The 56,444-nt window shown below is 64.4% G+C and carries 54 protein-coding genes (1 of these 54 only partly in view); 27 read left to right on the forward strand and 27 right to left on the reverse strand.

Translation table 11 applies throughout. The annotated features are described in order from the left end of the window. Nucleotides 1–33: 33 nt before the first annotated feature. Nucleotides 34–189 (forward strand): hypothetical protein, encoded by a 156-nt coding sequence (locus tag Q2941_RS11740; RefSeq protein ID WP_198031769.1) that lies wholly within the window; start codon nt 34–36, stop codon nt 187–189. A 109-nt stretch (nt 190–298) separates the two neighbouring features. Here the strand turns inward: Q2941_RS11740 and Q2941_RS11745 are convergent, their stop codons facing one another. From Q2941_RS11745 to Q2941_RS11760, 4 genes are all read right to left on the reverse strand, one after another. Next, on the reverse strand, nt 299–1,030 hold the full coding sequence (locus Q2941_RS11745) for an adenylate/guanylate cyclase domain-containing protein (protein ID WP_254112441.1): 732 nt from the start codon (nt 1,028–1,030) through the stop codon (nt 299–301). Nucleotides 1,031–1,114: 84 nt separating this feature from the next. Beyond that, nucleotides 1,115–1,375, reverse strand: coding sequence for a PilZ domain-containing protein (locus Q2941_RS11750; protein ID WP_458192570.1), 261 nt, complete (start codon nt 1,373–1,375; stop codon nt 1,115–1,117). Nucleotides 1,376–1,667: 292 nt separating this feature from the next. Next, on the reverse strand, nt 1,668–2,051 hold the full coding sequence (locus Q2941_RS11755) for a response regulator (protein WP_458192571.1): 384 nt from the start codon (nt 2,049–2,051) through the stop codon (nt 1,668–1,670). A gap of 101 nt (nt 2,052–2,152) precedes the next feature. Further along, entirely contained in the window at nt 2,153–2,929 is a 777-nt protein-coding gene (locus Q2941_RS11760) for a Spy/CpxP family protein refolding chaperone (RefSeq protein ID WP_458192572.1), read from the reverse strand. A gap of 465 nt (nt 2,930–3,394) precedes the next feature. Between Q2941_RS11760 and Q2941_RS11765 the strand changes: the two genes are divergently transcribed. The 6 genes from Q2941_RS11765 to Q2941_RS11790 all read left to right on the forward strand — a co-directional run bounded on the left by Q2941_RS11765 (nt 3,395) and on the right by Q2941_RS11790 (nt 9,491). Beyond that, nucleotides 3,395–4,735 carry an ABC transporter substrate-binding protein gene (locus Q2941_RS11765; RefSeq protein WP_458192573.1) on the forward strand — a complete coding sequence of 447 codons (1,341 nt, stop codon included), beginning with the start codon at nt 3,395–3,397 and terminating at the stop codon, nt 4,733–4,735. A gap of 163 nt (nt 4,736–4,898) precedes the next feature. Further along, nucleotides 4,899–5,837, forward strand: a complete 939-nt coding sequence (locus tag Q2941_RS11770; RefSeq protein ID WP_027523379.1) for a carbohydrate ABC transporter permease — start codon at nt 4,899–4,901, stop codon at nt 5,835–5,837. Further along, entirely contained in the window at nt 5,837–6,748 is a 912-nt protein-coding gene (locus tag Q2941_RS11775; RefSeq protein WP_458192574.1) for a carbohydrate ABC transporter permease, read from the forward strand. Before Q2941_RS11770 ends, Q2941_RS11775 begins: the two co-directional genes overlap by 1 nt. Nucleotides 6,749–6,768: 20 nt before the next feature. Beyond that, complete coding sequence (locus tag Q2941_RS11780) at nt 6,769–7,869, forward strand: ABC transporter ATP-binding protein (RefSeq protein WP_027523381.1); 1,101 nt, start codon at nt 6,769–6,771, stop codon at nt 7,867–7,869. A 36-nt stretch (nt 7,870–7,905) separates the two neighbouring features. Next, nucleotides 7,906–8,895 carry a hydroxyacid dehydrogenase gene (locus Q2941_RS11785; protein ID WP_458192575.1) on the forward strand — a complete coding sequence of 330 codons (990 nt, stop codon included), beginning with the start codon at nt 7,906–7,908 and terminating at the stop codon, nt 8,893–8,895. A 173-nt stretch (nt 8,896–9,068) separates the two neighbouring features. Further along, on the forward strand, nt 9,069–9,491 hold the full coding sequence (locus Q2941_RS11790) for a hypothetical protein (RefSeq protein ID WP_027523383.1): 423 nt from the start codon (nt 9,069–9,071) through the stop codon (nt 9,489–9,491). 3 nt (nt 9,492–9,494) lie between these two features. On the opposite strand, the gene Q2941_RS11795 is transcribed toward Q2941_RS11790, so the two are convergent. Continuing rightward, nucleotides 9,495–10,004, reverse strand: coding sequence for a DUF1993 domain-containing protein (locus Q2941_RS11795; protein ID WP_256576057.1), 510 nt, complete (start codon nt 10,002–10,004; stop codon nt 9,495–9,497). 91 nt (nt 10,005–10,095) lie between these two features. On the opposite strand from Q2941_RS11795, the gene Q2941_RS11800 reads away from it, so the two are divergent. Then, complete coding sequence (locus tag Q2941_RS11800; protein ID WP_027523385.1) at nt 10,096–10,881, forward strand: transporter substrate-binding domain-containing protein; 786 nt, start codon at nt 10,096–10,098, stop codon at nt 10,879–10,881. A gap of 349 nt (nt 10,882–11,230) precedes the next feature. Next, on the forward strand, nt 11,231–12,118 hold the full coding sequence (locus Q2941_RS11805) for a DUF2147 domain-containing protein (RefSeq protein WP_254112446.1): 888 nt from the start codon (nt 11,231–11,233) through the stop codon (nt 12,116–12,118). An 11-nt stretch (nt 12,119–12,129) separates the two neighbouring features. Here Q2941_RS11805 and Q2941_RS11810 read toward each other — a convergent pair whose 3' ends face one another. Then, nucleotides 12,130–12,942 (reverse strand): class I SAM-dependent methyltransferase, encoded by an 813-nt coding sequence (locus Q2941_RS11810; protein ID WP_458192576.1) that lies wholly within the window; start codon nt 12,940–12,942, stop codon nt 12,130–12,132. Nucleotides 12,943–13,299: 357 nt separating this feature from the next. Here Q2941_RS11810 and Q2941_RS11815 point away from each other — a divergent pair, with 357 nt between their 5' ends. The 4 genes from Q2941_RS11815 to Q2941_RS11830 all read left to right on the forward strand — a co-directional run bounded on the left by Q2941_RS11815 (nt 13,300) and on the right by Q2941_RS11830 (nt 15,552). Continuing rightward, nucleotides 13,300–14,460, forward strand: coding sequence for a TAXI family TRAP transporter solute-binding subunit (locus Q2941_RS11815; RefSeq protein WP_245288030.1), 1,161 nt, complete (start codon nt 13,300–13,302; stop codon nt 14,458–14,460). 23 nt (nt 14,461–14,483) lie between these two features. Then, nucleotides 14,484–15,080 carry a hypothetical protein gene (locus Q2941_RS11820; RefSeq protein ID WP_027523389.1) on the forward strand — a complete coding sequence of 199 codons (597 nt, stop codon included), beginning with the start codon at nt 14,484–14,486 and terminating at the stop codon, nt 15,078–15,080. 64 nt (nt 15,081–15,144) lie between these two features. Then, entirely contained in the window at nt 15,145–15,303 is a 159-nt protein-coding gene (locus Q2941_RS11825) for a hypothetical protein (protein WP_458192577.1), read from the forward strand. 63 nt (nt 15,304–15,366) lie between these two features. Next, a complete protein-coding gene (locus Q2941_RS11830) occupies nt 15,367–15,552 on the forward strand; it encodes a hypothetical protein (RefSeq protein WP_027523390.1) in 186 nt (61 codons plus the stop codon). An 88-nt stretch (nt 15,553–15,640) separates the two neighbouring features. On the opposite strand, the gene Q2941_RS11835 is transcribed toward Q2941_RS11830, so the two are convergent. Both Q2941_RS11835 and Q2941_RS11840 read right to left on the reverse strand, forming a co-directional pair. Then, the gene (locus tag Q2941_RS11835; RefSeq protein ID WP_027523391.1) at nt 15,641–16,045 is read right to left on the reverse strand and encodes a (R)-mandelonitrile lyase; all 405 of its coding nucleotides are present in this window, start codon (nt 16,043–16,045) and stop codon (nt 15,641–15,643) included. A 23-nt stretch (nt 16,046–16,068) separates the two neighbouring features. After that, complete coding sequence (locus tag Q2941_RS11840; protein ID WP_254112451.1) at nt 16,069–16,767, reverse strand: ribonuclease activity regulator RraA; 699 nt, start codon at nt 16,765–16,767, stop codon at nt 16,069–16,071. A 235-nt stretch (nt 16,768–17,002) separates the two neighbouring features. Between Q2941_RS11840 and pxpB the strand changes: the two genes are divergently transcribed. From pxpB to Q2941_RS11855, 3 genes are all read left to right on the forward strand, one after another. Then, on the forward strand, nt 17,003–17,746 hold the full coding sequence (gene pxpB / locus Q2941_RS11845) for a 5-oxoprolinase subunit PxpB (protein WP_254112452.1): 744 nt from the start codon (nt 17,003–17,005) through the stop codon (nt 17,744–17,746). Next, nucleotides 17,743–18,780: a 5-oxoprolinase subunit C family protein gene (locus tag Q2941_RS11850; RefSeq protein ID WP_027523394.1), complete on the forward strand. Its 1,038-nt coding sequence runs from the start codon at nt 17,743–17,745 to the stop codon at nt 18,778–18,780. The genes pxpB and Q2941_RS11850 overlap by 4 nt, the downstream gene beginning before the upstream one ends. Before the next feature lie 153 nt (nt 18,781–18,933). Continuing rightward, nucleotides 18,934–19,704 (forward strand): LamB/YcsF family protein, encoded by a 771-nt coding sequence (locus Q2941_RS11855; protein ID WP_027523395.1) that lies wholly within the window; start codon nt 18,934–18,936, stop codon nt 19,702–19,704. A gap of 104 nt (nt 19,705–19,808) precedes the next feature. On the opposite strand, the gene Q2941_RS11860 is transcribed toward Q2941_RS11855, so the two are convergent. The 6 genes from Q2941_RS11860 to Q2941_RS11885 form a co-directional block, all read right to left on the reverse strand. Beyond that, entirely contained in the window at nt 19,809–19,961 is a 153-nt protein-coding gene (locus tag Q2941_RS11860) for a hypothetical protein (protein ID WP_167561251.1), read from the reverse strand. A gap of 187 nt (nt 19,962–20,148) precedes the next feature. Continuing rightward, entirely contained in the window at nt 20,149–21,765 is a 1,617-nt protein-coding gene (locus Q2941_RS11865) for a sulfite reductase subunit alpha (RefSeq protein ID WP_458192578.1), read from the reverse strand. Next, entirely contained in the window at nt 21,762–23,564 is a 1,803-nt protein-coding gene (locus Q2941_RS11870) for a NirA family protein (protein ID WP_458192579.1), read from the reverse strand. The genes Q2941_RS11865 and Q2941_RS11870 overlap by 4 nt, the downstream gene beginning before the upstream one ends. 13 nt (nt 23,565–23,577) lie before the next feature. Continuing rightward, nucleotides 23,578–24,408, reverse strand: coding sequence for a formate/nitrite transporter family protein (locus Q2941_RS11875; protein ID WP_458192580.1), 831 nt, complete (start codon nt 24,406–24,408; stop codon nt 23,578–23,580). A gap of 347 nt (nt 24,409–24,755) precedes the next feature. After that, on the reverse strand, nt 24,756–25,925 hold the full coding sequence (locus tag Q2941_RS11880; RefSeq protein ID WP_458192581.1) for a CmpA/NrtA family ABC transporter substrate-binding protein: 1,170 nt from the start codon (nt 25,923–25,925) through the stop codon (nt 24,756–24,758). Beyond that, a complete protein-coding gene (locus Q2941_RS11885; protein ID WP_027523399.1) occupies nt 25,922–26,512 on the reverse strand; it encodes an ANTAR domain-containing response regulator in 591 nt (196 codons plus the stop codon). The genes Q2941_RS11880 and Q2941_RS11885 overlap by 4 nt, the downstream gene beginning before the upstream one ends. A gap of 112 nt (nt 26,513–26,624) precedes the next feature. On the opposite strand from Q2941_RS11885, the gene rimO reads away from it, so the two are divergent. Beyond that, nucleotides 26,625–27,950, forward strand: coding sequence for a 30S ribosomal protein S12 methylthiotransferase RimO (gene rimO / locus Q2941_RS11890; protein ID WP_458192582.1), 1,326 nt, complete (start codon nt 26,625–26,627; stop codon nt 27,948–27,950). A gap of 21 nt (nt 27,951–27,971) precedes the next feature. Here the strand turns inward: rimO and Q2941_RS11895 are convergent, their stop codons facing one another. After that, entirely contained in the window at nt 27,972–29,234 is a 1,263-nt protein-coding gene (locus Q2941_RS11895; RefSeq protein WP_254112457.1) for a methyl-accepting chemotaxis protein, read from the reverse strand. 84 nt (nt 29,235–29,318) lie between these two features. After that, nucleotides 29,319–30,269 carry a hypothetical protein gene (locus tag Q2941_RS11900; protein ID WP_458192583.1) on the reverse strand — a complete coding sequence of 317 codons (951 nt, stop codon included), beginning with the start codon at nt 30,267–30,269 and terminating at the stop codon, nt 29,319–29,321. A 126-nt stretch (nt 30,270–30,395) separates the two neighbouring features. On the opposite strand from Q2941_RS11900, the gene Q2941_RS11905 reads away from it, so the two are divergent. After that, nucleotides 30,396–31,457, forward strand: a complete 1,062-nt coding sequence (locus tag Q2941_RS11905; protein ID WP_458192584.1) for a tetratricopeptide repeat protein — start codon at nt 30,396–30,398, stop codon at nt 31,455–31,457. Between the two features lie 383 nt (nt 31,458–31,840). Beyond that, nucleotides 31,841–33,037, forward strand: coding sequence for an acetylornithine transaminase (locus Q2941_RS11910; RefSeq protein WP_254112459.1), 1,197 nt, complete (start codon nt 31,841–31,843; stop codon nt 33,035–33,037). 60 nt (nt 33,038–33,097) lie between these two features. On the opposite strand, the gene Q2941_RS11915 is transcribed toward Q2941_RS11910, so the two are convergent. From Q2941_RS11915 to pcsA, 3 genes are all read right to left on the reverse strand, one after another. Then, the gene (locus tag Q2941_RS11915) at nt 33,098–34,072 is read right to left on the reverse strand and encodes a quinone oxidoreductase family protein (RefSeq protein ID WP_027523406.1); all 975 of its coding nucleotides are present in this window, start codon (nt 34,070–34,072) and stop codon (nt 33,098–33,100) included. Between the two features lie 89 nt (nt 34,073–34,161). Further along, entirely contained in the window at nt 34,162–34,887 is a 726-nt protein-coding gene (locus Q2941_RS11920) for a TerC family protein (RefSeq protein WP_458192585.1), read from the reverse strand. Further along, on the reverse strand, nt 34,884–35,609 hold the full coding sequence (pcsA, locus tag Q2941_RS11925) for a phosphatidylcholine synthase (RefSeq protein ID WP_027523408.1): 726 nt from the start codon (nt 35,607–35,609) through the stop codon (nt 34,884–34,886). The genes Q2941_RS11920 and pcsA overlap by 4 nt, the downstream gene beginning before the upstream one ends. Nucleotides 35,610–35,741: 132 nt before the next feature. Between pcsA and Q2941_RS11930 the strand changes: the two genes are divergently transcribed. Further along, entirely contained in the window at nt 35,742–36,926 is a 1,185-nt protein-coding gene (locus Q2941_RS11930; protein WP_027523409.1) for a UbiH/UbiF family hydroxylase, read from the forward strand. 49 nt (nt 36,927–36,975) lie between these two features. On the opposite strand, the gene Q2941_RS11935 is transcribed toward Q2941_RS11930, so the two are convergent. Continuing rightward, the gene (locus Q2941_RS11935; protein WP_027523410.1) at nt 36,976–37,929 is read right to left on the reverse strand and encodes an AEC family transporter; all 954 of its coding nucleotides are present in this window, start codon (nt 37,927–37,929) and stop codon (nt 36,976–36,978) included. Between the two features lie 106 nt (nt 37,930–38,035). Here Q2941_RS11935 and hspQ point away from each other — a divergent pair, with 106 nt between their 5' ends. Next, nucleotides 38,036–38,368: a heat shock protein HspQ gene (gene hspQ, locus Q2941_RS11940; RefSeq protein WP_027523411.1), complete on the forward strand. Its 333-nt coding sequence runs from the start codon at nt 38,036–38,038 to the stop codon at nt 38,366–38,368. Between the two features lie 80 nt (nt 38,369–38,448). Here hspQ and Q2941_RS11945 read toward each other — a convergent pair whose 3' ends face one another. Further along, a complete protein-coding gene (locus Q2941_RS11945; RefSeq protein WP_027523412.1) occupies nt 38,449–39,267 on the reverse strand; it encodes an invasion associated locus B family protein in 819 nt (272 codons plus the stop codon). Between the two features lie 265 nt (nt 39,268–39,532). Between Q2941_RS11945 and Q2941_RS11950 the strand changes: the two genes are divergently transcribed. The 3 genes from Q2941_RS11950 (at nt 39,533) to Q2941_RS11960 (ending at nt 44,196) form a co-directional block, all read left to right on the forward strand. Next, on the forward strand, nt 39,533–41,368 hold the full coding sequence (locus Q2941_RS11950; RefSeq protein WP_035662575.1) for an extracellular solute-binding protein: 1,836 nt from the start codon (nt 39,533–39,535) through the stop codon (nt 41,366–41,368). A 16-nt stretch (nt 41,369–41,384) separates the two neighbouring features. Further along, nucleotides 41,385–42,887, forward strand: coding sequence for an AMP-binding protein (locus Q2941_RS11955; protein WP_458192586.1), 1,503 nt, complete (start codon nt 41,385–41,387; stop codon nt 42,885–42,887). Between the two features lie 85 nt (nt 42,888–42,972). After that, a complete protein-coding gene (locus Q2941_RS11960; protein WP_458192587.1) occupies nt 42,973–44,196 on the forward strand; it encodes a GGDEF domain-containing protein in 1,224 nt (407 codons plus the stop codon). Nucleotides 44,197–44,351: 155 nt separating this feature from the next. Here the strand turns inward: Q2941_RS11960 and mfd are convergent, their stop codons facing one another. After that, a complete protein-coding gene (mfd, locus tag Q2941_RS11965; protein WP_254112466.1) occupies nt 44,352–47,870 on the reverse strand; it encodes a transcription-repair coupling factor in 3,519 nt (1,172 codons plus the stop codon). Beyond that, a complete protein-coding gene (locus Q2941_RS11970; RefSeq protein ID WP_027523417.1) occupies nt 47,867–48,157 on the reverse strand; it encodes an FAD assembly factor SdhE in 291 nt (96 codons plus the stop codon). Before Q2941_RS11970 ends, mfd begins: the two co-directional genes overlap by 4 nt. Nucleotides 48,158–48,360: 203 nt before the next feature. Between Q2941_RS11970 and recG the strand changes: the two genes are divergently transcribed. Then, complete coding sequence (gene recG / locus Q2941_RS11975; RefSeq protein WP_458192588.1) at nt 48,361–50,469, forward strand: ATP-dependent DNA helicase RecG; 2,109 nt, start codon at nt 48,361–48,363, stop codon at nt 50,467–50,469. Nucleotides 50,470–50,757: 288 nt separating this feature from the next. Beyond that, a complete protein-coding gene (locus tag Q2941_RS11980) occupies nt 50,758–51,105 on the forward strand; it encodes a hypothetical protein (protein ID WP_027523420.1) in 348 nt (115 codons plus the stop codon). Nucleotides 51,106–51,576: 471 nt separating this feature from the next. Here Q2941_RS11980 and Q2941_RS11985 read toward each other — a convergent pair whose 3' ends face one another. The 3 genes from Q2941_RS11985 to glmS all read right to left on the reverse strand — a co-directional run bounded on the left by Q2941_RS11985 (nt 51,577) and on the right by glmS (nt 55,242). Continuing rightward, on the reverse strand, nt 51,577–52,422 hold the full coding sequence (locus tag Q2941_RS11985) for an NAD(P)-dependent oxidoreductase (RefSeq protein ID WP_458192589.1): 846 nt from the start codon (nt 52,420–52,422) through the stop codon (nt 51,577–51,579). A gap of 113 nt (nt 52,423–52,535) precedes the next feature. After that, complete coding sequence (locus Q2941_RS11990; protein WP_458192590.1) at nt 52,536–53,315, reverse strand: DUF502 domain-containing protein; 780 nt, start codon at nt 53,313–53,315, stop codon at nt 52,536–52,538. Nucleotides 53,316–53,415: 100 nt separating this feature from the next. Then, nucleotides 53,416–55,242 carry a glutamine--fructose-6-phosphate transaminase (isomerizing) gene (gene glmS / locus Q2941_RS11995; RefSeq protein ID WP_254112468.1) on the reverse strand — a complete coding sequence of 609 codons (1,827 nt, stop codon included), beginning with the start codon at nt 55,240–55,242 and terminating at the stop codon, nt 53,416–53,418. Nucleotides 55,243–55,461: 219 nt separating this feature from the next. Between glmS and Q2941_RS12000 the strand changes: the two genes are divergently transcribed. After that, nucleotides 55,462–55,680 carry a hypothetical protein gene (locus tag Q2941_RS12000; protein ID WP_027527968.1) on the forward strand — a complete coding sequence of 73 codons (219 nt, stop codon included), beginning with the start codon at nt 55,462–55,464 and terminating at the stop codon, nt 55,678–55,680. A 6-nt stretch (nt 55,681–55,686) separates the two neighbouring features. Here the strand turns inward: Q2941_RS12000 and glmU are convergent, their stop codons facing one another. Continuing rightward, a protein-coding gene (gene glmU / locus Q2941_RS12005; RefSeq protein ID WP_458192591.1) for a bifunctional UDP-N-acetylglucosamine diphosphorylase/glucosamine-1-phosphate N-acetyltransferase GlmU crosses the window boundary here: on the reverse strand, nt 55,687–56,444 show its 3' portion. Its footprint extends 598 nt past the window's final position; 758 of the gene's 1,356 nt are visible here — the last part of the coding sequence; its start codon lies beyond the right edge, outside the window — the gene reads right to left on this strand; its stop codon occupies nt 55,687–55,689.

Below are 56,444 nucleotides of genomic sequence, written 5' to 3' on the forward strand. Positions count from 1 at the left end.
ATGCAATTCAGGGTCAAAACAGGGGGAAATGACATGAGCATGCTTTCACTCGCCTCGGCTCCGGCCGGCATCGAAATCCGTTCGATCGACAATTCCTTCAAGACCATCCTGCTGTTCTGCTGCGCCGGTCTCCTCGCCTCGTTCAGCCTGATGGCACGCGGCATCGACCTCAGCGCTGGCTTGATGTGAACGAGGACGCTTGATTAGAGACGTTCTTTAGACCAGTTTCATCGAAATTCATCTTTGGAATGGCCGCCCCTAGAGGCGGCCATTTTTTTGTTTGTGCGGAGGCGAGCCGTCAGCCTGCGAACAGCATGACCGGCTGTTGAAAGCCTTTCAGTGAGTGCTCGGAGCCATCTCCCGCGACCAGGTGGCCGGCACGCTCCCGCACTGTCGACGTCACCAGGATCTTACCCGAGCGTGCCGCGGCCTGCGCCCTTGCGGCGCGGTTCACCACGGTTCCGACCGCAGTCAAGTCGCGATGGGTACGACCGAATTCGCCGAAATTGGTTTCCCCGCTGTCAATGCCGATCCCGATGCCGACGTCCAATCCGCTGCTCCCGATCGAGCGCACCAGCTCGTCGCGCCTGCGGCCGAATCGCTCCTGGATCTCCCGCGCGGCAAGCAGCGCCTGCACGGCGTGGTCCGTCTGCTTGACCGGGAAATTGAAGATCGCGAACACGGCATCGCCGATCGTCTTGTTCAGGAGGCCGTCGTAGTGCCAGATGGCTGCGGCGCAGTCATCGTAGAAGGCGTCGAGCAGCGCGGTCAGCTCGGCCGGCTCCAGAGTCTGCGTCAGCGCCGTATAGCCGCGCAAATCTGCAAACATCACCGTGGCATCGATGGAGACGGAGCGCGCCTTCATCACCCGCGAGAAGGCCATCTCGCAGATGGTGCAGGTGTTCGGGTTCATCCGGCTCGGTCTGATGCCGAACAGGCGAAACGGCGCCGATAACGGCCCGCGCAGCGGAATCGGCATATGCAGGTTCTGCCAGCATCCCAGGCAGATCGTCGCAGGCTCCGGTGTCATCGCGAACTCGGGTCCGTCTCGTCCATTCCGCGCCAGCCGAGGCTAGCATCTTTGCATGCGCCGGGCGTCAATTTCTCTCCACCGTCAGGGTTGTTCATCCCCTCCGTCGACAAAGGCGAGCCCGATCCGGTTTTTCTGGATCCAGATCACCCGGCAATCGTGGACCGAGGAGTCCTTGGCGATGACGAGGCGAAAACGCTGGGGAACGAAGGCGGGGTTGTCGACGTCGATAGCCGCGCCGGCAGGCGAGATGTTACGCACGACGCAGCTCATCACCGAGCCGCCCGCCGAGACATAGGCCAGCTCTTCGATGTCGATACGCGGATACTTTCGTTTGTCGTCCATGCGCCGTCTGCCTCGATCCAAGCCTAGCCGGATTGCCTAAACAAATTGCACGATCCTCGGGTTACGCCTGCGTGATTTCATTGTGCAGTGCGATGGGCTGGCGGCTTGCGTGAAGGCAATCACGCGCCCTCGTCGCGGGTTCCCGACAAGGCCGCACCTCGGCCACAGGTCGGGCGTGAATCGGTCTGCTTTTCTTCAAGTTCCCGTGACGAATTGAGCAGGCCGCGCCGCTGCGGCAGGATAGCCGGGCGCAGTGCCTTTCACCTACCCCAGGGCAAGGTTGCCCGGCTATTCACCCAAGCGGACGTGAGGCGGATGGCGAGCCGGGAAAAAGAGAGTCGATCATCGCCTTGAGCTGGTCGATCGAAATCGGCTTGCGCAGGATCGGCCTGCGCCGGAGCAGCGACGGCAGCAACTCCGGTCCGTAACCCGTGGCGAACAGAAACGGCTTGCCGCGGCGCTCGATCAGGTCCGCGACGGGATCGACGTAAAGCCCCATGAGATTGATGTCGAGAATGGCCAGATCGTATTGCGCCGTCATCGCAAAGGCGCTCGCGTCCTGAACATTGTCGGCCTCAGCGACAACACGGTGGCCAAGCTCCTCCACCATGTCGGCCATCATCATCCGGATCAACGCTTCGTCTTCGACCAGGAAAACGGAGAGTGCGCCCGTCATATCAACCCCGCAGCGATTGTTTGCAGCTAATCATAACTGCATCGCCGCGGGGATTCACGAGTTCGTGGCAATCGAGCGCCACAAATCTATTCAAACGCCGATCAATCCAGGCCGCGCTCGTGGCTGAGGCGGACCATCTCCTGGATGAAGACTTCCTTCTGCTTGTCATCCAGGCTCGAGTACAGCGGCTCGGCGGCATCGGCGACGTTGCGCTGGTCGGCAGCGCGGTCGATCAGGAACTGCGCCTCGTTACGCATCTGCTCGATGATGTCGTCCGGCGGATCGCGCTTGGCGCGGGCAATCCGCAGATTGAGCCGCTCCGCGCCATTATGCCCGAGGTAATGCATGGCGCTGGAGAAACCGTACCAGTGCTTCTCCTGGTCGGGTGTGAGGTTCAGCTCGGTCTTGATGCGCTCAATATAGGAATCGCTGTTGGCGACGATCTGCTCTCCGGTGAGTTGCGGCGCGCCGTTCTGGGTAAGAACGGTGACGTCCTTTGTCCCGTCCTTTGGTGCGTCCTTGCTGGCCTTGGCGGTCTTGCTGGCCTTGCTGCTCTTGGCGTCCTTGGTGCCCTTTGCATCGGCGCCCTTGTCGGCCCCCTGCTGCTTGGCGTCCTTGCTCGCATCCTTAGCCGGCGCCTGGTTGTTGCCGACCCCGAGCACGCCGGTGAAGACACCGACCACGCCGCCAATCGCGCCGCCCAGCACGCCACCGACCGGGCCTGCGGCCTTGTTGCCGGCGGCCGCGCCCTCCTGAACACCTTTGACCAGGCCCTGCGCATGGGCGACGCAACCGGCGCCCAACAGCAATGCAACGACTGACCCGAACGCGAACCATCGTCGCAGGCGAAGCCGCGCAGGCGGCGTCGGGTTGATCATTCTTGTCTCCATGTCGATCTGATTGGCTGCTCGGAGGGTGGAATCGCGCAAAAGGTCTGCCGGCTGGAACTCTAGCGTTTTCACGTCGCGCCGGTCCAGATCGAGGAGCGATCCTCCACATCCGAAAACTCTGTCCTGCGAACTGGTTAGTTCAGGTTTATTCGGAACTGCGGCGTAATTGCGCTCGAACGATCCTCGCCTATCCCGACCACAGTGTGCGTCGCAAAAGGAGCCGTCCAGGTTCAAAGCCGCGACACGCGCGTAACGCGGAGCTGCCGCTCCTTTGGACTCAACGTTAGTTCAAGAAACGCGTGCGTGGGATTCCTCGACAGGCGCGATCAATTCTGATCTGATCGCGCTACCAATTCTCCGCGGCTCGCGTGACTAGCCACGCGAGGCGACGGCAAGAAAAACAAAAAAACAACAAAACAACAAAACAACAAAAGACCAAAGCGAGGAAACGAGATGTCACGCAAGAAGCTCACGCGGCGACAGTTTGTGGCCGCAACTGCCATGTCCTCCGCAGCCCTGATCACCGCGCCTTATGTGCGCGGCGCCTACGCCGCTGGCAAGCTCTCGATCGGCTTCTGGGACCACTGGGTGCCGGGCGCCAACGACAGCTCCAGGGCTCTCGTCAATGAGTGGGCAGCGAAGGAAAAGGTCGAAGTCTCGATCGACTACATCACCAGCAACAACAAGAAGATCGAGCTGACCGTTGCCGCCGAAGCGCAGGCCAAATCCGGTCACGACATTCTTCAGATGTACACCTGGTGGCCGCACGCTTATGCCGAGCAGCTGGAACCCGTGAATGACGTCGTCGAGGCGGCGATCAAGCAGAACGGCGAGGTCAACGGCACCGTAAAATATCTTGGCCAGGCCGCCGGCAACTGGCTCGCGGTTCCTGCAACTCCGGGAAGCCAGATCAAGGGGCCATGCTCGCGCATCGATCTGATGAAGAAGCACGCGGGCATCGACGTTCAGGAGCTGTATCCGGTTGGCAGCCCGCCGAAGGCCGACAGCTGGAATATGGACACCTTCCTCAAGGCGGCGGAAGCCTGCCAGAAGGCGGGCTTCGCGTTCGGCATCGGTCTTGGCGAGACCACCGACAGCGTCGATACGGCGGGCGCCATCTTCCAGTCGTTCGGCGCCGAGCTCGTCAACTCCAAGGGCGACCTCACGGTGAAGACCGATCAGGTCCGCCAGGCGCTCGAATACTACAAGAAGCTGATCGCCTTCCTGCCGCCGGACGCACCGTCCTGGGACGACGCCTCGAACAACAAGTGGCTGATCTCGGGGCGCGGCGCCCTCATCATGAATCCGCCGAGCGCCTGGGCGGTTGCCAAGCGCGACGCGCCGCAAGTCGCCGAGCAATGCTGGACGCATGGCTTCCCCGCCGGTCCAAAGGGCCGCTTTGCGCCGTTCCTGCCCTATTTCTGGGGCCTCTGGAGCTTCTCCAAGAACAAGGAAGCGGCCAAGAGCCTCCTCGCCTATCTGTCGCAGCCGTCATCGATCGAGAAATTCGTTGCGGCGAGCGGCGGCTACGACCTGCCGGCCTACGCCAAAATGACGACCCTGAAGACCTGGGCCGAGGAAGGGCCGCCGAAGGGCACGCTCTATCATTATCCCAATCCCTACAATCATCAGACGCTGTCGATTGCGGCCTCTCCTGCGCCGCCGAAGATCGCCCAGCAGATCTATGCGCAGGCGACGCTGACCAAGATGGCGCTGCGGTTTGCGCAAGGGGAGAAGCTGGAAAACACGCTCGCCTGGGCCGAGGGCGAGTGCGAAGGCTTCATGCGAAGTTGAGCCGGGTTGTGCCACGGCGGTTCGCGCCTCGCGCGTGAGCCGCCAAGGCAACCCGTCGTTCGATGGACGTGATCAGATGAAACCGACACCAGCGTGCCGGCTTCACCGTTGGACATTCTGCAAGGAAGCTTGACCCAAGGAAGCTTGACTCAGGGAAACTGACATGGCCGATGTCATCGTTGAGCACGGTCGCGTTGCCGGCAGCGCGAGTGCACGCAAGCGGGCGAGCCTGCACAATGCGTTGAGGCGGAAATCGACCGTGGCGTTCTTCCTGACGCTGCCGCTCATCCTCCTGATCGCGCTGCTGGTGCTCTACCCTGCCCTGTTCTCGATCCATCTCGCGACGCTGAACAAGTCGATGCAGAAGTTCGTCGGCTTCGGCAACTTCACCTTCCTGTTCAAGCGCGAAACCTTCTGGATGGTGGTGAAGCAGTCCTGCATCTTCGCGATCACCGCCGTCGTCTTCAAGGCGCTGATCGGCTTCATCGTCGCGCATTTCGTCCACAACATACCGGCCAAGGGCCAGCGCAAATGGCGCGGCATGCTGCTGGTGCCCTGGGTCATTCCGCCGGCGATGAGCACGCTCGCCTGGCTGTGGCTGTTCGATCCCTCCTACAGCGCGTTTAATTACACGCTCTCCCTGTTCGGCATCGGTCCCGTTAACTGGCTCGGCGATGCCGCGTGGGCGCGCTTCTCCGTCATCCTCGTCAACGTGTGGTACGGCGCGCCGTTCTTCATGATCATGTACCTGGCGGCGCTGAAATCGGTACCGGAGCAGCTCTACGAGGCCGCTGCGATCGACGGCGCCAACTGGTGGCAGCGGATCTGGTACGTGACGCTGCCGATGATGCGCAACATCATCGCAATCACGACGCTGTTCTCGCTGATCGTCACCTTCGCCAATTTCGACATCGTCCGCATCCTGACCTCGGGTGGGCCGCTCGATCGGACCCAGATCTTTGCCACCTACGCGTTCCGCGTTGGCATCGAGAGCAGCGACATCCCGCTCGGCGCCAGCGTCTCGCTGTTCATGGTCCCCATCCTCGCCGTCGCGGCCATCTTCATCCTGCGCGACGTCTCTAAACGCGGGAACGAATCCTGATGAGCACGCTCGCGATCGACAAGGCCGGTCCCCGGCGCAAGGTCAAGTATGGCAGCATGAGCCGGGACCGCGCCTGGGCGCTGCGCTGGTCCTACTTCTTCCTGGCGCTGTTTGCGATCTTCTTCCTGACGCCGCCGCTCTACATGGTGATCACCTCGCTCAAGAGCAGCGCGGAGATCTCGGCGGCGACCAATCCCTGGTGGGTGTTTCATCCGACGCTGTCGAACTACCTGGAGCTCCTGACGTCGAACCAGTTTCTCCGGTTCTTCTGGAATTCATCCATCGTCTCACTGGTGGTCGTGATCCTGACCATGCTGATCAGCGTGCCCGCGGCGTTCGCGCTGGCGCGGATGAGGTTTTGGGGCTCGGCGACGCTCGCCACCGGCGTGTTCCTGACCTACCTGATCCCGGACAGCCTGCTGTTCATTCCGCTGTTCAAGATGTTCGCGCTGATCCAGGATCTGACCGGCATCACGTTGCTCAATCGATGGTATGTGCTGCTGTTCGTCTATCCGACGCTGACGGTGCCGTTCTGCACCTGGATCATGATCGGCTATTTCGCTTCGATCCCGAAGGAGCTCGATGAAGCCGCGATCATCGACGGGGCGTCCTGGCTCCAGACCCTGACGCGGATCTTCATTCCGGTGGCGCTGCCCGGCCTGATCGCCGCGACGATCTTCGCCTTCACCGTCTCCTGGGCCCAGTTCCTCTATCCCCTGGTATTCACGACCTCCATTGACCAGCTCGTGCTGCCGGTCGGCATCACCACGACGCTGATCAAGGGCGATGTCTTCAACTGGGGGCAAATCATGACCGGCGCGCTGCTCGGCGCTGCGCCGCCGCTGATCATCTACGCCTTCCTGATGGACTACTACATTGCCGGCCTGACGGCCGGTGCGACAAAGGGTTGAAATCGAGAGGTTGACGATTTATGGCTGATGTTTCCTTGCGCAAGGTGGTCAAGCGTTACGACGACGTCGAGGCGGTGCGCGGCATCGATCTCGACATCGCCGACCACGAGTTCATCGTGCTGGTGGGCCCGTCCGGCTGCGGCAAGTCGACCACACTGCGCATGATCGCAGGGCTCGAGGACATCAGCGACGGCGACATCATGATCGGCGGCGACGTCGTCAACGACGTGCCGCCGAAGGATCGCGACATCGCGATGGTGTTCCAGAACTACGCGCTCTATCCGCACATGACGGTGGCGGAGAACATGTCGTTCGGGTTGCGCCTGAAGCACTACCCGAAGGCCGAGATCAAGTCGCGCGTGACGGAGGCCGCCCGCCTCCTGGACATCACGGACCTGATCGACCGCAAGCCGAAGCAGCTCTCCGGCGGCCAGCGCCAGCGCGTTGCGATGGGGCGCGCCATCGTCCGCAATCCAAAGGTGTTCCTGTTCGACGAGCCGCTCTCCAACCTCGATGCCAAGCTGCGTGTGCAGATGCGCATCGAGATCAAGAAGGTGCATCAGAAGGTGCGTACCACTACGGTCTACGTCACCCACGACCAGGTCGAGGCGATGACGCTCGCCGACCGCGTCGTGGTCATGAACAAGGGCCGCATCGAGCAGATCGGCACGCCGAACGAACTCTACCACAAGCCGGCGACGCGCTTCGTCGCGGGCTTCATCGGCTCGCCCGCGATGAACTTCGTGCCGTGCCGGCTGGAGGATGTCGGCGGCAAGCTCAACATCCGCCTGACCGACCGCATCTCCTTTCCGCTGCCGCCGGAGCGTGCCGCGCACTACAACGCGTTGCCGCGCAACGACCAGCTGCAGCTCGGCATCCGGCCCGAGCACATCGCGGAGTCGCATGCGCATCTCGATCCCGGCGTCGAGACCTTCGACACCATGCTCGACGTCACCGAGCCGATGGGCATGGAGACGCTGGTCTACTTCAACCTCAACGGCACGCCGGTCTGCGGCCGCGTCAATCCCAATGCCGGCGCCAAGGACGGGGCACCCATGCGTTTGGCGATGGACCTCAACAACATGCACCTGCTAAACGAGGCGACCGGCCTCGTGCTGTGACGGCCGGTCAAGAAAACCTCGAGCAGGCAGGGGACGATGGCGACCAACAAGAAGAAGATTTTTGTCACGCAAACTTTGTCGCGGGGCGCACGCGCCCTTCTCAACCAGCGGGACGACATTGAACTCGTCGAGTTCTCCAACCTGATTTCGGCTTCGGACTTCCAGGCGATGCTGACTGCGCATGCGCCGGTCCATGGCGTTGCGCTGGGCCCGACCCGGTTCGGCGAGCCCGAACTCGAGGCATCCAAAGACATAATGGTTGTGACGCGGATTGGCGTTGGCTACGACTCGGTCGACGTGCCTGCCCTCTCCCGCCGCAAGGTGCCGCTGATGATCGCAGGCAGCGCCAACTCGCCCTCGGTCGCGGAAGCCGCGCTGTTCATGATGCTGACGCTGGCCAAGCGCGCCCAGGAGCTGCACGCCTGCGTCAGGGACAACAAATGGGCCGACCGGCTCGGCATCCTGCCCTTCGACCTCTACGGCAAGACCGTCGTGATCGTAGGCTTTGGCCGCATCGGCAGCCGCACCGCCAAGCGCTGCCTCGCTATGGAGATGAACGTCCTGGTCTATGACCCCTACAAGCCGGCGGCCGACATCAAGGCTGCCGGTTGCGAGCCGGTCACCGATCTCGACGCGGCGCTGCCCCGCGCCGACTTCGTCAGCATCCACTGCCCGAAGACGCCCGAAACCGTCGGCATGTTCAACGCGGCACGGATCGGCCTGATGAAGCGGACGGCCTATCTCATCAACACCGCGCGCGGCGGTCTCGTCGAAGAGAAGGCACTCTATGGTGCGCTCACCTCGGGTCGGCTCGCCGGCGCCGGCCTCGACGTGTTCGAGCAGGAGCCGCCGCCGGCCGGACACTCGCTGTTCGAGCTTCCGAACGTGATCATGGCGCCGCATGTGGCAGGCGTCACCGTCGAGGCGGTCGATCGCATGAGCGAGCAGACCGCGCGCAACATTTTGAGCGTGCTCGACGGCGATCCGATCCGCCAGAACGTGATCAATCAGGACGTTCTCGCCTGACCACCGCGGTTTTCGGAGAGGCGGACATTCGTCCGCCTCTCCAAGGTCAACCAGGTGTCCCATTTCGGCACAATCGGGCCCAAACCTAGCCTTAATCAACGGCAACCTAGGGTGACAGGTCGCGACCGGTCGTGGGACAGAATTGCCGGCGCGTCCTCTTGGAGGATGGACCCTTGTCAGACATCGACCCGACCGACCACGCGCTGGCGACGATCGCCAGCATTCTCGAACACCCCGAGGCCCCGCCCGAGACTGAGAAGTTCGCGAGCGTCGACGAGGATCTGGTCGTCGACGAGCAGCCGCTCGTGCCGCAGCACCCGGCCGACGCCGACGGCTACAGCAAGCTCGGCCCCGGGCCGATGGCGGCGCTGCGGTTCAAATGGACCGTGCAGCGCGGCGATGAGGGTCTCTACTACGTCCACGAGACCATTGGCGAGTATTCCACGCCCGTGGTCAGCGGACCGATGTCGGGCGAAGCCGCGGTGCAGTTCGTCGACGAGCGCGAGAGCGAAGCGCATCGCCGTTTCGAGGTCCTGCGCGACGAGATCGCCAACCGCAGCTCGGTCTCCGACATCGTACGGAAAGGTGAGGTGTAAGCCTCACCTTCTTCCCAGAAAATCCCTCTTCACGAGATCGACGCCGGCGTGCCGCAGGATGTCGTAGGCCGTCGAGACGTGGAAGAAGAATTGCGGGATCGTGAAGGTCAGCAGCAGCGAGCGTCCGGTGAAGGGCAGCTCGACGCCGCTTTTCAGGCGGAAGGCGACGTCCTTCTCGCCTGCGGCCTCGATCTCGGTGCGCGGCAGGCTCTCGACGAAATCGACCGCGGCCGCGATGCGCCGCTGTAGCTCCGCAAGATCAGGCTTCGCGTCGGCAAACGTGATCGGCTCGCGCCCGGCAAGCAGCGCGGATCCGACCACGGCATGGCGGACCGCCTCGCCCACCTGCTGCGCCAGATCATACATGTTCGGATAGAGCCGCATGCCGAGCAGGATCGCCGGATCGATCTTGCGCACTTCGGCGTAAGACGCGGCCTTGTCGAGCAGCCCGGACAGGTTGCGCAGGAACGGCACGAACATGCCGACGGAAACCTCATGGAGGGAAAGCGTCACTTCAAAATTTCCTTCTCGCAGTTTGCGGACATCTGGTCTAAATCCGCAGGTTCTGGAGCAACATGACAGCTGATGCGAGGGTGGGAAAGAGATGATCGTGCGACGACTGGCGGCCCTGGCCGCGGCGGTGGTGGTGAGCTTTGCGGCCCATGCGCAGGAGACGACGTCCCCTTCCCGCCTCGATGAGATCATCAAGCGCGGCACCTTGCGCATCGGCATGACCGGCGACTACCGGCCATTCACCTCTCTCGACAAGACAACGCAGAAATTCAGCGGCTTCGACGTCGATATGGCCGAGGCGCTAGGCAAGGCGCTCGGCGTCAAGGTCGAGTACGTCCAGACCGCCTGGCCAAAGCTGATGAAGGATTTTGAGACCGATCAGTTCGACATCGCGATGGGCGGCGTCTCAATCACCCTCGACCGCCAGAAGAAGGGCCTGTTCTCCACGCCGATCATGCGCGAGGGCAAGACCCCGATCTCGCGCTGCGCTGACGTCGCCAAGTACCAGACGCTCGCCGACATCGACAAGAAAGGCACGCGCGTCATCGTCAATCCCGGCGGCACCAATGAGCGCTTTGCGCGGGCGCACATCAAGGACGCCGACATCACCGTCTTCCCGGACAACACCGCGATCTTCGACGAGATCGCCAAGGGCAATGCGGACCTGATGATGACCGACGCCTCCGAGACGCGCTATCAGCAGAAGCAGCATCAGGGCGTGCTCTGCGCGGTGCATCCGGACAAGCCGTTCGATTTCTCGGAGAAAGCCTACTGGCTCCAGCGCGACGTTGCGCTGAAGGCCTTCGTCGACCAGTGGCTGCACGTCTCCATGGAGGACGGCAGCTACCAGAAAATTTATGGCGCCTGGTTCGATTAGCGCGCGCTTCTTAAGCCCGGACCTAAAGCGCGATGAGATTGGGATGAGTCGTCATCGCGCTTTAGATTATTGTTTGAGCATGATCTCCGCGCAAACGCGCTTCGCGTTCGTCGCGAGGGAATACCGCTTCGCACTTTGCGCTCGCGCCCTTCGGGTCCGGATCATGCTCCTGTCGCAATAGTCCGCATTTTGGCTGCCCGTCGGTCAAACCTTGGACCGAGTTGGCGCGCATTGAACCAAGATCGAAGGGAGCACGACTCATAGCTTGAAAGTGATCTGGATCACGTTTCGTCTCGGGGCCGGGGCGTAGGCGTGGATACGGGGACGACCACCTGCTCGGGAGATTGCAATGAAAAAGCTATTGGCGATGGCCGCATTTCTTTTGGCGAGCACGGCCGCGCAAGCGCAATACACCTTCGAGTATGGCGGCCGCACCATCCGCATCGACCCTGACCGCGGCACGGTGCAGATCCCCGGGGTCTACGACAACACCGGCCAGGGCAAGTCGAAGAAGGCCAAGAACGACACGAAGAACGCGACCAAGACCGACACCCAGCCGCCGCAGCAGGCCAAGGTCGATCCGCAGCCGCCAGCCAATCCCGCGCCCGCGCCGGCTCCCGTGACGCCACCTCCGGCAGTCGAGCAGACGCCCGCCGCAGCCGCGCCGCCTCCGGCGCCACCTGCCCCGCCCGCACCGCCGCCGACCACGACCGCCAACAACGCGCCGGCCGCAACCGCCGTCGCGCCTCCGCCGGCTCCGCCGCCCGCCCCGGCTCAGCAGGACGCTACTCCCGCGGTGACACCGCCGCCGGCTCCGCCAGCCGCCGTCGCGGTTGCTCCGTCTGCACCCCCAGCTCCGCCCCCGCCGCCGACGCCCGCTCCGCCTCCCGTTCAGGCGGCGGCTCCGGCGGCAGCGCCCGCGCCCACGCGTGACCTCAATTCGCCGCTCGGCGTCTGGCTCACCGAGGAGAAGGAAGGCAAGGTCCGTATCGAGCAGTGCGGCAACAATCTCTGCGGCTACTCGGTCGATGCCAAGTCGGACCAGAACGGCGAGCAGATCCTGATCAACATGAAGCCGGCCCAGGGCCAGAAATGGACCGGCCGGATCGTCGATCCCAACACCGGCTCGACCTACGATTCCACCATCGCCATGCGCGGCACCGACCGCCTGCGTGTGCAGGGCTGCGCCTTCGGCGGCATGTTCTGCGGCGGCCAGACCTGGACGCGCGTGAACTAGTTCACGCCCGTCTAGGGCTTCGCCTCGATCACATGCGCCTGGATTTTTGCGGAAATCTCGCCCTCGCCATGCCGTGCGGCAATTTTCCTTGCCGCGTGGGCAGTAGCAGCCTCCAGCGCGTCGGGGCGTCTCGCCTCGATCTCGTTGCGGAGCGGCGTGCCCTGACAGTAGCTCATCGCGACATGCTGCGCCGAGATGGCCCGGCTTTCATCGGACCGTGTTTGAACTGCCACCTCTGAAAATCCTGCATCCTGCAAATCGCGGCGGATCAGGGCGGTATCGTGATAACCGTGCGGCGTGCGTGCGAGGAAGCGCGGTGGATCGTCCGGGAACAACTCGGCCAGCGCGTCGGTGACATCTTTAGCAAAGATATTGTCCTCGATCCTGTCCCAGACATTGAAGATGAAAACCCCGCGCGGCCTCAGCACGCGGCGCGCCTCCTGGTAGGCCTTGACGCGATCCGGGAAGAACATCGCGCCGAACTGGCAACATACGACGTCGAACGAGCCGTCGAGGAATGGGAGGACCTGCGCGTCGGCCTGGCGCCAGCTCACGCGCGCATCGGCGCCCTGCCGAAGCCTTGCATGGTCGAGCATCGGTTGATTGAGATCGGTCACCACGTAGGTCGCATCCCGCGGCAGGACGGCTGCGACGGCGCGTGTGACCACTCCGCTTCCCGCCGCCGTTTCCAGCACGGCCATTGGTCCGCGCGCGGCGACGCGGCGCGCCATGTCGTCGGCATAGCTCTGGAATATCAGCGGGACCATATTGCGGTCGTAATTTTCCGGCACCGAGCCGGCAAACACCTTGTCGGATTCAGGCATCCTTTCGTCCTCCGCGACGTGCCTTTCGGGTCGCAAGCAGCAGGCCACGAAGGCGGCACCTTGTCACGTTGCGCCGCACGGGCGCGGCATCATGTCCACGGGCATGTGGACGGCGGAAAGACACTAGGCATGGCGACGCTTGCCCACGCAGGCAATCGAGTCGCGGCTCATCAATGGTGGCAGGCATCCCAGGGAACGTCGCTCCGTTCGATGCGTTGGAAAGCTCAGTCAAACCCCATTCCAGCCTGTCGTGCGACGGATGGGCCGAGTGAGATTTGCCGGCTGGACAAGAGCGCGCCAAAGCGGGCGTGCGAACAGGTTTGAACAATGAGGGTCTGCGGAGCTGTGCGGGCCGGTTTGTTCACCGCATTCATTGCAGCGGCCTGGCTCGGCGGACAGGTCCAGACGTCCCTCGCGCAAGCCCGGCCATCCGTTTCCCCCAGCGACGCGGCGAAGACGTCTCCGCGGAAAGAAAGTGCACCTCGGAAGGAAGCTGCAAGATCTGACCCGCACACGACAGGATTTGTAACCGGTGCGGCACAGAGCACCGAGTTCGCCATAGCTCAGGACATTGCGACGACGCTGGCCAGCGGGCAGGAGACCGGCCCTCACGGCGAAGTCGCATTGCGGGTGCTGCCAATTGTGGGAAATGGTGGCAGTCGCAACCTCATCGACATACTCAGCCTGGCGGGTGCCGACATGGCGATCGCTCCCGTCCTGCTGGCCAATCGTCTCCGAGCGTCAGGAACAGTCGGAGATACCGGCAACAAGCTTGTCTACATCACCCCGTTGTTTGTCGAAGAGTTCCATCTCCTCGCGCGATCCGAGATCAATAGCGTTTCGGATCTTGTGGGAAAGCGGGTCAATCTCGGCGAAGAAGGCAGTGCTGGCGCTGTCCTTGGCCGCGAGTTGCTCAATCATCTGGAGGTGAAGGTCAGCGAATCTAACCTTGCTCTGGACGCAGCACTGGAGGGAATGCGGAAGGGGCAGATCTCCGCCACCTTGCTGGTGTCGGGCAAGCCAGTCAGCTTCCTGGCCCGCTACGCCCAAGGCGACGGCCTTCACTTCCTGTCCATCCCCTACTCGAAGGCGATGCTGGAGCATGATTATCTGCCATCGACGCTCAGCCACGAAGATTACCCAGAGATCATCGACGTCCCTGACAGCGTCGACACCATCGCGATCAAATGCGCGCTTTTCGCTTACAACTGGCCACCGCGCAGCGAGCGGTTTCCGCTCCTGGAACTGTTCGTGCAGACTCTGTTCTCGCGATTTCCTGAATTTCTGGGCGACGGTCATCACCCCAAGTGGCGAGAGGTGAACCTAGCCGCGCTGCTTCCTGGTTGGAGGCAATTTCAACCTGCGGAGCGCTGGCTCCAGCAGCAATCCGGCGGAGAAGCCGCGCTTCGCAAGGCGTTCGGTCGTTTCCTCGAGCAACAGCCGATCAGCAATCCGCCGAACCGCGAACAATTATTCCAGGACTTTATGCGGTGGCGAGAACGCCAGCAGGGCCGATGACCCAAGCACACTGGGAGGTCTTGATGCGCAATTCAGTGGTGACCGCAACCTTGGTCGCGTTGCTTGCGTTGACCGCTGACGTGAAGGGGGCGGCCGCGCAACTCTTTCCATTCGAGCAGCCGGCCCCTCAGACGCTCGCTCCAACCACGGTGCCATCAACCGACAACGCCAGGAAAGCCAACACCGGGAAAGCCAAGGAGGTAACTCGCGCAGACCGCAAACCACATACTCGCCCGGAAACACACAGAAGGCTCTACGTCGTTCCCTTACAGCCAAATCAGCGGAGGATCGCCGAAAAGAAGGGATACAAGCGCGTCAGCGACCTCGTGAACTTCCCGAAGTTCTTTCCCGGCCTGGGCATCCTCTTTGTCAAACCCGAGACTCTGCCGCTTGGGCCTTTCCTATGCTTTGATCGCAGGGATCGCCTGGTGGCGAGCCTGTATATGGTGCCCATCCAGGATATCGACGATCACAAGTCGTTGGAGGCGCCGGGCTTCGCCGGAGCAGTTGACCACGTCAACATCTACTTCAATCCAGGTCATCCTGGAGTGGGCGTGCCGCACTACCACGTCGTGATCTGGCACGTGAGCAAGAAGGAGGAAGCGCGCGTCGCGAAATGACGCATGTCACCGTGAGAGCGATATCCTTCCCAGCAGCTTGCGTTTGCTCATGGAACGTTTGCTCATGGAAAAAGTGCTCGCCTATGCGATTTCGGGTTTCATCGTGTGCTTCGGCGTCTGGATCCTTGTTGCCGCCCTAAGCTCCAGTGCATCCGCGCTGTGGTCGTGCGCTGCCCTCTTGCCCATCGCAATCGGGCTCTGGAGCGCTTTCGGGCACATCTAGAAATCGTTCGCCGGAACCGGGACACCCCTGCCGCCTTGATCTCGGGTGGCGAGATTTTTTCTGATGGACCTTACCGCGACCGAACGCGATTTCCTGAGACGGCTGGCCTCCGAAGCCTGGATAAGCCCGCCGCTGTTCGACCACGAAATCGTCGCCCGACTTGTCGAATTCGGACTCGTTGAGACCGAGCCACTGGTTTCAGGCGAGGTCGAATACCGGATCACCGACGCGGGCCGCGATGTCCTGTGAATTCGTCGTGCTGCCTGAAGTGCTGCGACGCGGGCGCGACGCATCGCCACGAGGCGATGCGTCCTGTCCGGGACATGAGAGCGAGTTGCTAGCCGACCGGCGCCGAATATTCCGCGTCCGTGACCGGCTCCATCCAGGTCGAGTAGACGCCGTCGAGCGCTTCCTGCATGGCGATGTGGGTCATGCCGTTGGTGGGCGACGCACCGTGCCAATGCAATTCCCCCGGCGGAATCCAGACTGTATCGCCCGGACGGATCTCGCGGATCGGGCCACCCTTGGCCTGGACGCGGCCGACGCCGGAGATGACGTAGAGCGTCTGCCCGAGCGGGTGGTGATGCCAGTTGGTGCGCGCGCCCGGCTCGAATGACACGCGAGAGCAGTTCAGCCGCGCCGGCGCGGGTGCCATGATGACGGGGTCCTGCAACACCGTGCCGGTGAAGTTCTCCTTGGGCGCGCGGCGGGTCGGCCGCGTGCCTGCGACGTGGATCTCCATGGGGTACCTCGCTTCGTTTCTCGTTACTTCTTGCTCGCGGCGTAGCGCGCCTTGGTCTCGGCGTTCATGGGATAGAGACCCGGAAGCACGGCGCCGTTGTTCACCTCGTTGACGATCCAGGCTTCCATCCGCTCCTGCTCGACGCCCTCATTGAGCACGTGCTCGAGCATCGCTTGCGGGATCAGAACGCAGCCGTCCTGGTCGGCGACGACGATGTCGTTGGGAAATACCGCAACGCCGCCGCAGCCGACCGGCTCGCCCCAGCCGACGAAGGTCAGGCCCGCGACCGACGGCGGCGCGGCATAGCCGTCGCACCACACCGGGAGATTGGTGCCGAGCACCCCCTCGACGTCACGCACGACGCCGTCGGTGACGAGTGCGGTGACGCCGCGCTTGACCATGCGCGCGCAAAGGATGTCGCCGAAAATGCCGGCATCGGTGATACCCATGGCGTCGACCACGGCGATACAGCCCTCAGGCATCGCCTCGATCGCGGTGCGGGTCGAGATCGGCGAAGACCAGGATTCCGGTGTCGCCAGATCCTCGCGCGCTGGCACGAAGCGCAGCGTGAACGCTGGGCCGACCAGCCGCGGCAATCCCGGGCGCAGCGGACGCGCGCCGCGCATCCAGACATTGCGCAGGCCCTTCTTCAGGAGGACCGTGGTGATGGTGGCGGTGGTGATGCCGGCGAGGGTCTTGCGGGCTTCGGGGGATAGCGACATGGACGACAACGAGCTCCGGATGGGCGGGAAAGAAGCTGCGCATCTTGCGAGGCGCGGGCCTGCCGTCAAGGGCCAAGGCGAAGCAGCGCAGGGCTGTTATGCGATGCGATAACAAGGCTTTATCAGACACCCTTGCATTAATTTATTGGACTTGCGGGCGCATTTACGCGAAGCAAAGGGAAGCGGGAACCAAGGGAGTCTCCTGCGACCTCCAAGAGGCCGATTTCGACAGCTCATGGCCGCGACCCTTGCTCCGACTCTTGCCCCGCCCCGCCTTTTGCCCAGTGGCGACAGTGCCGTCACGGTCGAGTTCAGCCGAACCATCGACGATGCCGCCAACCAGCGCGTGCTGGCGCTCGATCGGGCGCTCACCGAATCCGGCATCGAGGGCGTCATCGAGGCGGTGCCGACCTATCGCTCGCTGCTGGTGCACTACGATCCGGGCCGGATCGGCTTCGATGCGCTGGGCGACAAGCTGCTCGCGCTGGCAAGCCAGCCGCAACCGCCCACGGCAAAGGCGCGCCGATGGCGCATTCCCGTCGCCTATGGCGGCGAGCACGGCATCGATCTCGAGGATGTCGCCAAGACGCTGAACACCACGCCCGACGACATCGTCGCCCGCCATGTCGCCGGCGACTATCGCGTCGCCATGATCGGCTTCACCCCAGGCTGGTCCTATCTCAGCGGCCTGGAGAAATCGCTGCACATGTCGCGGCGACAGAATCCGCGGCTCTTGACCCCCGCCGGAACGATCGCGATCGGCGGCGTGCAGACCGGCGTGCAGTGCCTCGCAGGTCCCAGCGGCTGGCACCTCTTGGGGCGCACCCCCGTGCGGACCTATCAGCTCCACCGGAATCCCACCTTCCTCACCGAACCCGGTGATCGCGTGACGTTTTTTGCCGTCGACCACGAAACCTTTGCGGAGCAGGACCGCGCCGCCGAAGCAGGTAAGATCATTGCGGAGCTGACGGAGTCATGAGCCGGCTCATTGTCGCCAGCATCGGGCCGGCCAGCTCCGTCCAGGACGGCGGACGGCCGGGCTCGCAGCGCTATGGCCTCACGCCGAGCGGCGCGATGGACCGGCTGGCGCTGGCAACCGCCAACTGCCTCGTCGGCAACGAGCTGTTTGCGGCCGTTGTCGAGATCGGCCCGTTCGGCGCCTCCTTCACCGCGCGCGACGGCGCGGTGCGGGTCGCGATCGCGGGCGCGCCGCGCAATGCCGATATCGCCGGCAAGCCGGTGGCGAACGAGACCTCGGTGACGCTCAGGGATGGCGAGACGCTGACGCTCGGCTTCGCCCGCGGCGGTGCGTTCAGCTATCTCGCCATCGAAGGGGCTATCCGGGGCGAGCCGGTGTTCGGCAGCCTTGCGGTGAACGCCCGTGCCGGGCTCGGCAGCCCCTACCCGCGCCCGCTCCAGGCCGGCGACGAGTTCAGCGTCGCGGCCGCAACCGGCGGGCCTGAGCAGAGGATCGAATTGCCGAAGCCGCCGAGCGGTCCGATCCGCGTCGTGCTGGGGCCGCAGGACGACGAGTTCGATGACGCCAACAAGACGCTGTTCCTGTCGAGCGACTGGAAGATCTCGGCCACCTCGGACCGTATGGGCTATCGCCTCGAAGGCCCCGTGATCAAACATCTCCACGGCCACAACATCGTTTCCGACGGCACGGTCAACGGCAGCATCCAGGTGCCCGGCAATGGCGCGCCGATCGTCCTGATGATGGACCGCGGCACCAGCGGCGGCTATCCGAAGATCGCAACCGTCATCTCCGCCGATCTCGGCCGCCTCGCCCAGACCTCGGCCGGTACGGCGTTCCGCTTCACGGCGATCAGCATGGCGGAAGCGCAGGATGAGGCGCGGAAATTCGCGCAGCTCCTGCGCGGCCTGCCCGACCGCTTGCGCGCGGCCGACACCGTGGAGCTCAACATCGAGGCGCTGCATGATGCTAACGTCGCGGGCCACGCGGTGAACGCCGTCGATGCCGCGACTTGGCAAACTCCGGCAGAGCCGTAGACACTCTATCCCCTCATCCTGAGGAGCCCGGGGGACGCGGGCGTCTCGAAGGATGAAGGCCGTGATCGGGCTCATGGTTCGAGACGCGCGTTCCGCGCTCTTCACCATGAGGGTCATCAGGAATAGTCGGAAGAACCAGAGGCGGAGAGCACCATGACGACGATCGATCTCAACTGCGACCTCGGTGAAGGATTTGGCGCCTGGGAGATGGGCAACGATGCCGCGATGCTCGAGCTTGCGACCTCGGTCAACGTTGCCTGCGGCTTCCATGCCGGCGACCCCGACATCATGCGGCGCACGGTTGAATTGGCGAAGGCGCGCGGCGTCTCGATCGGCGCGCATCCCGGGTATCGCGACCTGCACGGTTTTGGCCGGCATCCGATCGTCGGCCTGAAATCCTCCGAGATCGAAAACCTCGTCGCCTACCAGATCGGCGCGCTCCAGGCGATCGCGACCGCGGCCGGCCACAAGGTCACGCATGTGAAGGCGCATGGCGCGCTCTCCAACGTCGCCTGCGAGGACGACATGACCGCAAGAGCGATCGCGGCCGGCATCAAGGCCGTCGACCCCTCGCTGATCTTTGTGGTGCTCGCCAATTCAAAACTGGTGAAGGCCGGCGAGGACGCCAACCTGCCGATGGTGCATGAGGTGTTCGCCGACCGCGCCTATGAGGACGACGGCAATCTGGTCTCACGCAAGAAGCCCGGCGCGGTGCTGCACGATGCCAAAGGGATCGCGGATCGCGTCGTGCGCATGGTGCAGGACGGCGCCGTGGTCTCGGTCACCGGCAAGGTCATCAAGATGCGGATGGATACGGTGTGCATCCACGGCGACACGCAAGGCGCGGTGGATATCGCGCGCAATCTGCGTCAGGCGTTGAAGGATGCGGGGATTGCGGTGGCGCCGTTCAAGCGCGCCGCGTGAGGAATGGTTGTAGGGTGGGTTAGCGAAGCGTAACCCACCTCTTTTGCTTTCCGCGAAGAGAGAAGTGGTGGGTTACGCCTTCGGCTAACCCACCTTACGAATTCTCAGAACGGGTGCACCGACAGCGTGCCGAAGACGATGGCCGCGATGACCGCAAACGCACTGTAGAGCGCAACATGGTGCATGCTCGCCCCGGTCCGCCGCGAGAGCGAGCGCGCGTAGAAGTGCAGCCTCGCTTCCGCCGATAGTTCGCGCATGGTCGATCTCCAACGCCCCATTTGGGGAGATATGAAGGATCAATTGCGGCGACGGACAAGATGGTGGCGGAAATAGCGACGGCGGTTCTCTTCAGAACCGCCATTGCAGAGGGAAATTCTCTTCATCCCCGGGTTCCGAGAATCTTATTCGCTCAACCTTTAAGCCAATGGAACCGGTTCCCGTGCGCTAATACACGTCCGCCTGGAACCTGCCCTTCTTTTTGAGATCGGCCACGAAGCTCACGGCCTCGTCCGTGGAACGTGCGCCGAATTGCGCAACGATGTCGACCAGCGCACGCTCGACGTCCTTGGCCATGCGCTTGGCATCACCACAGATGTAGAGATGCGCACCTTCGGCCAGCCACGTCCACACCTCGCGGCCGAGTTCACGCATGCGATCCTGCACGTAAAACTTCTTCTCGCCGTCGCGCGACCAGGCGAGCGAGAGGCGGGTCAGCAGGCCCGAGGTCTTCAGCGCGTTGAGCTCGTCGCGGTAGAAGAAATCGCAGTCGCTGCGCTGATGGCCGAAGAACAGCCAGTTCTTGCCGGGCGCGCCGGTCGCCTTGCGGTCGAGCAGGAAGGCGCGGAACGGCGCAACGCCGGTGCCGGGACCGACCATGATGATCGGCGTCTTCGGATCCTGCGGCAGCGCAAAGCCGTGCGCTTTCTGCACATAGACCTTCAGCTTCTCGCCCTCGGTGATACGCTCGCCGAGGAAGGTCGAGGCGACGCCGAGGCGCTTGCGCTTGCCGATGACGTAGCGCACGGAATCAACCGTCAGCGACAACTTTCCGGGCGTCGCATTGTGCGAGGACGAGATCGAGTAGAGCCGCGGCTGCAGGGGCTCGAGCGCCTCGACGAAGGCTTCGGGATGCGGACGGCAGCCGGAGAACTTTTGCAGCGCCGCCATGACGTCAAGCGTTGCTGCATCGCCATCGGGATCCTCGCCCTGCGCCAGCGCCCGCGCCTTCTCGCGCTGCGCACCGCCGGTGATGAAGGAAAGCAGCTCGAACAGCTTGTCCGGCGCCGGCGACAGCGAGACGTCCTCAACCAGCGCCTCGCGCAGCGTCTTGCCGTTGACCTGGGTGGTATGGGAGGCGCCGAGCAGCGCGATGATCTGGTCGACGAGGCCGAGATCGTTGCGCGCGAACACGCCGAAGGAATCACCGACGACGTAGTCGAGCTTGCTCTCGGAGAGATCGAACTCGATGTGATAGGTCTCCTTCTCGGAGCCCTGCTTGTTGAGAAGGCGCCGCGACAGGAACACGGCTTCAGCCGGATTTTCACGGACGCGGCCGGGCTCGCCCTTCACCTCTGATACGGCCGGTGCGGCGGCTGCCGGTGCGGCCGCGCCCTCGGCGGGCTTCGCTGCCGGCGCCTTGTCGAGCTCCTCGAAGAGCTGCTTCAGCATCCGCGCCGTCTCCTTGCCGCCGGGAGCGCAGAGGTTGAGGCGGGCTTCGCTTTTCTTGGCGATGGCGTCGGAATAGTCGGCGCAGTTGTAGCCGCACTGGCCACAGTCCTGCTGCGCCATCGCCGCCATCATGCGGCGACGGAGCGGACGCCCTTCCGCAAGCTTCATGCGATCGCCGATCGGCATCGCCGGATCGTGCCAGGGCGCCTCGCCGTCATCGCCATCGCCCTGCGGCGCGAGCACCGCACCGTTTTCGGCGGGCGACAGCGGCGTCGAGCCGTCGAGGCCGAACATGCCCACGAGAAATCCATTCAGCCACAGCCGCTGCCCTTCGCTGAAGGGCGCGTTCGGCGGGATGATCTCCAGTTTCGGTGGGACAGGCATCTGGGTCATGCTGTTGCTTCCGCTCCGGCAAGTTTGCGCAGGGCTTCGCCGTCATGGCGACGTGAGAAGGTGAGGAACGTTTCTTCCGGCGAGGCGCGGTTGGCGAGATAGGCCTTCAAGAGACCCTCGACGAGCCTGGGCGCGTCCTCGGCCTTCACGTCGTGATAGACCTCATGCCCGATATCGGCATCGGGGCCGAAGCCGCCACCGGTGAAGAGGTGATAGCCTTCGACCGTGTCCTCCACCGTCGCGCCCGGCACCTTGGCCGCGATCAGGCCGATGTCGGAGATGTAGTGTTGCGCGCAGGAGTGATGGCAGCCGGTCAGGTGGATGTTGAGCGGCGTGTCCAGCGTCACACGCTCATCGCACCAGTCACCGATCGCGGCCGCGTGGCGCTTGGTGTCGCAGGCCGCGAACTTGCAGCCGGCATTGCCGGTGCAGGCGATCAGGCCGGCGCGGACTTGCGAGACCTGCGTGGCGAGGCCGAGCTTCTCGACGGCCGCGGTCACCAGTGCCACATTCTCGTCGCGCACGCCCGAGATCAAGAAGTTCTGCCAGACGGTCAGGCGGATGTCGCCGTCACCGAGATCCTGCGCGATCTTCGCGATACCGCGCATCTGCTCGCAGGTGAGCTTGCCGACCGGCAGCGCGACGCCGACCCAGTTGAGTCCGGCCTGCTTCTGCTTGTGCACGCCGATATGGGCCATGCGGTCGAAGCTCGGGCGCGGTGCAATCGCATCCGCCGGCACGCGCGCGAAGGGCTTCTTCAGCCGTTCCTCGACGAGCTTGAGAAACTGATCGTGCCCCATGTTGTCGAGCACGTATTTCAGCCGCGCCTTGGTGCGGTTGGTGCGGTCGCCATGTTCGATGAAGACGCGGACAATTGCGTCAGCAACGGCGGTGGCCTCCTCGGGACGAACGACGATGTCAGAATATTTTGCGAAATCCCTGTGGCCGGTGATGCCGCCGATGCCGAGCCGGAACCAGACGCCCGCGTCGACGCCAAAGCCGCCCTTTACCTCGACCGCGGAGAACGCGATGTCGTTGGTCTCCTCCAGCACCGCGACGCGCCCCGCACCGTCGAACGCGACGTTGAACTTGCGCGGCAGACCGTAGAGCGAGCGGTCGTTGAGGATGTGATAGTGCCATTCGCGCGCGAAAGGACGCGTGTCGAGCAACTCTTGCGGATCGATGCCGGCGGTCGGCGTGCCCGTGACGTTGCGGATGTTGTCCGCGCCCGAGCCACGCGAGCAGAGGCCGATGTCCTGGATGCCTTCGATGAGCGCGACGGCGTTCTTCGGCTCGATCTCGCGGATCTGGAAATTAGCGCGCGTGGTCACATGGGTGTAGCCGCCGCCGTAAGCTTCAGCCAGATCGGCAAGGCCCGACATCTGCCAGTGCTTCAGGATGCCGTTCGGAATGCGCAGCCGCGCCATGTAGGATGTCTGCGCCGGCGCGACCCAGAAGATGCCGTAATAGCGCCAGCGGAAATTGTCCGCCGGCGTCGGATTTGCGTTGTTGCGCGCCTGATCCTTCAGCCGCTCGTAGCCGTCGAAAGGGTGCAGCTCGCGCTTGAACTTCTCCTGGTCGGCGAGCTTCTTGCCTGCCGCAGTGAGCTTGTCCTGCGCCTTAATGGCGGCGGCATCGGGCCCCGTCGGCTCCGAGGGCGCTGCGCCCGCGGTGGCAGGCGCGCCACCAGCGACAAAGGCGCGGCCCACACGTCCGACCTGGAGGCCGGACATGAAGCCTTCGAGATAGCGCTTCTGCTCGTCGGAGAAGTCGGCCGTGGGTGCTGTGTCGAGTTTCATGGAGTGACTGGACCTACTCTGCTGGCTGAACCGCGACCTGCGCCACTTCGGCTGCCGGCTTCGCGGGCTTGTACGTTGCGTAGAGCGCCAGTCCCGTGAACAGGAAGCCGCCCAGAATGTTGCCCAGCGTGACCGGGATCTGATTCCACACCCACCACTGGTAGACGCTGACCTTCGCGCCCATCAGCATGCCGGTCGGCATGACGAACATGTTGACCACCGCGTGCTCAAAGCCCTGCGCGAAGAAGGTCGTGATCGGCAGCCACGCGGCGACGATCTTGCCGACCGTCGAGGTCGAGGTCATCGCCATCACGACGCCCATGCAGACCAGCCAGTTACAGAGGATCGCCTTGACGAAGACGCTGATCATGCCGGCGGTGCCGAGCGCTTCGTTGGCGACGGTCTTGGCTTCGGCGATCGCAATGATGCGCGCGGCGACGCCGGTCGGCGCGGCCGTGCCCATGTTGGTCAGCGCGATCGCGAGCAGCCCGCCGAACAGGATGCTGCCGAGGAGATTGCCGAGGAATACCCACGACCAGTTGGAGATCACCGCGCCCGAGCTCGACTTGCCTTCGAGCGGCGCGAGCGGCAGCAGCGCGAAGCTGCCGGTGACGAGTTCGAGCCCGAGCAGCACGATCATCACGAAGCCGACAGGGAAGATGATAGCGCCGACCAGCGGCTGGCCGGTGGTGACGGCGGCGCCGAACGCGAGGCTGGTGGCGGCGCCGAGAAGCGCGCCGGAAATCGCACCGCGGATCAGGAGGTCGCGCGGGCCGAGCGCCAGCTTCTTCAGGCTGGCATCGACCATCGAGGCCACAACGTCGGAGGGTTTTGCGTAATCCATATCGAAGCTCCAGCGCCGCGCGGGGCGGCCACAACGGGTTGAAACGACGTTGATCGCTGGGAGCACGATTTCAGGCACACGCGGCCTGGCCGGAACCCGGGGCGATCCGATCAGCCTCGTTGCTGCGGAAATCCATCATGGACTTGAGGCCGCCAGCTTCCACGCCGGTCGGCTTGCTCTCCCCTATTCAAGGAGTGTGCCAACGCAGCATAAATCCAGGATTTATGTGAAATCAGTAGCTTAGTGTTATGTGCAGCGCATGAAATGGATCAGTATTCATGCCGCATCGGGCAGCAATGGCCCAAAGTTTAGTCTTCGAATCGAGCCGCCCATTATGTAGGCAGCGCCTAACGGGTGCGGTGCGCAACCTCGAAGGAGGCAAGATAACCGGCCAGATCCTGGGGATCGAAAGCCGCTCCGTCGAAGGCGCCAAACGGCTCGCCGGCAACGTCCTTGCCGCCCCCGCTTTGCCCCACCGCGGCGTCATAGAGGTCGGGCCGGAACACACCCATGGCGGTCCGCAGCGCCGCCTCGCTGAGTGCGGTCTGCCCCCAGCGCACCATTTGCGCATAGAGCCAGGCAGCCTGGACAGGCTCCGGCCGCCCTGCCCCTTCGCGGCCGACCAGGAGATAGCGGCCGCTCTCACGCAGCGTGCCGTCGGGCGAGATCTTCAGGCGGCCACCCAGGGTGCGCTGAATCACTTCGGCATCGACGCCGATCCGCTCCGGCTGCGCCAGGATGCGCGCGGTCTCGTCGCGGTTGTCGGGATGCTCGATGAAAGCTGCGGCCTTCTCCGCGGCACGCACCAGCGCGGCCACGACGTCCGGATTCTTCTCCACCCAGGCCTGGCGCATGGCCAACACCTTCTCCGCGGCACGGACCAGGATGTCGGAGACGAAATGCAGGATATGGCCGACGCCGAGATCGACGGCGACCGAATTCCAGGGCGCGCCGACGCAGAACGCATCAACATGGCCGTTGGCGAGGCTGTCGACCATGTAGGGTGGCGGCAGCACCACGAGGCGCACGTCCTCGTCGGGATCGACGCCGGCCGCCGCCATCCAGAACCGGAGCTGGTAGTTGTGCGTCGAGAACGGGAAGGTCATGCCGAAGGTCAGCGGCTCAGCTCCCGCCTTGCGCCGTTTCGCCACCACGCGCGAGAGTGCTTTGGCGGTCGCCATCGGATCGAAGCGGTCGCCATCGATCTCCTCCATCAGTGCAGCGTGGAGCGGCGGCGAGACCGTGATGGCGTTGCCGTTGATGCCGAGGTTGAATGGTGCCGCGATCGGGACCTTGACGTGGCCGAGCCCGAGTGAAGACGCGATCGCGACGGGCGCGAGCAGATGCGCAGCATCGAACAGGCCGATATTGAGCTTGTCGCGGACGTTGGACCAGGAGACCTCGCGTACCAGCTCGACCTCGAGCCCTTCGGCCGCGGTAAACCCCTTGTCGACGGCAACGATCAGCGCGGCGGCATCGACCAGCGGGATGAACCCGATGCGGAGTGGTCCGGTCATTTCAGCATCTCCGACGCGGTGATGATCGACTGGGCAATCTCGCCGATCTTCTTCTTCTCGCGCATCGCGGTGGAGCGCATCAGCACGTAGGCCTCGTCTTCGGTCAGGCCCTTCACCCGCATCAAGATGCCCTTGGCGCGCTCGATGATCTTGCGGTCCTCGAGCTGCGATTTGGTGCGCTCCAGCTCCTCCTGGAGTTTCGCGAAGGCGTTGAAGCGGGACACGCAGAGGTCGAGGATCGGCTTGATGCGCTCTTTCTTCAGCCCGTCGACGATGTAGGCGGATACCCCCGCCTCCACGGAGGCCTGGATCGAGGCCGAATCACTCTGGTCGACGAACATCGCGATCGGCCGGCGCACGGCGCGGCTCACCTGGAACATCTGTTCCAGGACGTCGCGGCTGGGGTTTTCCAGATCGATCAGGATGATATCGGGGTCGACGGCATAGATGCGCGCCAGGAGGCTCTGCATTTCGCTGATATGCACGACCTGGGTGAAGCCCGCCTCCCGCAACCCCTCCTCGAGGATCGCGGCCCGGATCGGGCTTTCGTCGACAATCACAATTTTAGGCGACTGTTCGGCGCTCATCGCTCAACTCACCCCCGGCGACGCATCCATAGCACGCCGGCGCCCCATGCAAAGGGTTGTAATTGTGGGCAATTAGGACTAGCTGCAAGCGGTCAATCAGGCAGATTTAGGTATGGATCAGACGGCTGCGCCGAAGGTCAGCTTCGTTTCGCTCGGGTGTCCCAAGGCATTGGTGGATTCCGAGCGCATCATCACGCGGCTGCGCGCCGAGGGCTACGAGCTTGCCCGCAAGCATGACGGGGCGGATATCGTCATCGTTAACACCTGTGGCTTCCTCGACAGCGCCAAACAGGAATCGCTCTCGGCGATCGGCGAGGCCATGGCCGAGAACGGCAAGGTGATCGTGACCGGCTGCATGGGCGCCGAGCCCGAGCAGATCGAGCAGGCCTATCCCGGCGTGCTCTCGATTACGGGACCGCAGCAATACGAATCCGTGCTCGACGCCGTACACCGGGCGCTGCCGCCGGCGCACAATCCGCATCTCGACCTGGTGCCGCCGCAGGGCATCAAGCTGACGCCGCGCCACTACGCCTATTTGAAGATCTCCGAGGGCTGCAACAACCGCTGCACCTTCTGCATCATCCCGAAGCTGCGCGGCGATTTGGTGTCGCGCCCCGCCAACGATGTGCTGCGCGAGGCCGAGCGGCTGGTCGGCGCCGGCGTCAAGGAGCTGCTCGTCATCTCGCAGGACACCTCGGCCTATGGCGTCGACGTCAAATATGCCGAGAGCCCGTGGAAGGAACGCCAGGTCCGCGCCAGATTCCTCGATCTCGCGCGCGAGCTCGGCGAGCTAGGGGCCTGGGTCCGGCTGCAATATGTCTACCCCTACCCGCATGTCGACGAGGTCATCGCGCTGATGACCGAGGGCAAGGTGCTGCCCTATCTCGACATTCCCTTCCAGCACGCGAGCCCCGAAGTCCTCAAAGCGATGAAGCGACCGGCGGCGCAGGACAAGACGCTGGCGCGGATCAAGCGCTGGCGCGAGGAATGTCCCGATCTCGCTTTGCGCTCGACCTTCATCGTCGGCTTCCCCGGCGAGACCGATGCGGACTTCGCCTATCTGCTCGACTGGCTTGATGAAGCCGAGATCGATCGCGTCGGCTGCTTCAAATACGAGCCGGTCGCGGGCGCCACCTCCAACGCTCTGCCCGGCGCCGTGCCGGATGAGGTGAAGCAGGAGCGCTACAACGCGTTGATGGCGCGCCAGCAGAAGATCTCCGCGCGCAGGCTCAAGCGCAAGGTCGGCACCCGGCAGCAGGTCATTATCGACGAGGTCGGCCCGACCGTTGCCAAGGGCCGCTCCAAGTCGGATGCGCCGGAGATCGACGGCGCGGTGTATCTCTCGAGCCGCCGCCCGTTGCGGGTCGGCGAGATCGTCACCGCCAAGATCGAGCGCGCCGGTGCCTACGATCTGCACGGCAGCGTCGCCGGATTCTGATCTTCACCTGAGCGCGACGCGTTACGCGGCGCGCACGTCCTTCAGGAAACCGGCCACCTTGTCGCGCAACGCAACTGCATGCCGTGACAATTCACCGGCAGCGCCGAGCATGTCATTGGCAGCAGTGCCCGTGGCATCGATCGTGCGCGTGACGGCATTGATGTTTGCGGCGACCCCGCTGGTGCCTGCCGCCGCCTGGCTCACGGACCGCGCGATCTCCTGCGTTGCCTGACCCTGCTGCTCGACGGCGATAGCAATCGATTTGCCGATATCGCTGATCTGTCCGATCGTCCCGCCAATTCCCTGGATGGCTGCAACAGTATCGTCCGTTGCACGTTGCATGGCGCTGATATGTGCGCTGATCTCTTCGGTGGCTTTGGCAGTCTGGCTGGACAGGCTCTTGACCTCGGAAGCGACGACGGCGAAACCGCGACCGGCATCACCGGCTCGCGCCGCCTCGATCGTGGCGTTCAAGGCCAGAAGATTGGTCTGGCTTGCGATCGCATTGATCATCTCGGTGACCGCCCCGATCTTGGCTGCCGCCTCCGACAGGCTCTTCACGAGATCATTGGTACGTGCGGAGGCCTCCACCGCTTCGGCAGCAATGCTCGACGAGGTCGTGACCTGACGGTTGATCTCGGCAACCGAGCTCGACAGTTCTTCGGTCGCACCGGCCACCGACTGAACATTGGTCGACGCCTCGGCCGATGCGGCCGCGACGGTCGAAACGCGTTGCGCAGCGCTCTCGGCAGTCGAGCTCAACGAGCCCGCAGTCACCTCTACGTCCTTGGCAGCCGACGACACGGCATTGGCAATGGAGCCGATGGTTTCCTCGAATTCGCCGGCAAGTTTGGCGATGGCGCGCTTCTTCTCTTCCCGCGCTGCAATCAGCTCCGATAAGTCACGCCGATAGCTGATGACGACGGGCTGGCCATCGATCTCCGCGGGAACGAGTGTGACCTGCACCGGAACCATCTGCCCATCCGCTCGGCGCGTGAGCCATTCGAAGCGGGCGTGGCCGTCCTTCATCGCCCGCGCGAGCGTCTCCTTGACGCACTCCGACGAGCGGCGGCCATCCGCCTGGAATTCGGGAGCCATATCGGCCGGCGACCGGGACAACAGATCGGCCTTGCTGCGATAGCCGCCAAATCTGACCGCGGCCTCGTTGCAGGCGATGATCTTGGGTCCCGCCAGGACCATGATCGCATCAACCGAACGTTCGAAAACTGCTTGCCAGATCTGGCCGTCGCGATCCTGGCTCGTCTGCCGCCCGAAGAATCTCATCCGCTCCCCCCATTCGAAGCGGACAGTGAATAGCAAGAGAATATTAACCAAAGACTTAATGGTCGCGAGCCGTTCGGGCCGAGGTCAGTCGGCAGCAAGCCAGGTCGGCACCCAGCGCTCCGGCCGCGGCGCACGGGCGAGATCGGCTTTCGCCTCGGACAGCTCCGCCGGGACGTCGTCGATCGTCGGGCGCTCGTCATAGTCGAAGCGCGGCATGACGCGGCCGTCGGCGTAGAGGCCAAAATCCATCGAATACCAAAGCCCGAGCTCCGGCTGCGCGCGGCGCATGTCGTCGCGCAACTCACGCAGCAACGGTTCGATCGCCTTCTCCTCCTTGAACGACTGCGGACCGGCACGCATGACGCGCGCCTGATATTGCGCGCCGACGATCGCGACTTCGAACCGTGTCTTGTCCCAGGGATTTTTTCCTTTCGGCAGATGCGCAGCGAGGCGCCAGCCGAGCTCGGCCATCATGGGATGGTTCGCCCAATAGGTCTCGCGCTCCCTGCTCCATCTGTCGACAAAGCCGCGAAAGTCAGGCAGCTCCGATAACGCCTCTTCCAGTGGCGTCAGCCCGACATCGGAAAGTCGCCTTGCCAGCCACTGCGCAAGCTCGACGGTCTCGCATTCCACCTCTTCGTGAGGCGCCAGATCATGCCAGGTACGCTGGAACTCCTGGCGAGCGAGCTTGGCGATCAGCCGTGGCAGCGACGGCGCGAGAATGTCGTATTCGCCTTCCGATCCAAGTCCGACGATGGGCGGATCGGCTCTGTCCAGGCCCTCGCCATACCAGGCGCCGACGGCCGAGCCGTCCGGTAGCCGCATGAACAGAGCGAACTTGTCGCGCAAGGGGCTGCTGTCGAAGACCGGAGCGGTATCGGCGAACTGCCCGCGCAGATCGAAGCAGCCGACGCTGCCCCACGGGCGCCCCTCGAGCCAGCCTGCAAAATCCAGCAGCAGGGCTGGCACCTCGGTGCCGGGTGGAAAGGCCCGGCGGATGCTGTCGACATCGATGCAATAGGAGGGATCGGACAAGGGGGCGCGCCTGACGGAATGAAGATGTCTACTTGGTCGCGCAGGTCGCCGGCCCGGTTCGAACCAAACGGCGCCTGATTGGTACAAACACGCGGGCGTGAAAATGGTTCGGCGCGGACGCGATCGATGAAACCTGACTTTTGGGCTGATCTCAGGGCTTTTGCGGCCGTTCTCGCGCTGCTGGTGCCCTCGCTCGCCGCTACCACCTCGACGGAGGCGCAGACGCCCTCACCGTCCGAGCTGCGCGAACAGTGCTTCACAAAGGAAATGATCCGCTTCGACGAGCGCATCGAAGGCTGCACGGCCGTCCTGCAAGCCAATCCACCCCCGCAGGACACGTCAAAAGCCTATCTCAGCCGCGCCACCGCCTATCTCCTTTCGGGCGACAATGAACGTGCGATCGCGGATTTCAGCGAGGTGATCAAGCGCGACCCATCGGATGAAGTGGCCCTCCTCAACCGCGGCCACGCCTATCGGCGCAACGGCGATCCGGAACGAGCTATTGCCGATCTCAATCGCGCCGGCGAGCTCAAGGCGGACGACTTTGCCGTCTGGTTCTATCGCGGCGTTGCCTATGCCGACCTCGGCGACCACGACCATGCACTCGCCGACTACGACCGTGCGATCGGGCTCAAATCCGATGAAGCGTCGTTCTACAGCTTTCGCGGCAACTCCTATCTGGCCAAGCGAGACTATGACCACGCGTTCGCTGACTACAATCAGGCCATCAAGCTCGATCCGGCGTCGGGAGACGCCTACTTCAGTCGCGCCAATGTCTATTTCGATCGGCGCGACTACGCCCGCGCGCTGGAGGACTACGATCGCGCGATCGACGCCGACCCGACCGTTCCCAACGGGTTCAGAGCGCGCTGCATGCTGCGTGCGATCGTCGGGCAATTGCAGGCGGCGCTTATAGATTGCGACCAGGCGCTGCGAACCAGCCCGGATGATGCCTTCGCACTCGACAACCGAGCGTTCTGCCACCTGAAGCTCGGCGATCTCGATGCAGCCATCAGTGGCTTTGATGCCGCGCTGAAGATCAATCCGAACCTCGCGATTGCGTTCTACGGACGCAGCATCGCCAAGCGCAAGAAGGGCGACGTCGTCGGCGCCAACAGCGATGCGGCTTCCGGGAAATCGATCTGGTTCGGAGTCGCCGACGAGTTCGTGCGCTGGGGCATCAAGTAGTCCGCTACCGCAACTCGCGCTCCTGCGCGGCGAGCTGATCGACAAGTCGATCGCCGATGCCGATTGGGGCAATGACGACGCGGAGGAGTCGCCGCGATTCAGCTAGAGCCGGCGCAGCATTGGGCCGTCGTTGCTCGCGAACCGGCTTGACAAGCCCTGCCCTTCGGCTGTATGGCCGCGCCCCATGATCTCTTCTCGGACCCATCGCCGCGCAGCTTTCCGTCGTCGCACCCGTGACGATGATGGGTTGCGCCATGTCCGACGACGCCGCTGAACATTTGAAATCAGCAGAGTTTTCGTGAAGGCCGCACCCGCAAAGTGCGGCCTTCGCTTTTTCGCGCGTCTTTTTCCCGAAGATTGTCCCTGCCCAAGAGGAGTCTGACATGACCAACGCTACCCATCCGTATGATGCGCTGATGGACATCACCGCGCGGCCGAAGGCCGTGTTCGTCCGCGGCGCGGGCTCCTACCTCTGGGACGACAGCCGCAAGCGCTATCTCGATTTCGTGCAGGGATGGGCGGTCAACTGCCTCGGCCATTCGCCGCCGGCGGTCGCCCACGCGCTTGCGGCTCAGGCCAAGCGGCTGCTGACGCCGAGCCCGGCCTTCTACAACGAGCCGAGCCTCAAGCTTGCGCAGGCGCTCGTCGAGAACAGTTGCTTCGACCAGGTGTTCTTCGCCAATTCCGGCGCGGAGGCCAATGAGGGCGCCATCAAGCTCGCGCGCAAATATGGCAGCGTGCACAAGGGCGGCGCGTTCGAGATCATCACCTTCGCGGGCGGCTTCCACGGCCGCACGCTCGCCACCATGTCAGCGTCGGGCAAGAAGGCCTTTGAGCCACTGTTCGAGCCGAAAGTCTCAGGCTTCAAGAAGGCGACACTTAACGATATCGCCTCCGTCGAAGCGCTCATCACCGCGAACACGGTGGCCGTGATGGTCGAGCCGATCCAGGGCGAGGCCGGCGTGTGGCCGGCGACCGACAAGTTCCTGCAGGACCTGCGCGCGTTCACCAAGGCCCATGGCCTGTTGCTGATCTTCGACGAGATCCAGACCGGCATGGGCCGGACTGGAAAGCTCTTCCATTACGAGCATGCCGGGATTGCGCCGGACATCATGACGCTCGGCAAGGGCATCGGCGGCGGCGTGCCGCTCGCCGCGCTGCTCGCGACCGAGCACGCCTCATGCTTCGAGCATGGCGATCAGGGTGGCACGTTCAACGGCAACCCCGTGATGTGCGCAGCTGGGCTCGCCGTGCTCGACGAGATCGGCAAACCGGGATTTTTGAAGGCCGTCGCCGACACCGGCCTGTTGCTCGAGAGCGAGCTGCAGAAGGTCTCGGCGCGGCATGGCCTCGGCGAAGTGCGCGGCCGCGGCCTGCTCCTGGCGCTCGACCTGAAACTGCCGATCGCATCTGCGATCGTCGCGCAGGCATTCGAAGAGGGCGTCCTCCTCAATGCGCCGCAGGTCGACACACTGCGCTTCATGCCGGCGCTCAACGTAACGCGCGAGGAGATCGCCGAGATGATCGATTGCCTGGATGCGATTTTGACCAAGGCCGGCGCAGCGCGAAGGGTGGCGTGAGAGCCACAAACTTGTCATTCCGGGGCGATGCGAAGCATCGAACCCGGAATGACGACGCCCCTACGGCTTCAAGATCGACGCGCCCGTGGTGGCACGGCTCTCCAGATCGATATGCGCTTTCGCCGCATCCTTCAGCGCATAGGCGTGGTTGATCGGCACGTGCAGCTTGCCGCTGATCACGGCGGCGAACAGCGTGTCGGCGCCTTCCAGCAATTCCGAGCGCTTGCCGATATAGTCGTTGAGCTTGGGCCGTGTCGCAAACAGCGAGCCGTGATTGTTGAGCTCGGCGATCGCAAACGGCGGCACGGGGCCTGAGGCATTGCCGAAGGAGACGAACATGCCGCGCGGCTTCAGGCAGGACAGCGAGCCGGGGAAAGTCGCCTTGCCGACGCCGTCATAGACGACATCGCAGCCCTCGTTACGGCTGATCTGCTTCACGCGCGCGACGAAATCCTCCTCGTTGTAGAGGATGACGTGGTCGCAGCCATTGGCCTCGGCAAGCTCCGCCTTCTGACGCGAGCCGACGGTGCCGATGACATGCGCCCCGAGCGACCTCGCCCATTGGCAGGCGAGCAGGCCGATGCCGCCGGCAGCGGCATGGATCAGCACGCGATGATGCGGCTCGACCTTGAAGGTCTTGTGCAGGAGATACCAGACGGTGAGCCCCTTCAGCATCAGCACCGCGCCCTGCTCGTAGGTGATGTGGTCGGGCAGCTTGACCAGCTTCTCCCAGGGGATATTGCGCTCGCCGGTGTAGGCGCCGAGATTGTGGTAGTAGGCGACGCGGTCGCCGGGGTGGAAATTCGTCACGCCGGGCCCGACGGAGACCACCTCGCCCGCCGCCTCGTTGCCGGCGATGAAGGGAAGTCCCGGGGCCTTGTAGAGCCCGGTGCGGAAATAGACGTCGATGAAGTTCAACCCAACCGCGTGCTGGCGGATACGCACCTCGCCCGGTCCCGGCGCCGGCACGTCGACGCTCTCATAGACCAGGGCTTCGGGACCCCCGACCTGGTGCACGCGGACGGCTTTGGTCATCACCGACCTCCTCGTTCTTGTTGGTGCAAGCGAAAGCCATCACGCCTGCGTTGTCAACTCGACGCAAGAAGCGGACCGGACAAACCCGCCTATTTGCTGGCCTTCTTGCGATTGCGCTTGGCCAGCACGTTGAAGAATTCGACCGCCGCCGAGAACGCAATGGCGAAGTAGATGTAGCCGCGCGGAATGTGAAACTTGAATCCGTCCGCCACCAGCGCGACGCCGATCAGCACCAAAAATGCCAGCGCCAGCATCTTGGTGGTGGGATGCTCGGCAACGAACCGCGCAACCGGTCCGGACGAAATGTACATCACGAGGCAGGCGATCACGACGGCGGCGATCATGATCTCCAGGTCCTGCGCCATGCCGATCGCAGTAATGATGGAATCCAGCGAGAACACGATGTCGATGACGACGATCTGGGCGATCACCCAGAAGAAGGCGCGGCGGCCGGAATTGTCCTCGCCCTCCTCGTCATCCGCATCGACCTCGGCATGGATCTCGTGGGTCGCTTTCGCGATCAGGAACAGGCCGCCGCCGATCAGGATGAGGTCGCGCCAGGAGAAATCGTACCCCTTGAGCAAGAACACCGGTTGGGTCAGGCCGATCAGCCAGACCAGGACGCTGAGCAGAATAATGCGGAACACCAGGGCCAGCGCGAGCCCGATCTGGCGGGCGCGGTGCGCCTGCTTGTCGGGGATGCGCGAGACGATCACCGACAGGAAGATGACGTTGTCGATGCCGAGCACGATCTCGAGCGAAGTCAGGGTGAGAAGCGCGGCCCAGGCTTCCGGGCTGGTGATGAGATGCATCATGCGAAGGATCTTGCCATCCTGATCACGGCGTCGCTGCCGACAATCCAGAGCGCGATCGCGCACAGCGCGACCTTCGTGGCGGCACCGACCTGGAAATCCATCTCCAGCGCGTAGAGACCGAGCGCGGCCCAGATCACGATCAGCGACATGGTGAGCCAGCGCAGCCGCACCACGCGTACCGGATGCAGCACGTGGAAGGGAACGAAGGTCAGGACGACCAGCGCTGCAACCAGCAGCGTCGACCATAGCGGCGACCAGTGCAGCAGGAACAGATAGAATGCCGCAGCGTTCCACAGTGCCGGAAAGCCGCGGAAGTGATTGTCCTCGGCCTTCATGCGCAGGTCGGCGAAATACAGCGCGCTGGTGACGATGATGGCGACGCCGAGCAACGGCGCCGCGACCGGCAGCAACAGGCCGCTCGCCACAATCGCATAGGCCGGCACGAACACGTAGGTGACGAAATCGACCACGAGGTCGAGCACGTCGCCCGACCAGTTCGGCTGCACGTCCTTGACGTTCAGCCTGCGCGCGATGGGCCCGTCGATCGCGTCGATGATGAGGGCGACGCCGAGCCATTGAAACATCGCCGCCCAATGCTCGCGCACGGCCTCGAGCATCGCCAGCAGCGCCACAGCGCCGCCGAACGCCGTGAAGATATGCACGGAGAAGGCCGCGGCGCGGGCGGCCGGCGTGGGGTTGAGAGAATCCTGCGGGGTGTCCATGGCTGGCGCAGTGCTATCAGAATGAGAACGATTTGCACATAAGCCGCGGCGACATCCGGCCGCGCAATTCGCGACAAATTCGCGCGAAACAAGCGGCTTGAATTTGCCGCCGGGCATGTCAAATGTCCGGTCATGACAGATCTAGCAGCACCTTTTGACGTGGCCGTGATCGGCGGTGGACCGGCGGGCGTCGCCGCGGCCATCGCGCTGGCGGAGACCGGCGCACGCACGGCGCTGGTGGCGCGGCGCGCGCCCTATTCCGACAACCGCACCACGGCGCTGCTCGGCGGCTCCGTTGAATTCCTGGACGGGCTCGGGGTCTGGTCGCGCTGCAGCGACAAGGCCGCGCCGCTCGAGGCGATGCGGCTCGTCGACGATACCGGCCGCCTGATCCGCGCGCCGGAGGTGCGGTTCTCCTGCCATGAGATCGGGCTCGACGCGTTCGGCTACAACATCGACAACCGCTCGCTGATGCTGGCGCTGGAGGCGCGTGCCACCGAGCTGGCCAATCTCGTTCGCTTCGATGACGAGGCCGACAGCGTCCTCACCGAGGCCGAGGATGTCGCGATCCACACCGCCGCGGGGCAGTATCTGACGGCGCACCTCGTGGTCGGCGCCGACGGCCGGCATTCGCTGTGCCGCGAGGCCGCCGGCATCGACGTGACGCGGCGCGATCTCAGGCAGACGGCGCTGACCTTCAACGTCAGCCATTCCCGGCCGCATCGGGGCGTCTCGACCGAGTTCCATACCCCGCACGGCCCCTGCGTGTTCGTACCGCTGCCGGGCGATCGTTGCAGCATCGTCTGGGTCGCCTCGCCTGCGGAAGCCGAGCGGCTCAGGGCCCTGAGCGACGAAGAGCTCTCGGCGGCGATCGAGAAGCAATCGCATTTCATCTTTGGCCAGATGCGCGTGGAACCGGGCCGCAACCTGTTTCCGCTGGCGATCGAGCGGCCGAAATCCTTCGCCTGCGACCGCATCGCCCTCGTCGGCGAAGCCGCCCATGTGGTTCCCCCGATTGGCGCGCAGGGCCTCAATCTGGGCCTGCGGGATGCCGCCGATATCGCCAGGCTCGCTGGAGAGGCGATCGCGGCCGGCCGCGATCCCGGTGCGGATGAGGTGCTCAAGCGCTACGACTGGGCGCGCCGTCCGGACATCTTGAGCCGTACCTTCATGATCGATATGGCGAACCGTTCACTGCTGAACGATTTCCTGCCGCTGCAGCCGGTCCGCGCTGTCGGCATGCACCTGCTCGGCGCCATCGGCCCGTTGCGGCGCCTCGCGATGCGAGAGGGGCTCGCACCGACGTGGCGACGGTAACTTGGCGACGGTAATTTGGCGCCGGTAGTTTGGCGGCACCAGCCGTGGTTCACGGAAACGCCAGCCGTCCGGTCTGGATAAACCACATCACGCTGGTCAGCGTGACCACCGACGCAAACGTCCCGAGCAGCACCGCAACCGAGGCGGACTCGATCCAGGCGTCATTCTGGCGCGCGATGACGAACACGTTCAGCGCCGGCGGCAGCGAGGCCATCAGCACCGCAGTCGCGGCCCATGGCTGCGCGAACGGGCCGAACGCCAGCATCAGCGTGAATGATGCGAGAGGATGGATCAGCAGCTTAACCGCGATCACACCCGGCACCTCCCAGGGCACGCGATCGAAGGGCCGCAGCGCCACGGTGACGCCGAGCACGAACAGCGCGGTCGGCGCGGCGGCATTTTGCAGGAAGGTGATGGTGCGATCGAGCGCGACCGGCAGCTCGATATGGAGTGCCGCGACGGCCGCGCCAAAGCAGGCCGACATGATCAGCGGGTTGAGCAGGATCTGCTTCAGCACGACGCCGAAGGCGTGCAGGATCGAGGGATGATCGCGGTCGGAGAGCTCGATCAGGAGCGGTACGATCGTGAACAGGAAGATGCTGTCGCAGCAGAAGATGAGCGCGGTGGGCGCCGCAGCCTTCGGTCCGAGCACCGCGAGCGCAAGCCCCGGGCCCATATAGCCGATATTGCCGTAGCCGCCGGAGAGCCCCGCAAGCGTCGCCTCACGCAGCGATAAGCGGCCGAGAACCTTCCCGACCACCAGCGCGATGCTGAACGCTGCAACCGTCGACAGCGTGGTCGCAACCAGAAACGGCGGGTTGTTCAGCTCGGAGAACGGCGTCTTCGACATGATTGCAAAAAGCAGCGCCGGCAACGACACGTAGAGCAGGAAGAAGTTCATCCAGGCGAGGCCCGATTCCGGCAGGGACTTGGCCTTGCCACAGGCGAAACCGACGAAGATCAGACCGAAATAAGGTAGAGCTAGATTGAGGATATCGACCATTTATGAAGTGATTTCTAAGGTAATCGAGGCTATCCGCCCGCCCTCCGCGGGTTAATTCCAGGCAAGGGCACTAGCATCGGCCACAATCCTGGTCTATCGACGAAGCATGATTAAAGCCCGGACCGCCAAATTCCAGATCGGACAGGTCGTGCGCCACCGGATCTTCTCGTTCCGGGGCGTGATCTTCGACATCGATCCGGAATTCAACAACACCGAGGAATGGTGGCTGTCGATCCCCGAGGAGGTCCGGCCTCACAAGGATCAGCCGTTCTACCATCTGCTCGCGGAAAACGCGGAGTCCGAATACGTCGCCTACGTTTCCGAGCAGAACCTGTTGCCCGACGATTCCGGCGAGCCGATCCGGCATTCGCAGGTCGCCGAGATCTTCGTGAAGGACAAGTCGGGCGGTTATCGCCCGCGCAATCCGTCGCTCAACTGATCCCTTACGAATTCGGCCAACCAAGCCAATAAAAAAGGCGCTCGATCGAGCGCCTTTTTCGTGTTCTTGCGTCGGCCCGATTACTTCTGGGCCGAAGGTGCCGGCGTCGCCTGACCGCTCTGCTCGAGCTTCTTGCGTTGCTCGTCGGCCTTCTTCTGAAGCTCTTCCTGGAGCTTCTTCTGGTTCTCTTCGAACACCTTCGGATCGGTCGGCGGACCGTCATAGGCCTTGGCGAACTCGCCGGCCAGCGGCAGCGGGAGCGTCAGCGGCGCGCCATTGGCGTTGATCGCCTGAACCACCAGGTTCTGGCCCTTCTTCAGGTTGCTGATGAGGTCGGGCGTCGCTTCATAGTCAGACATGCAGCCGTTGGCGAAGCAGATCACGTACGGGCTCTGCAGCGGCGGATTGTTGTCGACGATGATGCGGGTGCCGTGCACGAGCTGCATGCCGAGCGGCAGCGTGACGCGAAGGATCTTCTTCGGCTCGCCTTCCGGCTCGATGATCACCGCGGCGATCACGGGCTGGCCGGACTCGATGCGGCCGTCCTTGCCGGTGAAGCAGACCTGCTTGGCGTTGGCGTCCTGGCCTTTCAGGCAGAACTTGGTCCAGGGCGCGTAGATCAGCTGGACCTGCTGCTGTTGCTGGTCGGCAGGCGGCGCGCCGGCCGGCGGAGCGCCGGCGGCGGGTGCCTGGCCCTGGGCCTGCGGTGCCGGTGCGGCGGGCGCAGGCGCCTTGGGAGCTGCCTTCGGCGCTGCTTTCGGAGCAGCCTTCGGCGCCGCCGGAGCAGGCGTTGCGGTCTGAGCCTGGGCGGCGAACGGAACTGCCAGTGCCGAGGCCGTCAACAGGGCGAGAAGGCGCCCGCGCGGCCGGACCGACGCGGCCAAAATACGGAAATTCATTGCGGAAAACCCTTTCTGAACGGGAAGTGCCCGAACCGCTCCTAAGCACCGATACCGAGCCGCCTTGCGCGGCTGTCTCCCCATCAATAGAGGCGGAAACGTGACAAGTTCGGCGCTCCTGCGCGATTGCCCGCCTTCTTAACGTGGCGGACGAAAAGATCAATGCCGACAAGCATGTTTGAAGTGGGCAGAGAGGCTTAAGACGAAGGCCTATGCTAGGGTTTGGGCGTGACCGGTCCCCGAATCATGCTGCGCGCCGTTGTTCATGTCTGAGAGCGCGCGCTTAGCCGCCGCGGCCTGCGTGGCGCTTACTTTTGCGTTTGCGGGCTTGACGTCCGTTCCGGCAAAAGCGGCCGAAAGCTACGCCATTGCCATGCATGGCAAGCCGGCGCTACCGCCCGATTTCACGCATATGCCCTACGCCAACCCCGATGCGCCCAAGGGCGGCCGGCTGATCTGGTCGGCGCTTGGCACCTTCGACAGCCTCAATCCTTTCATCGTCCGGGGCATCGCGGTCCAGCAGGTCCGCAGCTACGTCGTCGAAAGCCTGCTGGCGCGCGGCAATGACGAGGCCTTCACGTTGTACGGCTTGCTCGCCAAGACGGTCGAAACCGACAACGACCGGACTTATGTGACATTCCACCTCGATCCGCGCGCGCGGTTCTCAGACGGAACACAGGTCGCGGCCGACGACGTGCTGTTCTCCTGGCAACTCCTGCGCGACCATGGCCGGCCCAACCACCGGCAATATTACGCCAAGGTCGCCAAGGCGGAGGCGCTGGATCCCCTCACCGTCCGCTTCGATCTTGCCGGGGCCAATGACCGGGAACTGCCGCTGATCCTCGGGCTGATGCCGATCCTGCCCAGGCACGCCGTGGATGTTGCGACCTTCGAGGAGACGACGATGTCCGGTCCAGTCGGCTCGGGCCCCTATCGCGTCACGGCCGTGAAGCCCGGCACCAGCGTGACGCTGACCCGCAACCCCGATTATTGGGGCCGCGACCTACCGGTCAATCGCGGCCTCTACAATTTCGACGAGATCAGGCTCGATTATTATCGCGAGGCTAATGGCCAGTTCGAAGCCTTCAAGCGCGGCCTCTATGACTTTCGCGTCGAGACCGAACCGCTGCGCTGGCACGACGCTTACGACTTTCCCGCCGTCAGAAGCGGCGAAGTGATCCGCGACACCATCAAGCCGGGTGTGCCGCAGCCCTCGGAATTCCTGGTGTTCAACACCCGCCGCCCGATGTTTGCAGATATCCGCGTGCGCCAGGCGCTGACGCTGCTGTTCGACTTCGAGCTGGTCAACCGCAGCTACTTCTTCGGGCTCTATTCGCGCGTGGCCGGCTACTTCGCGGGCTCGGATCTGTCGGCCTATGGCCGCCCCGCCGACGCGCGCGAACAGGAACTTCTGAAACCATTCGCGGCGCAGATCCGGCCAGACGTCATGGACGGCAGCTATCGCCTGCCGGTGACCGATGGCTCCGGGCGTGACCGCGCGACGCTGCGCGCGGCGCTGAAGCTGTTGTCGGAGGCGGGCTACGATCTCGACGGCACGGTGCTGCGTAACCGCGCAACGAAAGCCCCCTTCACCTTCGAGATCCTGGTGACGACGCGCGACCAGGAGCGCATTGCGCTCGCCTTTGCTCGTGACCTCAAGCGCGCCGGCATCGAGCCAACCGTGCGTGCGGTCGATCCGGTGCAGTTCGACCAGCGCCGGCTCGGCTACGAGTTCGACATGATCCAGAACCGCTGGGACCAGTCACTCTCGCCGGGCAACGAACAGTCGTTCTACTGGGGCAGCGCCGCCGCCGACAATCCTGGCACCCGCAACTACATGGGCGCGAAGGACCCGGCGGTCGACGCGATGATCGCAGCCCTGCTGGAGGCCCGTGATCACGCCGATTTCGTCACCGCCGTCCGGGCGCTCGACCGCGCCCTGATCGCCGGCTTCTACACGATCCCCCTGTTTAACGTATCGGAGCAATGGATCGCGCGCTGGAATCGGATAGAACGGCCATCGGCTACCGCGCTGTCCGGTTATCTGCCGGAGACCTGGTGGCAGAAGGCGGACGCCCCGAGCAAGCAACAAGGCCACTAGCAAGCGACGTGATGCCGTGAACCAGCCAGCCGTATCGCCGACGCTCGACACGCTGTTCCAACGGACGCTGGCCCGTCAGCCGCATGGGCCTGCGCTGTTCGATCCCCTCAACAAGATTCGCATCACCGGGCATCTGCCCAGGCGCTTGACCTATGCCGAAGCCGATCGGGCGATCGAGGCGCTGTCGGCCCATTTCGTCGAGTCCGGCCTGTCCGCCAACTCCGTCATCGCCGTGCAGCTGCCGAGCACCGTCGAGTTCGTGCTCACGGTGCTCGCGGCCCAGCGCGCCGGCCTCGTCGTCGCCGTGCTGCCGCTCTTGTGGCGGCACGCGGAGCTGACCGCGGCGCTGAACCGCACCGCGGCGCGTGCGATCGTCACCATGAGCAAGGTCGACGGCGTCATCTACGCCGATCTCGCCATGCATGCCGCGGCGGAAGCCTTCTCCATCCGTCATGTCTGCGGTTTCGGCACCGACCTGCCCGAAGGCATGGCCTCGCTCGACGACGTTCTTTCGCGCGCGCCCGGCACGACGCGCAGCGTCATCCAGGACGGCCGCAAGGCGGCGATGATCTCCTTCGACGTCACTGCGGAAGGCTTTCGTCCGGTGCCGCGACCGCATTTCAGCATCATCGCGGGCGGGCTCGCGATGTCGCTCGAAGCCGACATTCCGCAGGGCGCGACCATCATGTCGGCGTTCACGCCGATGTCGTTTGCCGGCCTCGCCTCCTCGCTTGCGATCTGGCTGCTGTCGGGCGGAACGCTGGCGCTGCATCATCCCTTCGACAGCGAGGTGCTGGAGCAGCAAGTCAACGAGCAGGGCTGCGAGGTGCTGATCGCACCCGCCCCGCTCGCCTTCCGGCTCGGCGAGGCCGATCTCGCGGCGCGAATGCCGAGTTTGCGCAACGTCGTCGGCCTGTGGCGCGCACCGGAGCAGGTCGCGGCTAGCGATGCCTGGATCGCGCCGCATGCGCCACTGACGGACGTCTATTTGTTCGGCGAGGCCGGCCTGTTCGGGGCCCGGCGCGGCGAGGACGGCATGCCCGTGGCGGTGATGCCGGGGCCGCATGGCGCGCCGCGGGAGCAGTCCGGCTCCTCGGTCGCCGGCGAGATCCTGCTGACGCCGAAGTGCACGCTTGGCCTGCGCGGGCCGATGGTGCCGATCGCGGCCTATGCCCCGCCGCAACCGGTGGGCGAGACGCTAATCGCGCAGCCGCCGCGCGACTATGTCGACACCGGCTACGCCGCGCGGCTCGATCGTCCGAGCGGCGCGATCTGCATCACAGCGCCCCCCTCCGGTATCATGGCCGTCGGCGGCTACCGGTTCCTGTCCAACGACTTGCAGGAATGGGCACGCCGGCTCGGCCAGGGCGCCCTGCTCACGGCACTGCCCGACCGGCTCTCCGGGCACCGTCTGGCCGGGCGCGCCCAGGACAATGCAAGGGCCCGCGAAGCACTCAGCGAACTCGGGCTTAACCCCCTGATGGTTGAGGCGTTTCGCGACCGCACCGGGCCCAGTTGAAGCGCCTTTCATCGCTTCCGTTGACCGGGCATTAAGGCGGCCGAACTAGATTGCGCGGCATTCGCGTGCGTAATCAGAGCTTGAGATGTCCCAGGCGGGCCCGATCGTCTTTGTCTCCAATGCCCAACGGCCGGCCTTCATTTCGGCGCTCGACGAGGCCCGGCTTTTTCCCGTCATCGACAGCGATTGGGCGAGCGCTGCACGCGCAGTCGAAGAGGTCCAGCCCGCCGCTGTCGTCGCGGCGCTTGCCGGCGGACATGAGCCGCACCTTGCCACGGTCGCAAAGGCGATCGCGGGCCAGACGCTCTATCTGCCACTGATCATCGTCGATCCCCAGGCCTCCCTGCCGCATAACGCACTGCCGTTCACGCTGCGCGGCAACAATTCCGACCGCCTCATTGCGCGGCTGCGCGCCGCGATGCGCGTCCGGACGCTGCACGCGACCGTGTTGCGCCGCCTGCCCGAGGCAAAGGTCTCGCTGCCCGACTCCGACCCTGCGCGCGATGCCACCGTCCTGCTGATCGGCCGCGGCTCCGCCTATCCGGCGCTGTCGGTCGCGCTCGGCGAGCGCATGGGCGTGATCGGAGCTCTCAGCATCGAAGCCGCAGCAAAGCATCTCAACACCCGCGACATCGACGGGGTCGTGCTCGCCGAAGGCTTTACTGCGCGTGTCGCGGATGCCTTCCTCACGGTGCTTGCGGAAGACACCCGCTTCCGCAACATGCCCGTGATCGTCACTGCGCATCAGCTCACCCAGACTTACGACCTGCCGAACCTCGAGCTCATCCCCGGCGAGCCCGTACAGATCGCAGCCAACGCATTGCCGCTGATCCGTCAGCACGCGATGGAGGCACAGTTCAGCCGTACGCTGCGCTCGATCGACGCCGGCGGCTGGCTCGATCCGCGCAGCGGCCTGCTAACGCCGGAAGCCTTTGCCCGCGATTTCTCCAAAGCGGTCGAGCAGACGCTGGCCCGCGGCGGCGGTCTGTCGGTGGCGCGCTTTGCTTTCGATGCCCGCAATCCACGCGCGCAGTTGGATGCCGCTCGGATCCTGAGCCGGTTGATGCGGCAGATGGATTTTGGCGTCGCGCAGAAGGATGGCTCTGTTATCGTGGTGTTTGCGGAGACCGATTTCCGTACCGCCCACATGATCGCCCGCCGCCTCTCCGCCGTGATGCGCCATACCTCCAACGGCAAGCGCGAGCCGCGCAGCGAGCCCGTGGTCAGCGTGGATTCGCTATCACCGTCAGATAACGCGAGATCCCTGCTCGCACGGCTCTGCGCGGACCCGTCCCGCGCGGCGTCGTAACCATTCTCTCGATGCCGTAGGGTGGGCAAAGCGACTTGTCCGCCGTAGCTCGAAGAGCGAAGGCGGAAGCGTGCCCACCTCTTCTGTCGCACTCATCGTGAGATCGCGGGCACGGCGCTACGCGCCTTTCCCACCCTACAACATCACATCAACAGCTACGCCGCCTTCTTGCTCGCGGCGAGCTGCGCGAGCTGACGCATGATTTCCGTGGTGCCGACGAGACGCTCCTCCGGAGTCTCCCAGTCCTGGAAGAATACCACCTTCATATCGGGTCGCACCTTCGCAGCCTCGCCGTGGCTGCGGATGAACGACACCAGGCGGTCGGGATAGGCAAAGGAGTTGTCGCGGAAGACGATGACCGCGCCCTTCGGGCCGGCATCGACCTTCTCGACATTGGCGCGCCGGCAATAGGCCTTGATCGCCGCGATCTTGAAGAGATAGCGCACCTCGTCGGGCAACACGCCAAAACGGTCGCGCATCTCGGCGGCAAAGTTCTCGATCTCCTCCTCGGTGTCGAGATCGGCAAGCCGCCGGTAGAGCGACAGCCGCACCGAGAGGTCGCCGACGTAGTCTTCCGGAATGAGCACGGGCATGCCGATCGTGATCGACGGCGACCAGCGGTCGGCCGCGGGCTCGGAGACGCCGGCCTTGAGGTTGACGATCGCCTCCTCCAGCATCGATTGATAGAGCTCGAAGCCGACCTCCTTGATGTGGCCCGACTGCTCCTCGCCGAGCAGATTGCCGGCGCCGCGGATGTCGAGATCATGCGAGGCGAGCTGGAAGCCTGCGCCGAGCGTCTCCAGCGATTGCAGCACGGTAAGCCGGCGCTCGGCCTGCGCGGTGATCTTCTGCTGTGCCGGCAGCGTGAACAGCGCATAGGCGCGCAGCTTCGACCGGCCGACGCGGCCGCGAAGCTGATAGAGCTGGGCAAGACCGAACATGTCGGCGCGATGCACGATCAGCGTGTTGGCGTTGGGAATGTCGAGGCCGGACTCGACGATCGTGGTCGAGAGCAGGATGTCGAACCTGCCGTCGTAGAACGCCGTCATGATGTCCTCGATCACGGCGGGCGGCATCTGCCCGTGCGCGACCGCGACCTTCATCTCCGGCACGTTCTTGTCCAGGAAGTCCTTGACCTCGGCGAGATCGTCGATGCGGGGCACCACATAAAACGCCTGACCGCCGCGATAGCGCTCGCGCAGCAGCGCCTCGCGGATCATCAGGGGATCATGCGGGGCGACGAAGGTGCGGACCGCGAGGCGGTCGACCGGCGGCGAGGCGATGATCGAGAGCTCGCGCACGCCGGTGAGCGCGAGCTGGAGCGTGCGCGGGATCGGCGTCGCCGACAGCGTCAGCACGTGCACCTCGGAGCGGAGTGCTTTCAGGCGCTCCTTGTGGCTGACGCCAAAGTGCTGCTCCTCGTCGACGATCAGGAGGCCAAGGTCGCGGAACTTGATCGCCTTGCCGAGCAGCGCGTGGGTGCCGACCACGATGTCGACCGAGCCGTCGGTAATGCCCTTTTTGACCTGGTTGAGCTGCTTGGTCGGGATCAGGCGCGAGGCCTGCGACACCTCCACGGGGAAGCCGCGGAAGCGTTCGGTGAAGGTCTTGTGGTGCTGGCGGGCGAGCAGCGTGGTCGGCACCACCACGGCAACCTGCTTGCCTTCGAGCGCGACGGCAAAGGCGGCGCGTAGCGCCACCTCGGTCTTGCCGAAGCCGACGTCGCCGCAGATCAGGCGGTCCATCGGACGGCCTTTTTCGAGATCCTTCAGCGTGGACTCGATGGCCCCGAGCTGGTCCTCGGTCTCGTCATAGGGGAAGCGCGCGCAGAATTCGTCGTAGAGGCCGGGCTGCACCGGCAGCTTTGGCGCCTCGTGGAGCTGGCGTTCCGCAGCGATCTTGATCAATTCCCCTGCGATCTCGCGGATGCGGTTCTTCAGCTTGGCCTTGCGGGTCTGCCAGCCGCTTCCGCCGAGGCGGTCGAGCTCGACCGTCGTCTGGTCGGAGCCGTAGCGCGAAAGCAGCTCGATGTTCTCGACCGGCAGGAACAGCTTTGTCTCGGCGGCATAATGCAGCTCAAGACAGTCATGCGGCGCGCCACCGACCTCCAGCGTCTGCAAGCCAACGAAGCGGCCGATGCCGTGATCGACGTGGACGACGATGTCGCCGGCCGCAAGGCTCGTCACCTCCGAGATGAAATTGTCGAGCTTGCGGCTCGCCTTGCGCGGCCGCACCAGGCGGTCGCCGAGGATGTCCTGCTCGCTGATGAGCGCGATCTCGTCGGTCTCGAAGCCGCTCTCCAGGCCCAGCACCGCAAGCATGGTCTCGTTGCGCGGCGTCGCCTGAACGGTGCGCCAGCTATTGACGCTGGTCGTATGCGTCAGCTTGTGGTCCCGCAGCATCGAGGTCATGCGGTCGCGCGAGCCTTCGGTCCAGAGCGCGACGACGACTTTCTTGCGTTGGGCTTGCAAGGCCATCACATGCGCGACCACCGCTTCGAAGACGTTGACCGTGGCATCGTTGCGCTCGGGCGCAAAGTCGCGGCCCTTGCGCGCGCCGGCATCGACGACGCTGGTGCCATCGGCGGGCACCGCGAACTGCGTCAGCCGCACCATCGGGACGGCGCCTTCCCGCTTCGCCCACTCCTCTTCGGTCAGATACAGCCGATCCGGCGGCAGCGGCTTGTAGACGGCACCACCGGTTGGATGCTCCAGCGCATCGCGGCGCGCCTCGTAGTAATCGAGGATCTGCTTGAAGCGTTCGCGAATCGCGTCCTCGGCTTGCGGCTCGATCGCGACCGCCGCGCCTTGCAGATAGTCGAACAGCGTGTCCATCCGCTCCTGGAACAGCGGCAGCCAGTGCTCCATGCCGGGATGGCGACGGCCCTCGCTGACGGCCTCATAGAGCGCATCGTCCCGCTCCGGGGCGCCGAACTCGGCGACATAGCCCATGCGGAAGCGGCGGATGGTCTCGGTGACGAGCTGGAATTCCGAGATCGGCACCAGGTCGAGCGAACGCATGTCCAAGAGCGTGCGCTGCGTCTCCGCGTCGAACGTGCGGATCGATTCCAGGCTGTCGCCGAAGAAATCGAAGCGGACGGGCTGGTCGAGCCCGGCCGGGAACAGATCGAGGATGCCGCCGCGCACGGCATATTCGCCTGGCTCGCGCACGGTCGAAGAGCGGTTGTAGCCGTTGTGCTCGAGCCAGGCGACGATGGTGTCCATCGGCACGACGTTTCCGGGCGCGAGCGAGAGCGCCTGGGCCGCGACCAGGTCGCGCGCGGGCACGCGCTGCACGACGGCGTTGACGGTGGTCAACACGATCAGCGGCTTGTCGCTGCCGGTGAGCGAGGCAAGGCGCGCGAGCGTGGTCAGACGCTGGGCCAGGATGCCACCATGCGGCGAAACGCGGTCATAGGGCTGGCAGTCCCAGGCCGGGAACTGGAGCACCGGCAGATCCGGCGCGAAGAATTGCAGCGCGCGCTCGAGCTGCTGCATGCGCGGACCATCGCGGCAGATCACCGTGAGGCTGACGGCGGGCTTCTTCGGCCGCGCGGCGATCGCGCGGGCAAGATCGGAGACAACGAGCCCCTCGGCGCCTTCGGCGACATTGGCAAGCGTCAGCACGCGGCCGGGCGCCAGCAACTCGGCTGGCGATTTCAACGCCTGTTTCATGCGTTGCCATCCGCGATTGGAAACGCCTTGATGCGGGCAAACAACGAGCCGGCTACATCGGCGGACAGCACCTTGTCGCCGGTGATGGCGGCATAGAGGTCGGGATCGTTGACCTCGAGCAGGCGCTCGAGCTCGGACAGCTCGCCCTCGGACAGATTGCCGATCTCGGCGTCCGCAAAGCGGCCGAGGATCAGGTCCATCTCGCGCGTGCCGCGGTGCCAGCAGCGGAACAGAAGCCGCTTGCGCCGGTCATCCAGGCCGCCGCTCGATCGTGTCGTTCCCGTCATTTTCGTAAGATCCAGTCCAACGCCGAAAGCCCGGACGTGCCGGGCGGGGGTGATATAGCGACTGAGGCGTCCGATGTCAGCCCTTTCTTGTCGCGGCGCGCGGTTTCAAACCATCATGGACCGGGCGCTCGCCGACGAAAAAAGCCGTGGATGCCCGGCATAAAGCCGGGCATGACGGGCACGAACGATCCTAGATTCGCCTCATGCGCCCCAGCCTGCTCAATCCGCTGTTTGCTCCCGTGACCAGCCTGCCCGGCGTCGGGCCGAAGCAGGACAAGCTGTTGCGCTACCTGCTCAGCCGCGATGAGACGCCGCGGCTGGTCGATCTCCTGCTGCACCTGCCGAGCAACGTGATCGACCGCCGGGCGCGGCCGAAGATCAGCGATGCCGTTCCCGGCACCGTGGTAACGCTGGAGGTGACGATCGATCGCCACCGCCCGCCGCCCCCGCGCAATGCGCGCGCGCCCTATCTCGTCTACGCCAGCGACGACACCGGTGACGTCGTGCTGACGTTCTTTCGAGCAAAGCCCGGCTATGTCGAAAAGCTGCTCCCGGTCGGCGAGAAGCGCTACGTCTCCGGCACGCTCCAGATGTACGACGGCATTCCGCAGATCGTGCATCCCGACCGCGTGCTGGACGAGGAGGCCATCGCAAAGCTCTCCGGCATCGATCCCGTTTATCCGCTCACCGAAGGTCTGGCGCTTGGCTCACTGCGGCGCGCGATCGCGCAGGCGCTGCAAAAGCTGCCGGCCTTGCCGGAATGGATCAGCCCCGAGGTCATCCGCCGCTGCCACTTCCCGCCCATCGCGGAAGCGCTCACGCGTGTGCACCAGCCGGTCGAGCTGACGGACGTGCTGCCGGACCAGCCGTTCTGGTCGCGCCTTGCCTTCGACGAGCTGCTCGCCGGCCAGCTCGCGCTGGCGCTGATCCGTGCGCAGCTGCGCAGGCCGGCCGGCGTGCGCAACGCCGGCGACGGCCATTTTCGCAACAACATCATCGACGCCCTTCCCTACGCGCTGACGCCGTCGCAGCGCAACGCGGCGGCCGCGATCGCCGATGATTTGAAGCAGCCCGTGCGCATGCTGCGCCTGCTTCAGGGCGACGTCGGCTCCGGCAAGACAGTGGTGGCGCTGCTGGCTGCCGCCGCCGTCGCGGAAGTCGGCAAGCAGGCCGCGCTGATGGCACCGACCGAAATTCTGGCGCGCCAGCACATCAAGACCATCGCCCCGCTTGCCGAGCGCGCCGGCCTGCGGGTTGCGATCCTCACCGGGCGGGAGAAAGGCAAGGAGCGGCGCGACATCCTTGCGCGGCTTGCCGATGGCGAGATCGATCTTCTGGTCGGAACCCACGCGCTGATCCAGGACGACGTGATCTTCAGGGGTCTCGCTCTTGCGGTGGTCGACGAGCAGCATCGCTTCGGCGTGCGCGAGCGGTTGGCACTGACCTCGAAAGGCGAAGCGGTCGATGTCCTGGTGCTGAGTGCCACGCCCATCCCTCGCACGTTGGTCCTGACCTATTTCGGCGACATGGACGTCAGCGAGCTGCGGGAAAAGCCGGCGGGCCGGCAGCCGATCGACACCCGTGCGGTGCCGATGAGCCGGCTTTCCGAGGTCATGGACGGCGTCGCCCGCGCGCTGCAATCCGGCAAGCTGGTCTACTGGATCTGTCCGCTGGTCGAGGAATCCGAGGCCGAGGGCACCGAGCATCTGACCAATGCGACGAAGCGCTTCGAGAGCCTGCAAAAGCGTTTTGGCGATCGCGTCGGCCTGGTTCACGGCCAGATGAAGGGCACGGAGAAGGACCGCGTGATGGCGCAGTTCGCCGCTCACGAGATCGGACTTCTGGTCGCCACCACGGTCGTCGAGGTCGGCGTCGATGTGCCGGCCGCCACCATCATGGTGATCGAGAACGCGGAGCGCTTTGGCCTGGCGCAACTGCACCAGTTGCGCGGCCGCATCGGACGCGGCTCGGAAGCCTCCACCTGCCTCCTGCTCTATAGCGAGCCGCTCGGCGAGATGTCGAAAGCGCGGCTCAAGGTGATCCGCGAGACCACTGACGGCTTTCGGATCGCCGAGGAGGATTTGAAGCTGCGCGGCGAAGGCGACGTGCTGGGTGTGCGCCAGAGCGGCCTCCCCGGCTACCGGATCGCGCGCTCCGAGGTCCACAGCCAGCTCATCACGCAAGCGCGCGACGAGGCGCTGCGCATCATGAAGGACGATCCGAAGCTGCAAGGTGACCGCGGTGAAGCGCTGCGTTGTCTGCTTTATCTCTACGAGCGCGACGAAGCGATCCCGCTGATCGGTGCGGGCTGACGCTACGGGGCCCGTCATTGCCAGGCTTGACGCGGCAATCCATCACCGAAGCGACTTCTCTTTGCGAGATGCATCTTTGATAGACGCGCAGGTCAAGCTCGCGCATGGCGAGTTGAAAATCTCAGCGCAGGCAGCGTTTCGCGACATTCGGCCTCACTTTCAATTCGTGAACTACTGGCGGCCGGTAAGGACAAACTTCAAGACGGTGATCGTTCACCCGGAGGTATCATGGGGCGGCGTTGCAGAAGATCATTCGAGTGCGGCCTCGCACGAAGCGCTGTCAGCGCGATGATCGCGATGGTGATGTTGCCGGCGTCGGCGCGCGATCTCGACGGACGCTACAAGGACTCCGCGCTTCATGAGTGGTTTGAGAGTTTGGCGAGCGGAAGGGGTCTGTGCTGTTCGTACGCCGACGGCCTCGCCGTCGAAGACGTTGATTGGGAAACAAAGGACGGCCACTACCGCGTACGGCTGCCAGAAAACGCCGGCTCGAAGGTTATGATCTGGGTCGATGTGCCGAACGATGCCATCATCACCGCACCGAACAAGATCGGTCGCACCGTGGTCTGGCCGGTCTACAACGACTTCTATCCGGACGTATCGATCCGGTGCTTTATGCCAGGGACCATGACTTGATTGACTGGCTGATCTGGTCGTTGATGTCTGCCTGGCAATACCGCGGGCGCTGCGAAGCAAGGACAACGCAACGGGCGCCGCCAAATGAAAGGGTGCGGTTTAGCTGCTTCGTTGCGAACTGGTTCACATTCAAGGATGGACCGCTTGTGCTATCGTTGGGCATCGCAGGAGCCATCCCTGTATCACTGCGGGAGGTTAGATCATGCAACTCATCTCCGCCGAATGGCAGCCCACTTCGACAGCTCCATCAGACCGAGATCTCGAAATCTGCGCGCTGGACTTTGACGGCATCGTCCATGCGCTTCCTTTTCCCTGTCACAAGGATGGGTCCAATTGGGTTGACGGTCGGGGCAAAGCGCACGCCGACATTCAGCCGACCCACTGGCGCGGTTGGACTGACTGACGCCGGACCATGAGCCAGCGCAAGTCCTCGCGCGGCATACCGGGTGCAATCGGACCAGTGGGTACGCGCTACACCGTCTTGACGGCGAACGCTTTCAGCAGCGCGGCATCTGCCCCCTCGCCCTTGGCATCCTCGGCGAGATGCTCGAACCAGCGCGCAAAACCCTCGTAGATCTGGCTGGCTGGATGGTCCGGCCCGAGGAACCCAGCGATCTCCCGCATCTCCGCGACCCACCGATAGGCCTTTGGGATCATGTCCGGCAATGCGGTGGACAGCCGCGCCAAGATCGCGGGCTGGCTGAGCGCGAGCTCGTCGCGGAGCGCATCGGCTGCGCCGGCCTTGGTGGCCGCAAGCACCATGGCCGAGCCGATGCCGGCGAGACCCTTGACGATGCCGGCATAGGACATCTTCAGCGCAGAGGCTGCGCCGACCGGGCCTTCGACGATCCGCAGGTCGAGCCCGAGCTGTTTTAGCACAGCGAGGTCCTGTGCGTGCTCGCCGGACACGTAGAACGCCGGCCCCTTGCTGCCGGGCTGCGGCGGAAAGCCGATGATGCCGGCATCGACGAACGGTGCCTGCGCCGAGCCGATGATGTCCTCGATTCCCAGCACGGTAGCGACGTTGACGGCGTTGCAGTCGACGACCAGCGGCTTCTTCTCCCGCCTCACGATCACGGCGGCCAGCCGCTCGGCGAGCGCCACGGCCTCGCCCGGCGGCACGATCGACAGGATGATGTCGCAGCCCGCGATGTCGGCATCCTCCGCGGCGATCATGCCCGCCTCCGCGGCGCGCTTTGCGGTTTGCTCGCTACGCCCCTTCAGCGAGGTCAGCACGCGCGCGCCGTTCTCGCTCAGGCGGCGGGCAACCGCGCTGCCCATGGCGCCGGGTGCGAGGATCGCGATGGTTGGGGACATGGCTCACTCCAGTTCGAATGCGAAGGCGATCTGCGCTTCGCCGTCTGGAATGATAGCAGAGTAAGGGAACCGCAAAGCGAATGCCGGCCATCCCGCGGGGGAATGACTGACGCTCACTCCACCTCGACGGGCTCGGGGCGCACGGCGGCGGCATTGGCAATGCGGGCGGCGTTCGCTACGCCCGCAAGAGCGGCGACCTTCTTCGGATCGGGGCTCGATCCCGGCTGCACCACGCCGGCCGACATGATCAGGGTTGCGGCATCTTCGGCGCTCAGCTCAACCTCGATGATCTTGCTCTTGGGCACATAGAAGAAGAAGCCGGTGGTCGGGTTGGGCGAGCACGGCAGGAACACCGAGACATGCTCCTCCTGTCCCGGCAGGCTGCGGGCGATGTCCTCGCTCGGCGATTGCGAGATCAGCACGATCGACCACATGCCCGGCGAGGGAAACTCGACGAGACCCACTTTCCGGAAGCTCGACCCCTTGCCCGAGAACAGCGTCTCGAACACCTGTTTCAGGCCGCGGTAGATGGCGCGCACGGCCGGGATGCGGCCGAGGAAAGTCTCGCCGACATCGACCAGGGTCCGGCCGATCAAATTGGCCGCGAGGAAGCCGACCAGCGTCAGCGTGAAAAATGCGACAATCAGTCCCCAGCCGGGAACGCCGTACGGCAGATAGGTTTCCGGCCGATAGGCCAGCGGCACGAACGGTCGCACCACGCCATCGACCCAGGTGACGAACCACCAGACCAGATAGAGGGTGATCGCGATCGGTCCCGTAACGACGAGCCCGGTGAGGAAATAGTTGCGGAATCGGCCCATCAGGCCGGTATGCGGCTCCGGCGGCAGGTCTTCGGCAGGCACAGGCGGGGACGCGTCGTCGCGGGCGGTCATTCGGGTTCCAAGTCGGTCGCAGCACTCTAGCTAGGGTCTTCTAGCAGATTTTTGAAGGTGCAAGGCGACCGCGCCTGCTCTCCTTCTGCGCTCACCCTGCCTATTCGACGGTCACCGATTTCGCGAGGTTGCGCGGCTGATCGACGTCGGTGCCCATCACCACCGCCGTGTGGTAGGCCAAGAGCTGCACGGGAACGGCATAGACCATCGGCGTGAAGGCAGCCGCCATGTCGGGCATGACGATGGTGACGAGCGAATCGACCGTCGCCTCCGCAGCGCCCTTGGCATCCGTCATCAGGATGATGTTGCCGCCGCGGGCGGCGACTTCCTGCATGTTGGAGACGGTCTTCTCGAACACGCGATCGTAGGGCGCAATCACCACGACCGGCATGGTCTCGTCGATCAGCGCGATCGGTCCGTGCTTGAGCTCGCCGGCGGCGTAGCCCTCGGCATGGATGTAGGAGATCTCCTTCAGCTTCAGGGCGCCTTCGAGCGCGAGCGGGAAGCTGGTGCCCCGGCCGAGATAGAGCACGTCGCGCGACTTGGCGATCCTGTGTGCAAGCTTCTCGATCTGCACTTCGGTCGTGAGCGCGTCCGCCATCAGGCGCGGGATCTCGACCAGGCCGTGCACGAGCTTGGTCTCGTCATCCTCGGACAATTCGCCGCGCGCCTTGCCGGCCGCGACCGCGAGCGAGGCAAGCACCATGAGCTGGCAGGTGAAGGCTTTTGTGGACGCGACGCCGATCTCGGGACCGGCGAGCGTCTGGAGCACCGTCTCGCTCTCGCGCGCGATTGTCGAGGTCGGCACGTTGACGACGGCGAGCGTGTGCACCCCTTCGGCCTTGGCGTAGCGGAGCGCCGCGAGCGTATCGGCGGTCTCGCCCGACTGCGAAATGAAGATCGCCAGATCGCCCTTGCGCAAGGGAGACTCGCGGTAGCGGAACTCGGAGGCGACGTCGACCTCGACCGGCAGGCGCGCGATGCGCTCGAACCAGTATTTTGCGACATAGCCGGCGTAGCTCGCCGTGCCGCAGGCCGTGATCGTGACGCGCTGGATGTCGCGGAAGTCGAACGGCAGCTTCACCGGCAGCGACACGCGCTCGGATGCCATGTCGACATAGCGGGCCAGCGTGTGGCCGACGACCTCGGGCTGCTCGTGGATTTCCTTCGCCATGAAGTGGCGGTAGTTGGCCTTGTCGACCAGCGAGCTTGAGGCCGCATGCTTGATCTTGTCGCGCTGGACGGCGCGGCCGTCCTTGTCGAAGATGGCAACGCTGTTGCGGGTCAGCACGACCCAGTCGCCGTCCTCGAGATAGCTGATCGTGTCAGTGAACGGACCGAGCGCGATCGCGTCCGAGCCGAGGAACATCTCGCCGTCGCCGTAGCCGATCGCGAGCGGCGGACCGTTGCGGGCGCCGATCATCAGGTCGCCCTCGCCCGCGAAGATGAAGCCGAGCGCGAACGCGCCGCGCAGCCGGCTCAAGGCGAGCTTTACCGCCTCGACCGGCTTGTTACCCCGCGTGAGCAGATCGTCGACCAGATGCAGAACGATCTCGGTGTCGGTCTCGGTGCGGAACACCGTCCCCTTCGCTTCGAGCTCCTCGCGCAACTCGCGGAAATTCTCGATGATGCCGTTATGGACCACCGCGAGGCGCTCAGTGGCGTGCGGATGGGCATTGTGCTCGGTCGGCTTGCCGTGGGTAGCCCAACGGGTGTGGCCGATGCCGCTTGTCCCCTTCAGCGGCTTGTCACGCAGCCGCGCCTCGAGGTTCTTCAGCTTGCCTTCGGCGCGGCGGCGCTCCAGGTGATCGCCTTCGAGCGTGGCAACACCCGCGGAGTCGTAGCCGCGATATTCGAGCCGCTTGAGCGAATCCACCAATTGCTCTGCAACCGGTTCGCGCCCGAGAATGCCGACAATCCCGCACATGCGGATCAATATCCCCCAAATCGTCGAAAAATGGCCAAAACGACGCGATCGGTTTTTATCGAAACTCGGAAGGAACCAGAAACTCAATAATTATTGCGGATTGCGACAGCACCAAATGGCGGTAGCCCTAATGTGCGGCGAATTGGCTGGCCTTTAACCCTGCACATTAACTTGCTGTCAACAAGTTTGGCCAACGATTCCCGCGCAGGAGATACGGTCATGAGAGGCTCATCCGACCGCAAGGGTCTGTCGTCCAATTACTTGCGCGCGAGCGAGACCGCCGGCACGCATCTGGCGCACTGGCCGCCGCCGCAACGCGGCAAGGAAAGCAAGCCCGTCTTCGTCAAGCACCAGGCTGGCGAACCCGTGAAGCGCGCCAAGCCGCGCGGCTGGCGCCTGACCCGCGCAATCTTCTCGGAATTCGCCGAGGACGAATAGCGAAGCTCAGCTTTCAGGTTTCTTCGCGCCGGTCTTCATCTCGCGATAGCGCGCGGCGCCGCCTTCGCGAATGGTCTGCTGATTGCGTTCCAGCGCCATCGCATCGTCAGGCACGTCCTTGGTAATGACAGAGCCCGAGCCGATATAGGCGCCGTTGCCGATTTTGACGGGGGCGACCAGCGAGGAGTTGGTGCCGACGAAGGCGCCCTTCCCGATCAGCGTCTTGTGCTTCTTGAAGCCGTCGTAGTTGCAGGTGATGGTGCCGGCGCCGATGTTGGAATTGGCGCCGACGGTCGCGTCCCCGATGTAGGAGAGATGGTTGACCTTGACGCCGGCTTCCAGCGTTGCGGCCTTCGTCTCCACGAAATTGCCGATGCGGGCGCCGTCGCCGAGCGAGGTGCCGGGCCGCAGGCGCGCATAGGGACCGATGGAGACGTTCTTGCCGAGCGACGTCTCGACGATGTGCGAGAAGGAGTGGATCACCGCGCCATCGGCGATCGACACGCCGGGACCGATCACCACGAAGGGCTCGATCGTCACGTCCTTGCCGAACGTCGTGTCGGCGGCGAGATAGACGGTTTCCGGCGCAATCAGCGTGACGCCGGCGTCCATCGCCGCTCGTCGCAGTCGCGCCTGCATTACGCTCTCCGCTTCCGCAAGCTGCGCCTTGGTGTTGATGCCGCGCACCTCGTCCTCGCCGGTCTCGATCACCACGGCCTCCCATCCCTTGTCGCTGATAATGCCGACCGCATCCGTCAGATAAT

It is taken from the genome of Bradyrhizobium sp. UFLA05-153, assembly GCF_054185185.1.

Coding starts and splice junctions, on each gene's coding strand:
- Q2941_RS11740 (WP_198031769.1), top strand. CDS start 34: ATGAGCATGCTTTCACTCGCCTCGGCTCCGGCCGGCATCGAAATCCGT.
- Q2941_RS11745 (WP_254112441.1), bottom strand. CDS start 1,030: ATGACACCGGAGCCTGCGACGATCTGCCTGGGATGCTGGCAGAACCTG.
- Q2941_RS11750 (WP_458192570.1), bottom strand. CDS start 1,375: ATGGACGACAAACGAAAGTATCCGCGTATCGACATCGAAGAGCTGGCC.
- Q2941_RS11755 (WP_458192571.1), bottom strand. CDS start 2,051: ATGACGGGCGCACTCTCCGTTTTCCTGGTCGAAGACGAAGCGTTGATC.
- Q2941_RS11760 (WP_458192572.1), bottom strand. CDS start 2,929: ATGATCAACCCGACGCCGCCTGCGCGGCTTCGCCTGCGACGATGGTTC.
- Q2941_RS11765 (WP_458192573.1), top strand. CDS start 3,395: ATGTCACGCAAGAAGCTCACGCGGCGACAGTTTGTGGCCGCAACTGCC.
- Q2941_RS11770 (WP_027523379.1), top strand. CDS start 4,899: ATGGCCGATGTCATCGTTGAGCACGGTCGCGTTGCCGGCAGCGCGAGT.
- Q2941_RS11775 (WP_458192574.1), top strand. CDS start 5,837: ATGAGCACGCTCGCGATCGACAAGGCCGGTCCCCGGCGCAAGGTCAAG.
- Q2941_RS11780 (WP_027523381.1), top strand. CDS start 6,769: ATGGCTGATGTTTCCTTGCGCAAGGTGGTCAAGCGTTACGACGACGTC.
- Q2941_RS11785 (WP_458192575.1), top strand. CDS start 7,906: ATGGCGACCAACAAGAAGAAGATTTTTGTCACGCAAACTTTGTCGCGG.
- Q2941_RS11800 (WP_027523385.1), top strand. CDS start 10,096: ATGATCGTGCGACGACTGGCGGCCCTGGCCGCGGCGGTGGTGGTGAGC.
- Q2941_RS11805 (WP_254112446.1), top strand. CDS start 11,231: ATGAAAAAGCTATTGGCGATGGCCGCATTTCTTTTGGCGAGCACGGCC.
- Q2941_RS11810 (WP_458192576.1), bottom strand. CDS start 12,942: ATGCCTGAATCCGACAAGGTGTTTGCCGGCTCGGTGCCGGAAAATTAC.
- Q2941_RS11820 (WP_027523389.1), top strand. CDS start 14,484: ATGCGCAATTCAGTGGTGACCGCAACCTTGGTCGCGTTGCTTGCGTTG.
- Q2941_RS11825 (WP_458192577.1), top strand. CDS start 15,145: ATGGAAAAAGTGCTCGCCTATGCGATTTCGGGTTTCATCGTGTGCTTC.
- Q2941_RS11830 (WP_027523390.1), top strand. CDS start 15,367: ATGGACCTTACCGCGACCGAACGCGATTTCCTGAGACGGCTGGCCTCC.
- Q2941_RS11835 (WP_027523391.1), bottom strand. CDS start 16,045: ATGGAGATCCACGTCGCAGGCACGCGGCCGACCCGCCGCGCGCCCAAG.
- Q2941_RS11840 (WP_254112451.1), bottom strand. CDS start 16,767: ATGTCGCTATCCCCCGAAGCCCGCAAGACCCTCGCCGGCATCACCACC.
- pxpB (WP_254112452.1), top strand. CDS start 17,003: ATGGCCGCGACCCTTGCTCCGACTCTTGCCCCGCCCCGCCTTTTGCCC.
- Q2941_RS11850 (WP_027523394.1), top strand. CDS start 17,743: ATGAGCCGGCTCATTGTCGCCAGCATCGGGCCGGCCAGCTCCGTCCAG.
- Q2941_RS11855 (WP_027523395.1), top strand. CDS start 18,934: ATGACGACGATCGATCTCAACTGCGACCTCGGTGAAGGATTTGGCGCC.
- Q2941_RS11860 (WP_167561251.1), bottom strand. CDS start 19,961: ATGCGCGAACTATCGGCGGAAGCGAGGCTGCACTTCTACGCGCGCTCG.
- Q2941_RS11865 (WP_458192578.1), bottom strand. CDS start 21,765: ATGACCCAGATGCCTGTCCCACCGAAACTGGAGATCATCCCGCCGAAC.
- Q2941_RS11870 (WP_458192579.1), bottom strand. CDS start 23,564: ATGAAACTCGACACAGCACCCACGGCCGACTTCTCCGACGAGCAGAAG.
- Q2941_RS11875 (WP_458192580.1), bottom strand. CDS start 24,408: ATGGATTACGCAAAACCCTCCGACGTTGTGGCCTCGATGGTCGATGCC.
- Q2941_RS11880 (WP_458192581.1), bottom strand. CDS start 25,925: ATGACCGGACCACTCCGCATCGGGTTCATCCCGCTGGTCGATGCCGCC.
- Q2941_RS11885 (WP_027523399.1), bottom strand. CDS start 26,512: ATGAGCGCCGAACAGTCGCCTAAAATTGTGATTGTCGACGAAAGCCCG.
- rimO (WP_458192582.1), top strand. CDS start 26,625: ATGGATCAGACGGCTGCGCCGAAGGTCAGCTTCGTTTCGCTCGGGTGT.
- Q2941_RS11895 (WP_254112457.1), bottom strand. CDS start 29,234: ATGAGATTCTTCGGGCGGCAGACGAGCCAGGATCGCGACGGCCAGATC.
- Q2941_RS11905 (WP_458192584.1), top strand. CDS start 30,396: ATGAAACCTGACTTTTGGGCTGATCTCAGGGCTTTTGCGGCCGTTCTC.
- Q2941_RS11910 (WP_254112459.1), top strand. CDS start 31,841: ATGACCAACGCTACCCATCCGTATGATGCGCTGATGGACATCACCGCG.
- Q2941_RS11915 (WP_027523406.1), bottom strand. CDS start 34,072: ATGACCAAAGCCGTCCGCGTGCACCAGGTCGGGGGTCCCGAAGCCCTG.
- Q2941_RS11920 (WP_458192585.1), bottom strand. CDS start 34,887: ATGATGCATCTCATCACCAGCCCGGAAGCCTGGGCCGCGCTTCTCACC.
- pcsA (WP_027523408.1), bottom strand. CDS start 35,609: ATGGACACCCCGCAGGATTCTCTCAACCCCACGCCGGCCGCCCGCGCC.
- Q2941_RS11930 (WP_027523409.1), top strand. CDS start 35,742: ATGACAGATCTAGCAGCACCTTTTGACGTGGCCGTGATCGGCGGTGGA.
- Q2941_RS11935 (WP_027523410.1), bottom strand. CDS start 37,929: ATGGTCGATATCCTCAATCTAGCTCTACCTTATTTCGGTCTGATCTTC.
- hspQ (WP_027523411.1), top strand. CDS start 38,036: ATGATTAAAGCCCGGACCGCCAAATTCCAGATCGGACAGGTCGTGCGC.
- Q2941_RS11945 (WP_027523412.1), bottom strand. CDS start 39,267: ATGAATTTCCGTATTTTGGCCGCGTCGGTCCGGCCGCGCGGGCGCCTT.
- Q2941_RS11950 (WP_035662575.1), top strand. CDS start 39,533: ATGTCTGAGAGCGCGCGCTTAGCCGCCGCGGCCTGCGTGGCGCTTACT.
- Q2941_RS11960 (WP_458192587.1), top strand. CDS start 42,973: ATGTCCCAGGCGGGCCCGATCGTCTTTGTCTCCAATGCCCAACGGCCG.
- mfd (WP_254112466.1), bottom strand. CDS start 47,870: ATGAAACAGGCGTTGAAATCGCCAGCCGAGTTGCTGGCGCCCGGCCGC.
- Q2941_RS11970 (WP_027523417.1), bottom strand. CDS start 48,157: ATGACGGGAACGACACGATCGAGCGGCGGCCTGGATGACCGGCGCAAG.
- recG (WP_458192588.1), top strand. CDS start 48,361: ATGCGCCCCAGCCTGCTCAATCCGCTGTTTGCTCCCGTGACCAGCCTG.
- Q2941_RS11980 (WP_027523420.1), top strand. CDS start 50,758: ATGATCGCGATGGTGATGTTGCCGGCGTCGGCGCGCGATCTCGACGGA.
- Q2941_RS11985 (WP_458192589.1), bottom strand. CDS start 52,422: ATGTCCCCAACCATCGCGATCCTCGCACCCGGCGCCATGGGCAGCGCG.
- Q2941_RS11990 (WP_458192590.1), bottom strand. CDS start 53,315: ATGACCGCCCGCGACGACGCGTCCCCGCCTGTGCCTGCCGAAGACCTG.
- glmS (WP_254112468.1), bottom strand. CDS start 55,242: ATGTGCGGGATTGTCGGCATTCTCGGGCGCGAACCGGTTGCAGAGCAA.
- Q2941_RS12000 (WP_027527968.1), top strand. CDS start 55,462: ATGAGAGGCTCATCCGACCGCAAGGGTCTGTCGTCCAATTACTTGCGC.